The 57531-nt window shown below is 44.9% G+C and carries 56 protein-coding genes and 1 tRNA gene (2 of these 57 running past the window's edge); 17 read left to right on the top strand and 40 right to left on the bottom strand.

Annotation, left to right across the window (positions count from 1 at the left end):
* On the bottom strand, window positions 1–190 hold the 5' portion of the coding sequence (locus DL796_RS04455; protein WP_110200384.1) for a CDP-glycerol glycerophosphotransferase family protein. Its footprint begins 881 nt before the window's first position; 190 of the gene's 1071 nt are visible here — the first part of the coding sequence; it begins with the start codon at window positions 188–190; its stop codon lies beyond the left edge, outside the window.
* Between the two features lie 95 nt (window positions 191–285).
* Between DL796_RS04455 and gorA the strand changes: the two genes are divergently transcribed.
* Window positions 286–1665, top strand: a complete 1380-nt coding sequence (gorA, locus tag DL796_RS04460; protein ID WP_110200386.1) for a glutathione-disulfide reductase — start codon at window positions 286–288, stop codon at window positions 1663–1665.
* A 68-nt stretch (window positions 1666–1733) separates the two neighbouring features.
* Here the strand turns inward: gorA and DL796_RS04465 are convergent, their stop codons facing one another.
* From DL796_RS04465 to DL796_RS04475, 3 genes are all read right to left on the bottom strand, one after another.
* A complete protein-coding gene (locus DL796_RS04465; RefSeq protein ID WP_110200388.1) occupies window positions 1734–2723 on the bottom strand; it encodes a TraB/GumN family protein in 990 nt (329 codons plus the stop codon).
* Window positions 2724–2775: 52 nt separating this feature from the next.
* Window positions 2776–3666, bottom strand: coding sequence for an ATP-grasp domain-containing protein (locus tag DL796_RS04470; protein WP_110200390.1), 891 nt, complete (start codon window positions 3664–3666; stop codon window positions 2776–2778).
* 117 nt (window positions 3667–3783) lie between these two features.
* Window positions 3784–6225: a bifunctional diguanylate cyclase/phosphodiesterase gene (locus tag DL796_RS04475; RefSeq protein ID WP_110200392.1), complete on the bottom strand. Its 2442-nt coding sequence runs from the start codon at window positions 6223–6225 to the stop codon at window positions 3784–3786.
* A 153-nt stretch (window positions 6226–6378) separates the two neighbouring features.
* Here DL796_RS04475 and DL796_RS04480 point away from each other — a divergent pair, with 153 nt between their 5' ends.
* Window positions 6379–6906: a gamma carbonic anhydrase family protein gene (locus DL796_RS04480; protein ID WP_110200394.1), complete on the top strand. Its 528-nt coding sequence runs from the start codon at window positions 6379–6381 to the stop codon at window positions 6904–6906.
* An 82-nt stretch (window positions 6907–6988) separates the two neighbouring features.
* Here DL796_RS04480 and DL796_RS04485 read toward each other — a convergent pair whose 3' ends face one another.
* From DL796_RS04485 to glyQ, 5 genes are all read right to left on the bottom strand, one after another.
* A complete protein-coding gene (locus tag DL796_RS04485; protein ID WP_227592963.1) occupies window positions 6989–7723 on the bottom strand; it encodes a DUF481 domain-containing protein in 735 nt (244 codons plus the stop codon).
* A 98-nt stretch (window positions 7724–7821) separates the two neighbouring features.
* Complete coding sequence (locus DL796_RS04490; protein ID WP_110200396.1) at window positions 7822–8589, bottom strand: sugar nucleotide-binding protein; 768 nt, start codon at window positions 8587–8589, stop codon at window positions 7822–7824.
* A complete protein-coding gene (gene gmhB / locus DL796_RS04495) occupies window positions 8586–9128 on the bottom strand; it encodes a D-glycero-beta-D-manno-heptose 1,7-bisphosphate 7-phosphatase (RefSeq protein ID WP_110200398.1) in 543 nt (180 codons plus the stop codon). The genes DL796_RS04490 and gmhB overlap by 4 nt, the downstream gene beginning before the upstream one ends.
* Before the next feature lie 8 nt (window positions 9129–9136).
* The gene (gene glyS / locus DL796_RS04500) at window positions 9137–11212 is read right to left on the bottom strand and encodes a glycine--tRNA ligase subunit beta (RefSeq protein WP_110200400.1); all 2076 of its coding nucleotides are present in this window, start codon (window positions 11210–11212) and stop codon (window positions 9137–9139) included.
* Window positions 11212–12162, bottom strand: coding sequence for a glycine--tRNA ligase subunit alpha (glyQ, locus tag DL796_RS04505; RefSeq protein ID WP_110200402.1), 951 nt, complete (start codon window positions 12160–12162; stop codon window positions 11212–11214). Before glyQ ends, glyS begins: the two co-directional genes overlap by 1 nt.
* A gap of 110 nt (window positions 12163–12272) precedes the next feature.
* On the opposite strand from glyQ, the gene DL796_RS04510 reads away from it, so the two are divergent.
* The 4 genes from DL796_RS04510 (at window position 12273) to DL796_RS04525 (ending at window position 14768) form a co-directional block, all read left to right on the top strand.
* Window positions 12273–13076, top strand: a complete 804-nt coding sequence (locus tag DL796_RS04510; RefSeq protein ID WP_110200404.1) for a tryptophan-rich sensory protein — start codon at window positions 12273–12275, stop codon at window positions 13074–13076.
* A 36-nt stretch (window positions 13077–13112) separates the two neighbouring features.
* Complete coding sequence (locus tag DL796_RS04515) at window positions 13113–13721, top strand: DNA-3-methyladenine glycosylase I (RefSeq protein ID WP_196597950.1); 609 nt, start codon at window positions 13113–13115, stop codon at window positions 13719–13721.
* 122 nt (window positions 13722–13843) lie between these two features.
* Window positions 13844–14422, top strand: a complete 579-nt coding sequence (locus DL796_RS04520) for a hypothetical protein (protein WP_110200406.1) — start codon at window positions 13844–13846, stop codon at window positions 14420–14422.
* Window position 14423: 1 nt separating this feature from the next.
* Entirely contained in the window at window positions 14424–14768 is a 345-nt protein-coding gene (locus tag DL796_RS04525; protein ID WP_110200408.1) for a hypothetical protein, read from the top strand.
* A gap of 55 nt (window positions 14769–14823) precedes the next feature.
* Here DL796_RS04525 and DL796_RS04530 read toward each other — a convergent pair whose 3' ends face one another.
* The 4 genes from DL796_RS04530 to tusA form a co-directional block, all read right to left on the bottom strand.
* On the bottom strand, window positions 14824–15501 hold the full coding sequence (locus tag DL796_RS04530) for a type 1 glutamine amidotransferase domain-containing protein (RefSeq protein ID WP_110200410.1): 678 nt from the start codon (window positions 15499–15501) through the stop codon (window positions 14824–14826).
* A gap of 103 nt (window positions 15502–15604) precedes the next feature.
* Window positions 15605–15823: a hypothetical protein gene (locus DL796_RS04535; protein WP_110200412.1), complete on the bottom strand. Its 219-nt coding sequence runs from the start codon at window positions 15821–15823 to the stop codon at window positions 15605–15607.
* Between the two features lie 32 nt (window positions 15824–15855).
* A complete protein-coding gene (locus DL796_RS04540; protein ID WP_110200413.1) occupies window positions 15856–16434 on the bottom strand; it encodes a DUF1285 domain-containing protein in 579 nt (192 codons plus the stop codon).
* Between the two features lie 39 nt (window positions 16435–16473).
* Entirely contained in the window at window positions 16474–16725 is a 252-nt protein-coding gene (tusA, locus tag DL796_RS04545) for a sulfurtransferase TusA (RefSeq protein ID WP_110200414.1), read from the bottom strand.
* Window positions 16726–16911: 186 nt separating this feature from the next.
* Between tusA and DL796_RS04550 the strand changes: the two genes are divergently transcribed.
* Complete coding sequence (locus DL796_RS04550) at window positions 16912–17388, top strand: Dps family protein (protein WP_110200415.1); 477 nt, start codon at window positions 16912–16914, stop codon at window positions 17386–17388.
* 4 nt (window positions 17389–17392) lie between these two features.
* On the opposite strand, the gene DL796_RS04555 is transcribed toward DL796_RS04550, so the two are convergent.
* Together DL796_RS04555 and DL796_RS04560 are read right to left on the bottom strand one after the other, a co-directional pair.
* Window positions 17393–19183: a tetratricopeptide repeat-containing diguanylate cyclase gene (locus DL796_RS04555; RefSeq protein ID WP_110200721.1), complete on the bottom strand. Its 1791-nt coding sequence runs from the start codon at window positions 19181–19183 to the stop codon at window positions 17393–17395.
* A gap of 306 nt (window positions 19184–19489) precedes the next feature.
* Window positions 19490–22684 (bottom strand): amidohydrolase family protein, encoded by a 3195-nt coding sequence (locus DL796_RS04560; RefSeq protein ID WP_110200416.1) that lies wholly within the window; start codon window positions 22682–22684, stop codon window positions 19490–19492.
* 264 nt (window positions 22685–22948) lie between these two features.
* Between DL796_RS04560 and DL796_RS04565 the strand changes: the two genes are divergently transcribed.
* Entirely contained in the window at window positions 22949–23587 is a 639-nt protein-coding gene (locus DL796_RS04565) for a DUF4124 domain-containing protein (protein ID WP_110200417.1), read from the top strand.
* 76 nt (window positions 23588–23663) lie between these two features.
* Window positions 23664–25121 (top strand): DEAD/DEAH box helicase, encoded by a 1458-nt coding sequence (locus DL796_RS04570; RefSeq protein WP_110200418.1) that lies wholly within the window; start codon window positions 23664–23666, stop codon window positions 25119–25121.
* A gap of 167 nt (window positions 25122–25288) precedes the next feature.
* On the opposite strand, the gene DL796_RS04575 is transcribed toward DL796_RS04570, so the two are convergent.
* Genes DL796_RS04575 through DL796_RS04585 form a run of 3 tightly spaced genes read right to left on the bottom strand, consistent with a single transcriptional unit; the run spans window position 25289 to window position 26583 of the window.
* Window positions 25289–25609: a c-type cytochrome gene (locus DL796_RS04575; protein WP_110200420.1), complete on the bottom strand. Its 321-nt coding sequence runs from the start codon at window positions 25607–25609 to the stop codon at window positions 25289–25291.
* Complete coding sequence (locus DL796_RS04580; protein ID WP_110200422.1) at window positions 25602–26090, bottom strand: GNAT family N-acetyltransferase; 489 nt, start codon at window positions 26088–26090, stop codon at window positions 25602–25604. Before DL796_RS04580 ends, DL796_RS04575 begins: the two co-directional genes overlap by 8 nt.
* Before the next feature lie 55 nt (window positions 26091–26145).
* Complete coding sequence (locus tag DL796_RS04585) at window positions 26146–26583, bottom strand: c-type cytochrome (protein ID WP_110200424.1); 438 nt, start codon at window positions 26581–26583, stop codon at window positions 26146–26148.
* A gap of 251 nt (window positions 26584–26834) precedes the next feature.
* On the opposite strand from DL796_RS04585, the gene DL796_RS04590 reads away from it, so the two are divergent.
* Both DL796_RS04590 and rarD read left to right on the top strand, forming a co-directional pair.
* Window positions 26835–27296, top strand: a complete 462-nt coding sequence (locus tag DL796_RS04590; protein ID WP_110200426.1) for a thioesterase family protein — start codon at window positions 26835–26837, stop codon at window positions 27294–27296.
* Window positions 27297–27331: 35 nt separating this feature from the next.
* A complete protein-coding gene (gene rarD / locus DL796_RS04595) occupies window positions 27332–28276 on the top strand; it encodes an EamA family transporter RarD (RefSeq protein ID WP_110200428.1) in 945 nt (314 codons plus the stop codon).
* A 57-nt stretch (window positions 28277–28333) separates the two neighbouring features.
* Here the strand turns inward: rarD and DL796_RS04600 are convergent, their stop codons facing one another.
* From DL796_RS04600 to DL796_RS04620, 5 genes are all read right to left on the bottom strand, one after another.
* Complete coding sequence (locus tag DL796_RS04600) at window positions 28334–28822, bottom strand: DUF2165 family protein (RefSeq protein ID WP_110200430.1); 489 nt, start codon at window positions 28820–28822, stop codon at window positions 28334–28336.
* Between the two features lie 174 nt (window positions 28823–28996).
* On the bottom strand, window positions 28997–30793 hold the full coding sequence (locus DL796_RS04605; RefSeq protein WP_146205068.1) for an NUDIX hydrolase: 1797 nt from the start codon (window positions 30791–30793) through the stop codon (window positions 28997–28999).
* Between the two features lie 189 nt (window positions 30794–30982).
* Window positions 30983–33007, bottom strand: a complete 2025-nt coding sequence (locus DL796_RS04610; protein ID WP_110200434.1) for a monovalent cation:proton antiporter family protein — start codon at window positions 33005–33007, stop codon at window positions 30983–30985.
* A 434-nt stretch (window positions 33008–33441) separates the two neighbouring features.
* On the bottom strand, window positions 33442–35799 hold the full coding sequence (locus tag DL796_RS04615) for a TonB-dependent receptor (protein WP_110200436.1): 2358 nt from the start codon (window positions 35797–35799) through the stop codon (window positions 33442–33444).
* Between the two features lie 155 nt (window positions 35800–35954).
* Window positions 35955–36239, bottom strand: coding sequence for a hypothetical protein (locus tag DL796_RS04620; RefSeq protein ID WP_110200438.1), 285 nt, complete (start codon window positions 36237–36239; stop codon window positions 35955–35957).
* A gap of 216 nt (window positions 36240–36455) precedes the next feature.
* Between DL796_RS04620 and DL796_RS04625 the strand changes: the two genes are divergently transcribed.
* Genes DL796_RS04625 through DL796_RS04635 form a run of 3 tightly spaced genes read left to right on the top strand, consistent with a single transcriptional unit; the run spans window position 36456 to window position 39161 of the window.
* Window positions 36456–37772, top strand: coding sequence for a threonine/serine exporter family protein (locus DL796_RS04625; protein ID WP_110200440.1), 1317 nt, complete (start codon window positions 36456–36458; stop codon window positions 37770–37772).
* A 4-nt stretch (window positions 37773–37776) separates the two neighbouring features.
* On the top strand, window positions 37777–38259 hold the full coding sequence (locus tag DL796_RS04630; RefSeq protein ID WP_227592965.1) for a thermonuclease family protein: 483 nt from the start codon (window positions 37777–37779) through the stop codon (window positions 38257–38259).
* Between the two features lie 20 nt (window positions 38260–38279).
* Complete coding sequence (locus DL796_RS04635) at window positions 38280–39161, top strand: aspartoacylase (RefSeq protein WP_227592966.1); 882 nt, start codon at window positions 38280–38282, stop codon at window positions 39159–39161.
* A gap of 307 nt (window positions 39162–39468) precedes the next feature.
* Here DL796_RS04635 and DL796_RS04640 read toward each other — a convergent pair whose 3' ends face one another.
* The 6 genes from DL796_RS04640 to DL796_RS04665 form a co-directional block, all read right to left on the bottom strand.
* Window positions 39469–40206 carry a slipin family protein gene (locus tag DL796_RS04640; protein ID WP_110200442.1) on the bottom strand — a complete coding sequence of 246 codons (738 nt, stop codon included), beginning with the start codon at window positions 40204–40206 and terminating at the stop codon, window positions 39469–39471.
* 26 nt (window positions 40207–40232) lie between these two features.
* Window positions 40233–41681 (bottom strand): NfeD family protein, encoded by a 1449-nt coding sequence (locus tag DL796_RS04645; protein ID WP_110200444.1) that lies wholly within the window; start codon window positions 41679–41681, stop codon window positions 40233–40235.
* 365 nt (window positions 41682–42046) lie between these two features.
* Window positions 42047–42122: transfer RNA gene (locus DL796_RS04650), tRNA-Phe, on the bottom strand.
* Window positions 42123–42177: 55 nt separating this feature from the next.
* Entirely contained in the window at window positions 42178–42453 is a 276-nt protein-coding gene (locus tag DL796_RS04655; protein WP_110200446.1) for an oxidative damage protection protein, read from the bottom strand.
* Window positions 42454–42495: 42 nt separating this feature from the next.
* Window positions 42496–43530 carry an A/G-specific adenine glycosylase gene (gene mutY, locus DL796_RS04660; protein ID WP_110200448.1) on the bottom strand — a complete coding sequence of 345 codons (1035 nt, stop codon included), beginning with the start codon at window positions 43528–43530 and terminating at the stop codon, window positions 42496–42498.
* A 12-nt stretch (window positions 43531–43542) separates the two neighbouring features.
* Window positions 43543–45372, bottom strand: coding sequence for an SLC13 family permease (locus DL796_RS04665; protein ID WP_110200450.1), 1830 nt, complete (start codon window positions 45370–45372; stop codon window positions 43543–43545).
* Window positions 45373–45524: 152 nt separating this feature from the next.
* Here DL796_RS04665 and trmB point away from each other — a divergent pair, with 152 nt between their 5' ends.
* Entirely contained in the window at window positions 45525–46274 is a 750-nt protein-coding gene (trmB, locus tag DL796_RS04670) for a tRNA (guanosine(46)-N7)-methyltransferase TrmB (protein WP_170114212.1), read from the top strand.
* A 121-nt stretch (window positions 46275–46395) separates the two neighbouring features.
* On the opposite strand, the gene DL796_RS04675 is transcribed toward trmB, so the two are convergent.
* The 7 genes from DL796_RS04675 to DL796_RS04705 form a co-directional block, all read right to left on the bottom strand.
* Window positions 46396–47499 carry an META domain-containing protein gene (locus DL796_RS04675; protein ID WP_110200454.1) on the bottom strand — a complete coding sequence of 368 codons (1104 nt, stop codon included), beginning with the start codon at window positions 47497–47499 and terminating at the stop codon, window positions 46396–46398.
* Window positions 47500–47599: 100 nt separating this feature from the next.
* Window positions 47600–48829 carry a radical SAM family heme chaperone HemW gene (gene hemW, locus DL796_RS04680; RefSeq protein ID WP_110200456.1) on the bottom strand — a complete coding sequence of 410 codons (1230 nt, stop codon included), beginning with the start codon at window positions 48827–48829 and terminating at the stop codon, window positions 47600–47602.
* Window positions 48829–49440 carry an RdgB/HAM1 family non-canonical purine NTP pyrophosphatase gene (rdgB, locus tag DL796_RS04685; RefSeq protein WP_110200458.1) on the bottom strand — a complete coding sequence of 204 codons (612 nt, stop codon included), beginning with the start codon at window positions 49438–49440 and terminating at the stop codon, window positions 48829–48831. The genes hemW and rdgB overlap by 1 nt, the downstream gene beginning before the upstream one ends.
* Window positions 49441–49524: 84 nt before the next feature.
* Complete coding sequence (locus DL796_RS04690; protein ID WP_110200460.1) at window positions 49525–49983, bottom strand: DUF4426 domain-containing protein; 459 nt, start codon at window positions 49981–49983, stop codon at window positions 49525–49527.
* Window positions 49984–50082: 99 nt separating this feature from the next.
* Window positions 50083–50667: a YggT family protein gene (locus tag DL796_RS04695; RefSeq protein ID WP_110200462.1), complete on the bottom strand. Its 585-nt coding sequence runs from the start codon at window positions 50665–50667 to the stop codon at window positions 50083–50085.
* A 90-nt stretch (window positions 50668–50757) separates the two neighbouring features.
* The gene (gene proC / locus DL796_RS04700) at window positions 50758–51606 is read right to left on the bottom strand and encodes a pyrroline-5-carboxylate reductase (RefSeq protein WP_110200464.1); all 849 of its coding nucleotides are present in this window, start codon (window positions 51604–51606) and stop codon (window positions 50758–50760) included.
* Between the two features lie 125 nt (window positions 51607–51731).
* Window positions 51732–52415 (bottom strand): YggS family pyridoxal phosphate-dependent enzyme, encoded by a 684-nt coding sequence (locus DL796_RS04705; protein ID WP_110200466.1) that lies wholly within the window; start codon window positions 52413–52415, stop codon window positions 51732–51734.
* 35 nt (window positions 52416–52450) lie between these two features.
* Between DL796_RS04705 and DL796_RS04710 the strand changes: the two genes are divergently transcribed.
* Window positions 52451–53485: a type IV pilus twitching motility protein PilT gene (locus tag DL796_RS04710; protein ID WP_110200468.1), complete on the top strand. Its 1035-nt coding sequence runs from the start codon at window positions 52451–52453 to the stop codon at window positions 53483–53485.
* Window positions 53486–53504: 19 nt separating this feature from the next.
* A complete protein-coding gene (locus DL796_RS04715) occupies window positions 53505–54650 on the top strand; it encodes a PilT/PilU family type 4a pilus ATPase (RefSeq protein ID WP_455196249.1) in 1146 nt (381 codons plus the stop codon).
* Between the two features lie 75 nt (window positions 54651–54725).
* Here DL796_RS04715 and ruvX read toward each other — a convergent pair whose 3' ends face one another.
* The 4 genes in view from ruvX to gshB are tightly spaced (at most 49 nt apart) and all read right to left on the bottom strand, a layout consistent with a single transcriptional unit that may run on beyond the window.
* On the bottom strand, window positions 54726–55166 hold the full coding sequence (gene ruvX, locus DL796_RS04720) for a Holliday junction resolvase RuvX (protein ID WP_110200470.1): 441 nt from the start codon (window positions 55164–55166) through the stop codon (window positions 54726–54728).
* Window positions 55159–55722 carry a YqgE/AlgH family protein gene (locus DL796_RS04725; protein WP_110200472.1) on the bottom strand — a complete coding sequence of 188 codons (564 nt, stop codon included), beginning with the start codon at window positions 55720–55722 and terminating at the stop codon, window positions 55159–55161. Before DL796_RS04725 ends, ruvX begins: the two co-directional genes overlap by 8 nt.
* A 40-nt stretch (window positions 55723–55762) precedes the next feature.
* Window positions 55763–56677: an energy transducer TonB gene (locus tag DL796_RS04730; protein WP_110200473.1), complete on the bottom strand. Its 915-nt coding sequence runs from the start codon at window positions 56675–56677 to the stop codon at window positions 55763–55765.
* A gap of 49 nt (window positions 56678–56726) precedes the next feature.
* Window positions 56727–57531: the 3' portion of a glutathione synthase gene (gene gshB, locus DL796_RS04735; protein WP_110200475.1), read on the bottom strand. Its footprint extends 152 nt past the window's final position; the window shows 805 of its 957 coding nt (coding positions 153–957); its start codon lies beyond the right edge, outside the window; its stop codon occupies window positions 56727–56729.

The raw sequence follows: 57531 nt of genomic DNA on the forward strand, positions 1-57531 counted from the left end.
GCTCTGCATCTATGATTTCAGTTGTAACATTGATACGGTGCAGAGACTCTAAAGTAGCTTGTGGTGGTGTTATCGTGAAAATAACTTTTAATTCAATTTTCTCCTCTCCAGCGTTATCTAACAACGCTTTAATGACAGGCTCGAAATGGGGGAGATAATACAGGTATGCGACGTCGAAAAATATTTTCACAAGTAATACTTCAAATTCTCGATGAGTGGATTATAAATAAGTGATCGATATGTTTATAATCGAATCATTATAACCAGAAATTAGATGAAAAGACTATGACTGATAGACAGACAGATAAGCGCGCAGACAATCACTACAACTTTCTTGCGATTGGCGGCGGAAGTGGCGGAATTGCCTCAGCTAACCGCGCTTCGATGCATGGCGCAAAAAGTGGCATTATTGAAAGTAAAGCCTTAGGCGGTACCTGCGTGAATGTCGGTTGTGTGCCAAAGAAGGCCATGTGGTATGGCGCACAAATTGCTGAAGCATTCAAATATGCGCCCGATTATGGCTTTAACGCGCCTGAAGTTGACTTTAATTGGAGCAAGTTAGTCGAAAGCCGCGAGGCTTATATTTCTCGAATCCACCAAAGTTATGAGCGAAATTTGGGTAATAATAAGGTGGATGTCATCGAGGGTTACGCAAAATTTGTTGATAAGAATACGGTTGAAGTCGATGGTGAGCGCTATACCGCCGATCATATTGTTATCGCTACCGGCGGTTATCCAGTGATCCCAGAGATTCCAGGTGCTGAGTATGGCATAGATTCTGACGGCTTTTTTGAACTGCAGGAGCAGCCGAAAAGAGCTGCTGTGGTTGGTGCAGGCTATATTTCGGTGGAAATTGCAGGTGTGTTCCATGCACTTGGCACCGAAACGCATTTAGTGGTCCGAAAGCATAAACCTCTGCGGGACTTTGAGGATATGTTAAGTGATACCTTGGTTGATATTATGCGTGATTCAGGACCGAAGCTACATACTCATAGCGTTCCTAAGTCTGTGGAAAAGTTAGACTCGGGAGAATTATTGCTGCACTTAGAAAATGGTGAAACGATAGGTCCTGTTGATACCATTGTGTGGGCCATCGGTCGTGCACCAGCTACGGAAGGGCTTGGGCTAGAGCATACCAATGTAGCTACTAACGAGGATGGTTTTATCAAAACCGATAAGTACCAAAACACGACTGCGAAAGGGATTTATGCGATTGGTGATAATACTGGGCGCTTAGCCTTAACACCCGTTGCGATTCAGGCGGGGCGCCGTCTTGCAGAGCGCTTATTCAACAATAAAGAGAATGAGTTCTTGGATTATACCAATGTTCCTACGGTGGTCTTTAGTCATCCGCCCATAGGTACTGTCGGAATGACGGAGTTGGAAGCAATAGAAACCTATGGACAAGAAAACATTAAGGTTTATAACTCGACATTTACCGCTATGTATTCGGCTTTAACACAGCATCGCGAACCGACTAAGATGAAGCTGATTTGCGCCGGCCCAGAAGAGAGAGTCGTGGGTATTCATGGCATTGGGTTTGGTGTCGATGAAATCTTACAGGGGTTTGCAGTTGCTCTAAAGATGGGCGCGACTAAAGCAGACTTGGATGATACGGTCGCTATCCACCCAACTTCGGCGGAAGAATTTGTGACGATGCGATAAAGCTAATGTCAGTAACAAAAAGCCCAACACTTAAGGTTGGGCTTTTTTGATTGAAGAACTCAAAGGGATTAGTAGTTGATACGCTCAACCTTGTAACCCATCTCTTCTAAATAGTGATTAACGCTTTTGTTACCACCATAGTGAGCCGCGCCTACAACCGCAAAGATGGCTTTACCCTGCTCGAAATGTTCGGCTAAGCCTTCCGCCATTTTTTTATTTCTTTTATATAGTAAAGAGTCCAAAAACTGCTCGTACTCTTCATCGCTAAGCCCTATTTTCTCGGCATCGTTAAAGCTATTTTCGATATACTCTTCAACATTGCCGGTCTTCCAAGCCTGTACTAGTTCCTCGATTCCATCATCCTCACGAGTTACGATTGACAATAAAAAAGCGTCCTGCACTTTCATCGATAAACCATCGAGCATAATGAGTTGCGAGTTAGCAGATTCGAGCTCTACAATCTCTTTCTTGTCACGTGCCTGACCGAGAAAATACATATCAATACCATACTTTTCCGTATAGCCAGATTTTTGCATATTAAAAGATTCAAGCGAAACCGCTGTTAGCCAAGGCTCAAAAGTATTAAACATGGCGCAAGGTGTCTGCGTCACTTCGCAATACTGGTTGTACTTTTCCCAAGTTTCTTCTGACAACATACTCTCAAGAGTAGTATTTGGGTCGATGGCGAGTTCTTGTAGCGTCTGCGCCATTGCAAGCTGATCAATATTGCCCATATCAATTTCTACAGCAAGCGCATCGGTCGCTTCATAGGCTTCGCTGACAGCGTCCGGCAAAGGGAACATGCTAGCGTCGCCCATGTGAATTGAGCCAAATAAATAAGAGACTTTGTCCCCATGCTCAACTTTCCACAGTGCTGGCGTATAGTCAGTTTTAGATGCTTCTTGAGGTTCTTCAGGCTGAGCGTCAACTGTTGTTTTAGTTTGGACTTGCTCGCTGGTCTGTTTGTTTTGATCCTGTGCTTTCGGCTTTGCTGACTCTTCGCCACAGCCGTATAGCCCCACTAAGGTAGCAAACAAGATCCCTAAATATTTTTTCATTATTCTCTCCGTAGTTTTAATGTCAGTTAATTATTGGTTGTAACTCCCACTTTTATACATGGGTATTAGTATTAATATGGTTCACAAGAGCTTGTGCAAAAAGTTGGCAGCTTTCTTGGCCACCATGTCTAAAAAACAAAGATGGCTCAATCAACTCAACCTCGTTAACAAAAACATCACCGTTTTTGTGGTGCAAAAAGTCTACTCTTGCGTATAACGGCATCTCGAATTTATCAGCAACGTAAGTGATCGCTTCTTTAGCCAGTCTTAGCTCATCTGCTGATAGCTGGTAGACGTAATCGCTAGCGCCATAGTCGTCTTGCACCCTAAAGTCGCCTTCTACCGGGACTTTGCGCGTGCCGTGACTGTATTGCCCTGCGAAAAATATACCAGAGGTTTCACCAAAAGATTCTACATTGGCAAGATAAGGCTGTAAGACTAAATCTTCGTTGGGGGTTAAACGATCGATATGTTGTTGCGCTTTGTGTAAACCTTCTTCATCATTATCAAAAGGTAGGCATTCGCGGGCGTTAGCGCCGATTAACGGTTTGATAAAACCCTGGTTCCAGCCATGCAGCTCCATGAGATGTTTTACATCATAGCTACCGCCTTGCAGTAACCATTCGGAGGGAGCTATGGTGATACCGGCTTCTTGTAGTTCTTTTAGGTATTTTTTATGGCTGTTCCAAACGATAATCGACTCAGTATTTAAAAGCATGGTTTGAGTGCTGACTTGTTTGATCCAAGCCATGAATTCTTCAATACGTTCTTGATAATCCCAAGTGGTTCTTAATAAGCACGCATCAAAACGACTCCAATCAGTATCGCTGTCCCAAGGAAGGATTTCGTAATTAACATCTAGTGACGCAAGCTCTTGGAAAAAAGGAGTGTCGTCTTTTTCCCAGTCAGGTAGATCTTTACAACTCGCAATAGCAATATTCATCCAAAATTCTCAGTAATTATCTTTGTTTTAGTGGTTTAATGAAAATTATCGGATAAGCTTACTATAGGTTAAAGCGGTTGTCTTTAACCTATTTCGGGTTGTGTGAATCATCATGCGTTACTGATTAACAGTGCTTTTAGCAAGCCGAGCTTCGCGCTTCAAAAGGTTGGCTAACTGATCGGCGGGCATCGGGTGATAGAAAAACATTCCCTGCCCCATCTGGCAGCCTAAGGCCTTTAAAATATTGTATTGATTTGGGGTTTCAATACCTTCTGCAACCGTTTTCAAATCCAAACTTTTAGCTAAAGACACTATAGTTTTGATGATGTTGTGGTTGATCATGTGATCTTTAAAGTTAGGGCTTAAGCGCGACACAAAATACTTATCAATCTTAAGGCTATCCACTGGTAACTGGCTAAGATAAGCTAGCGACGAGTAGCCTTTGCCAAAGTCGTCGATGGAAACTTTAATGCCAAACTCTTGCAGTTGGTTAAGAACTTTCACGGAATTAACAACATCGGTCATGGCGGCGCTTTCGGTGACTTCAATTTCAAGCATTTTCCCAGAAACACCATATTGATTGATGATTGCCCCAAGGTTTTGCACCAAATCAAAGTATTTAAGGTCTTTTACTGACAAGTTCAATGCAATTGGGACATCAATGCCTATGTTGTGCCAATCGACCAGTTGCTGGCACACCATCTGCATAACCAGCTGGCTGAGTTCGTGTATGAGGCCGGTTTCTTCAGCGATAGGAATAAAGATGTTTGGAGGAATGCTACCTGTTTCAGGATCATCCCAGCGGCAAAGAGCTTCGACACTATGGATTTTTCCGCTAACCATATCAACACGCGGCTGAAAAAAGAGGTGCAGGTGGCGTTCGGAAATAGCAACTTTGAGTTTCTTTTCGACAAGGCGTCGCTTGGTTTCTTGTTGAGAGAACTTGCGCCTAAAGAATTGGAAACGATTGCGATCGGATTTTGCAGAATACATGGCCATATCGGCAAAGCGGAACAGATCTTCAGCATCTTCGCTGTGATCAGGATACATGCTAATACCGATACTAGCGCCAGTTTGTACGCGGTGTGGACCTGCTTTTATGGGGCTTTTCAGGTACCGTAATAAGCGCTCAGCTATAGCTTGGGCTTGTGGTGCGTCGATATTTGGTAGAACAATGGCAAACTCATCGCCACCGACGCGGGCTAAAGTGTCTCCCGTACGAATACACTTACGCATAAAGTCAGAAACGGACTTCAGAAGGTGATCGCCAGTCGTATGACCTAGGGTGTCATTAATTTGCTTGAACCGATCGAGGTCCACATACATTAGTGCCAACTTGGAATTCTTTGTGGCACAGCTTTCGATGTCTCTAAACAAGCAGGTTTGCAGCAAATGACGATTGGCAAGGCCTGTTAAAGTATCGTAATTGGCGAGTCGGTGAATCTCTTCTTCTGCTTCTTTACGTCCAGTAATAACGTGGAAATTAATGGTAACGCCCTGAATATCTGGGTCATCTAAATGGTTGGCGAGCCTGCTTTCAATCCATAAAATCTCACCATTCTTATGGCGAATGCGACGCTCTACCACAGAAGAAGCCCCTGGGTTTTCAGAAACATAGCGCAAGTTATGGCTGGCATCTTCGCGATCGTCTTCGTAGATGAAGCCCTCAAGGGTTTTGCCGAGTAAATCTTCTTCAGTATAGCCAGTAACACGGGTGACAGAAGGCGAGATATAGGTAACTAAACCATTTTTATCATGCATTAAAATGCAGTCATAACTGTTTTCGACCAGGGTGCGGTAATATTTATCTTTTTGTTGTAAGGCTCTTTCCGCCTCACGATCCTTGTCCATCTTATGAATTGAACCAATTTCTATTAATGGCTCACCATCATCGTCCCGTGCATAAATAGTGCTATGAACCTGGATCCAAAACCAGTCACCACTTTTATGTTGTAGTCGGAACTCGACGGGCACTACAGTTCTATCATCGCTTTGTTGTAATAAGCGCTCTTGCTCTTCCACCATCGGGATATCTTCTGGGTGGATAAAGCTATAAACGCCATCCGGCATGGTTTTAATTTCTTGCTCTGTATAGCCCAGTAACTGAGCGTAATTACCAAGCCCTTCGGAGAATATTTTTGTTTTTAAATCAAGAACATAAAGGAATATGGGGGAGTTCTTAATGATAGTGTCTTTATAGTCTTCTACGATATTGTGGGCTTGCGTAGAGCTGAGGTTAAATTCGGGAAGCAATTGCAAGGTTATGATGCGATCAATAAAGGACTTTCCCTGTTCCATTGGATGCGACGAAATTAAGAAATGGTGGCTTGCCCCTAATTTATCGAGCTTAGCAATGGCACGACTTTCTTTGCCCTGCAAAATGTCTGCAGGGAGGAAATCTTCCAATGGCTCACCTAGTAGTGAGTCAGGAGAGATGACTGAATCGACGGATATTGTTTTGATCACAAAACGTTTATTGCAAATCAATAATGCTGCATAGTCATTTGAGAATAAACGGTCGAGTAGCTGCTTATCTAGTAGCTTAGTCCTTTGCTCCAATGTTCCAACCCCGGTAAGTTATTTTAAAATTAGGCATGCCATATCATAGAATAGCTAGTGGTGAGGGTTTGTCAAATAATATAGAAGGACATTTATTTTGCGATCCCGTACTTTCCCGCTAAAATAGCGACAAGCTTAAAGATAATGTGATTTATGACAATAAGAACTTTTCAGAAAAAAACACCGAAAGTAGCGGATAATGCTTTTATTGATGAAACCGCTTTAGTCCTCGGTGACGTGGAGATTGGCGAAGACAGCTCAATCTGGCCAATGGCCGTGTTGCGTGGCGATGTCCATTCGATTCGTGTGGGTAACCGCACTAGCATCCAAGACGGTACCGTTTGTCATGTCACCCATGCTGGGCCTTATGATCCCGAGGGCCACGACCTTATCATTGGTGATAACGTCACTGTTGGGCATAAAGCAATTTTGCACGGCTGTACCATTGAAAGTAACTGCCTTATAGGTATGGGCGCGGTGGTGATGGATGGCGCGACTGTTTGCGAAAATGCAATTATTGGCGCCAATAGTGTGGTGCCGCCGGGCAGAGTACTGACAGGTGGTTTTTTATGGGTTGGCTCGCCAGCGCGTAAGATTCGAAAGCTTACCGACGAAGAGATTAAGTTCTTTAAGTATTCAGCAGATAACTATGTGCGCTTAAAGAATGAGCATATGGAATAAGAAAGATTGCTTCAATATTAAAAAGCCGGCGAGTGCCGGCTTTTTTGTAGCTGTGCTTAGTCTAATGACTAGAAGCTAATGACTAGAAGCTATAGCTAATACCTACAGTTGTTGTACGGTCTGTTTTTACTGCTCCCGCCGGAACCACCGAGTTATAGTTGACGACGTATGAAAGCTTCATCGCTAAGTTCTCAGAGATTTTAGTAGAAATAGCAGACTTTGACACATAAGTATCTACTTCTTCACCCCAAACGGCACTGATTACTTGAGTAAAGCGAGCTGTATCGGTTAGCTGGTGTGCAAAGTCTAAGTCACCACGTAAGACGTTTTCTTTCTCGTCACGTCCGATAAATACCGCATTAATACGATAACCTAAACCGAAACCTAGTGATAAATGACCGTCGTCACTTTTAAAGACTTGGTGACCGTAACCAAGGTAAGCACCCGCTTGGTAGTCATAAGCACCGAAATAGTCGTTTTTGTAGTCTAAAATACCGTAAAAGAAGCTATTGTCGCTAATATCGTAACGATTGTTCCAGGCAAAAGTGTATTGCTCAGCATCGCGCTGGTCACGGCTTGAATTGGTTACACCAGTAATTTGAATACCTGTTGCCCAGTTTTCTGAGGCGCGTGCAACCCAGTCAAACTGGCCGTTAAGGCTTTCAGTTTCGGTGTTGCCGGAGGTGCTGATGTAGCCTAAGTCGATGTTGCCTTCGTAACCTTCTTCTGGTGCGCCTGAAAGTAGGCCGCTTGAGAAGGCTGCTGGAGAAAGCGCAACAAGCCCTAAAGCGAATAAATTTCTTTTTAATGTCATCATCAATGTCTCGCAAATCGTTATTTTGTGGGGGTTAGCGAGATAAATTGTACCAGAAGATATTTTCGGATCACCCCCAAAGGGCAGAAAATTAAAAATTTTTATTGAGATTGGTCAAACCAAGAAAAAATGCTTGGGTACTGTAGATTTAATCGCTTTAAAAGCACCGAATGATACTGCTTCGTAGGCTCTTGTGGTGATAGTTCTCTACCGGCCACATGATCTTGCAGTTGTTGGCGAGTAAAAGCTGTGCCATCCGAAGCAATCGACAAGCTGACTTCGCGTTGGTTGGCGAGGTGGAGCCAATAGCACAAGTCATCCTCATGGATTAAGTTTAGCCACTTAGGGTCATGGTATTTATCTTTATCAAGCAAACTTTCTAGTAGCTTTGTGCGCTCTTTGGAGTAAAGGCCAGAAGCTCTAACAATAGAAGTATTCTCATGAAGGCTCTTCACGTTTTTTTCGGCATCAAGCATGGTTTTACCACTAAAATTAAGTGGTTTGGCTTTAACTGACTCATCGATGACAGCTTCTAAATTGCCGTCATAAACCGAAGTAGAGGATAAAAAGGTGCAATGAAACTCAGTATGCTGTTTGTGCAGTTCTTGAAGCAAACGCGACACAGCGTGCATATAGGTTTGGCGATAGGCCTGCTCAGTTCTTTCGTCTGGCGCTAGCATGATGTAAACGTTATCCAGCTGTGGAAGCTCTGGAAGCGAATCGCTGACTTTTAAGAGGTCACAGACGATATGATTATCAGCCCAAGATTTTTCTGAGCGAGAAAGCGTATAAGGTTTTTCGCCTTTGCTTACTAGATATTCGTAAAAACGACGGCCCAGTTTGCCACTACCTACTATTAAAGTGTTCACGCGATTTCCTCAACAATTTTTGCCAGACTTTTTTCAACGAGAAGATCTTTGCCAGCTAATTTGTCCAGAGTTTTCAGGCCCTTGCCCGTTAATACTAAAATAAAGTCACAGCCAAAGTTCTCTGCACACTCATAATCAGACTTAGAATCACCAACAAATATGACTTCATCTGGAGTCGCACTAAATATTTCTGCAATGCGCTTAAGCATGGTTGGCTTAGGTTTGCGACAGTCGCAACCGTCGTCAGGGTGGTGCGGGCAAAACTCGATATGATCGATATGACCACCTTTCTCGGAAAGCAACGTCGCCATCTTTTGGTGCATATCATCGAGCACGCTTTCATCGTAAAAGCCACGCCCAATCCCCGATTGATTAGTAGAAACAGCGACTTTAAATCGAGAGTTTAGTTTGGCAATGGCCGCTAGACTACCGGCGATAGGTTTCCACTCATCGGCAGACTTAACATAAGCGTCTGAATCGTGATTAATGACGCCATCACGATCCAGAATAATGACTTTTTTATTAGCCCAATCAATCATCGCTACAACTAGTTTTGCAGTAATGAAATATCGGCAACAGAACCGAACATTGTTTCGAGCTTTTTCAATAATGCTAAACGGTTGGCTTTAACCGCCGCATCATCAGCATTAACCATCACTTTATCGAAAAATGCATCCACATCATCACGTAGCGCAGCTAGGCGAGTTAAGCGCTCTTGATAGTTTTCAATGGTTGCTAGCTCTGCCTCTACTGTGGCAATAGTTGCCGCCAATGCTTTTTCGGCATCTTCTTGCAACAAGCTTTTGTTAACTTGAATTGGTACTTCGACATCAGCCTTAGCTAGAATGTTTTTCACACGCTTATTAGCGGCAGACAAGCTCTCAGACTCTGGCAAGGTTTGGAAATGCTGAACCGCTTTAATGCGCTGCTCAAAATCAAGTGGCTTGGTTGGGCGAACCGCCATCACAGCATTCACGGTATTAGCGCTTACATTCTGGTCGAGGTACCAGGCGCGGAAACGGTCAAAGATAAAGTTCAGCAATTCTTCCGCCGCCAAATCGTTGGTCAGCTTGCCATCGAACTGCTTTAAAGACTGCTCGATCAACAGCTCTAAATCTAAGTTGAGTTGGTTTTCAACGATGGTTCGAATGAGGCCAATCGATGCACGGCGTAATGCAAACGGATCTTTAGCACCCTTCGGTGCTTGACCAATACCGAAAATACCAACAAGCGTGTCGACGCGATCAGCGATAGCGAGCGCTTGTCCTACTGGGTTTTGCGCCAAGCTGTCGCCTGAATATTTCGGCAAATACTGCTCAGTCATGGCGATAGCAACGCTTTCATCTTCGCCATCGTGGCGGGCGTAATAAGTGCCCATGATGCCTTGTAGCTTATCGAACTCACCAACCATCTGCGTGGTCAGATCACATTTCGACAATAAGCCAGCGCGATGCGCTAATTCAGGATCGGCGCCAATCGTCGGCGCGATACTTTTAGCAAGCTCAGCCACTCGTTCGGCTTTCTCTTGGACTGAACCTAATTGGTTTTGGAATACAACTTTCTTCAGTCGCTCTTGATGGCTCGCTAGCGTGGTCTGCTGATCTTTGTCATAAAAGAACATCGCATCGGCGAGACGAGGGCGAATCACTTTTTCGTTACCCTCAATCACCACTCGAGGATTTGAGCTCTCGATATTACTAATAGTGATAAAGTTTGGCATCAAGTTGCCGTCTTTATCGAGCACGTGGAAATATTTTTGGTGCTCAGCCATCGAAGATACTAAGCACTCCGCTGGCACCTTTAGGAATTCAGTATCAAACTCACCGGTTAATGCCACTGGCCATTCTACTAAGCCCGTTACTTCGTCAAGAAGGTCCTGATCGATCTGTGCTACGCCACCAATTTTGTCGGCAGCTTCTTTAGCCTGTTGCTCGATCATAGCTTGGCGCTCTTCGAAGCTCACAATCACATGCTCAGCTTTGAGCTTATTAACGTAGTCGTCAGCATCATGCAACGAGACTTCGCCTTCGGCCATAAAACGGTGGCCACGACTGATGTTGCCAGTTTTAGTGTCGAGGATAGTCGCATCGAGCACAGACGAGCCATGCAATAATACGGCCCAGTGAACCGGACGAATAAATTGTGCCGAGCTATCGCCCCAGCGCATTGACTTTGGGATTGGCAACTTTTTCAATGAGCTATTTAAAATTTGCTCGATAAGCTCGCTCAGAGGTTGCCCTTTTTGTGACACGGTAAACCCTAAGCGCTCACCTTTGTCAGTTTGGATTCTTTCCAACTGATCAACCTCGGTTCCGCAGGATTTAGCAAATCCCACAGCTGCCGGCTTAGCATTACCATCCGCATCAAAAGCAGCGGCAACTGCTGGTCCTAAACGCTCCACGTTTTTGTCCGGCTGCGCATCGCTTAAGTGGCGAACGATTAATGCTAAACGGCGAGGTGTAGCGAATGCTTCAACCGTCTCGAAGCTAAAGTCTTGTGCTTTAAGGGCTTCGGAAAAGTTATTTTTAAGCGCATCACGTAATGTTTTTAAGCTGACAGGAGGAAGCTCTTCGGTACCAAGCTCGAATAATAAATCAGCAAAGTGTAAATTAGAGGATGACATTACTTTTCCTCCTGTGACGCGTTGTGCGTTGAATCATTTTTTAGATTATTGTTTAGCATCGGAAAGCCCAACTCTTCTCGCGCCGCATAATAAGTTTCTGCGACAGCTCGGGCGATGGTACGTACGCGCAGGATAAAGCGCTGGCGTTCAGTAACGGAAATAGCACCACGCGCATCAAGCAAGTTAAACGTATGTGACGCTTTTAAAACCATCTCATAGGCTGGCAGCGGTAAGTTGTTTTTAATCAGATTATTGGATTCCGACTCGCAGTAATCAAACAACTCGAATAATTTATCGACGTTGGCATGCTCAAAGTTGTATTTCGACTGCTCAACTTCGTTTTGATGGAACACGTCGCGATAATAAACTTTACCTAATGGCCCATCAGTCCAAACTAAATCGTAAATGCTATCGACTTCTTGTAGGTACATGGCGATACGCTCAAGACCATAGGTAATTTCGCCCATAACAGGCTTACACTCGATACCACCAGCTTGTTGGAAGTAAGTAAACTGCGTCACTTCCATGCCGTTTAGCCAAACTTCCCAACCAAGACCCCATGCGCCAAGCGTTGGTGATTCCCAGTTATCTTCGACGAAGCGAATATCATGCTCTAGCGGATCGATACCAATTTTCTTTAATGAACCAAGGTACATTTCTTGAATATCAAGCGGTGATGGTTTGATCACAACTTGGTATTGGTAGTAGTGCTGTAGACGGTTTGGGTTTTCACCATAGCGACCATCCGTCGGGCGGCGACAAGGTTGCACATACGCCGCGCTCCAAGGCTCAGGGCCAATGGCGCGGAGGAATGTTGCAGGGTGGAATGTACCAGCGCCAACTTCGAGATCGAGCGGTTGCTGGATGACACAGCCTTGTTCGGCCCAATAATTTTGCAGGGTTAAAATCAGTCCCTGAAATGTTTTTGTACTTTCGTTAGCTTGAGTCACAGGTATGCCTTCGCTAAAGTGAATGGAGAAAATCAATTAATGGTCGGATTATACGGCAATTTGGGTTATTTTCTAACCTAGAAAGCCAACAAATTCAGGAGAATGCATAAATGTTGAAGATTCGCGCAATAACTAACCTGATATTAGTCGCAGCAATGATTTTTATCAGTTATTACAGCAGTATCGTCGGAATTAACGGCGAGACTCAAGCTACCGTCAGCAAAGGCTTATCGACAGATTTCACCCCAGCACCCTACGCATTCTCAATTTGGGGCATTATTTTTGTCATGCTGGTGGTGGTAGCGATAAAAGACATTCGTTTAGCCTTCTCAGAAAATGCCGAGCAAAAAGCGCAAAGTGGCTGGTCGATGAATTGCTGGTTGACCGTTGCTATTGCGCTAACCATTGCTTGGGTCATCGTTTGGTCATACCTGCAAATTGGTTGGTCGTTAGTGATCATGGCGGGCATATTTATCAGTCTATTACTGTCAGTTATAAGGCAGAGCCCAAGACCGGTCAGTGCCAATATAACCCTAGCTTTGTATTTCGGTTGGATCAGTGTCGCCTTAGTCGCCAATGAATCCGCTTGGTTAGTGCATCTTGGCTGGCTCTCTGAAGCGGGCGAGGGCTGGCTGAGCGATCCAAACTTCAGCGTCATGCAGTCTGCTTTGAGTTTGGTCTTGTTTGCGTTAGTGCTGAGCTTTAAGTCAGTTAAAAAAGGTTTAGAGCCCGCTATTTTTGTTTATCCCATGGTCGGCGTCTGGGCTTATATCGCCATTATGGTCAAAAACGCCGCAGGGAACCCTAATCTATTGGTGTATGTTTCGGCCTTCTTTGCGTTAATATTACTAGTAGTTACTGGCTATTTCGGCACTAAGTGGAACAGTAGCTATTCGGCCAAAGCTAAAGATTGAATTGATAAACCATAATAACAATCAGTTGGAACAGTAATGTCTAAACAAAGCTTGCCTAAACATAACTTGGCGAAAAACAGCTTGCCAAAAAAAAGATGTGGCTGGGTCAGCGATGACCCACTATACATCGAATATCACGATACCGAATGGGGACGTCCCGAGTATGATGATCAAAAGCTGTTTGAAATGTTGTGCCTCGAAGGAGCGCAGGCGGGATTGAGTTGGATTACCGTACTGAAAAAGCGTGAACATTACCGCGAAGTATTCGATAACTTCGACCCGCATAAGATCGCACAATATGAAGATAAAAAACGCGAACAGCTGTTAAACGACGCTGGAATTATCCGAAACAAGCTGAAAGTGAATGCTTTTATCGTCAACGCCCAGCGGTACTTAGAAATTACACAAACCCAAAGATTTAAAGATTATGTGTGGCAATTTGTCGGCGGTAAACCGATTAAGAATCATTGGAAAAGCCTAAAAGAAGTACCCGTAACCACGCCAGAGTCCGACGCTATGGCAAAACGACTGAAAAAAGACGGCTTCAAGTTTGTCGGCAGCACCATCTGTTACGCCTATATGCAGGCCACCGGGATGGTGAATGATCATGTGCAAGGGTGTTTTCTAAGACAGGATGGTTTGTAGGAAGCTTATGGATGAGACTTACTTCCCCCCCCCCCCCCCCCCCATGTATCTTAAATATATTTGACAGATAAGTAGGGCGAGACTACAGTCGCTCAAATTAACCAAAAATTTAAGGAAGAATTATGAAGAAAATAATCCTTTTAATCATATCAGTAACGCTAATTTCTTGTACTCATGCACAAAAAAAGTACAGTAATATTGATACGACTAAGATTGCATATGGGAATTTTCTGTTAAAAATCCCAACAAATTTATTGCCGAATGCTGTTCTTATTGCTGGAAGTAGTGGTGAAGATAATTACCTTGAAGGAGTGGGTATTAAGTTTAGTGACAGACAAGCTTTATGGGGTGGAGTTTTCATTCAAGAACCTACAGTGGCACAAGTTGGAGAGTGTACTAATACTGAGTCAGATGTTGATTTAAAGTTAGCTCTTGAGAAGATAAATCAGGAGTTAAATGGTCATAGACTCCAGAAGCAGTACATGGATCTTATTAAAAGTTCGAGTTGCCAGATTCCTCAGGGTACATCCAGCGTCAGCACAGACATAACTCCTCAGTTTATAATTGCTTCACGATGTGAAAATTTAGAGTGTAGCACTTATGTTGTCGAAAAAAACAATGCAAATAACTCCCAGATCCTTATGTTATTTACTAAAGGCCTTACATGGAGTTGGATAAAGAAAGTCATAAAAGGAGCTTAAAATGTTGGAGAAGTTAACAATAAATGAAAAAAATGATTTATACACAATAATAGTTAGTGTTATTGGAGAGGGTGTTTCTATTGCCCAGAGGAAGCCTTACTTTAATGAGCAGACAATCAAAATAGTAAGAGAGATGGTCGAAGCAAACAGGGATTGTAATGAAGCGATGAAAGAGCTTGTTACTAATTTAATAACGGCGGGCAGGCTACCAGCTAGGAAGTGGCTTAGAAAAGCTTTAGGACGAGTAAATGGTTTAATCAAAGCTTCTGATGATTTTAACGGATTTGGTTGTAAGGCCTCTGTAAAAATAAAGTGGAAGAGCCCAATCATTATGACTACTTACTAATAATAAAAAGCCACTGAGAAATTCAGCGGCTTTTATCGTTAATAAGAATCGAAAATTATTTTAACTGCGCTAATATCGCTTTGGCGGTATCAGCAGAAGAGGCTGGGTTTTGACCGGTGATTAAGTTTCCATCGATCTGGATAAACGACTCCCAGTCGTTACCTTTGCTGTAGTGACCGCCGTTTTGTTGTAGCATGTCTTCAACCAAGAAAGGGACTATCTCGGTGAGCTCTACAGCAGCTTCTTCGGAGTTACTAAAGCCTGTGACTTTCTTGCCCGAAACTAACGAATATCCATCCTCTGCTTTCGTGTTTTTAAATACTGCTGGGGCGTGACAAACCGCACCGACAGGTTTGTTCTTATGGTAAAGGTGCTCAATGATCGCCTTTGAGTCGCTATCTTCGGCTAAATCCCAAAGTGGACCATGCCCACCTGGGTAGAACACTGCATCGAATTCGGCGGGATTTACTTTCGATAAGACTTCGGTATTGGCTAGGTGCTCTTGGGCTTCCTTATCGTTCTTAAAACGATCGGTGGATTCGGTTTGCGCGTCTTCTGCGTCGCTCGAAGGATCGAGTGGTGGTTGTCCGCCTTTAGGAGAAGCTAACGTAATCTCTGCGCCAGCATCCTTGAACACATAGTAGGGTGAACTGAATTCTTCTAACCAAAAGCCTGTTTTATTGCCAGTGTCGCCGAGTTGGTCGTGCGACGTAAGTACCATTAATATTTTCATGAAATATCCAGTAATGGGTGCATGATACTAATAGAAATGGCGGTTAAGTGCCGTATTTCAACCGTTAGCGCTTAAACTAACGGCATTAATGCGATTTGCGGGCTTAAGACTTTTTACTGAGCATGCCTTTAAGTTGTTTGAGAATGCTGTATAAAGAGCCGGAGACACCAATGATAACGGCCACAACCAATACGCCAACACGAACTTTTGCGGGTAGTTCAAGCCAGCTCCAGTAATCATTAGCTAAAATTAGGCCGATTAAAGCGATGGCTATTAGGTAACAGCTGATAGTGAACTTAGAGAGTGTCTGGAACTTTGGCATGATGGTAACTTCTGTGTAATTTGGGTTTAGGGTTAAATGGCGCCTAAGCTGTAAAATTCGCCAGCGGAAACGACACCAAGGTGTTTTTGCCCATCGAGAACCCGCTCTTCGGCTAACTCTACCAGCTCATAAAACACATTGCGATGAATCAGGGCGTGAAGGTTTTTGCGCACCATGACATAAGGCGACGGCTCACCAGTCTTTTCATCCTGTTCAACCCACAATGGGTTGTCTTGAGTCAAAAGAATGGTGTTGTCGCAGTTGTCGGTAAAGATGATAACTTGGCCTTCGTCGGTTTGCTTTAAGGTCATCTGAGTGACCAAAAAAGGTGCATCCTCGACCGTGATACCGAGTTTTTCTACCGGTGTGACGAGGAAATAATCATCGCCTTCCTTCTTTAACACAGTGGAAAACATCTTAACCAGTCTTTGCCGACCTATGGGCGAGTTCTGATAGTGCCAACTGCCGTCACGCTTAATGACCATGTCCATGTCACCACAAAAGTCAGGGTTCCACTGATCGACAGGCGGTAGTTTATTAGCCCCTTGAGATTTACTGATCTCACTCAAGATGCTCGAAAAGTCAGAATTTTGCGATGTGTCTTTACTCAAGCTGATTAACCCGTTTGATTAATGGCTTAAGTAAGAGGCTTAAGCCAGACCTTTGCGAATCAGGTATTTATACGGCATTTCGTCAGTGCTACTGGCGAGCAGTTGATGATCCATAAAGGTACAAAATTTAGGAATATCACGCGTTGTTGAAGGATCGTCAGCGATCACTAATAAAGTCTCGCCGTCCTCCATTTTGCGTACATTTAACCGTACCATCATCACGGGCTCGGGACAACGTAGGCCAAGGGCGTCGAGTTTACGATCAAAGTTATCGAAGTTGAAATCTGTCATGATGGCTCAATGTAGTATGGTATATGATTGAAAATCTGTGCGAATTTTAGTCTTTTTAGCAGTATTTCTAAAGCAAATTGACTAGGTATAGCAATAATATATTACATTGTTTTAAAAGATTAATTTTATGTATGGAATCAGATTCGTTAGTATAGATGCATAAGTTAACCAAAGGAGATTGATTAGATGAGTCATAAGATAAACATTGGAATCGACGAAAAGTCACGCGAAGAAATTGGTGAGGGTCTGTCGCGCCTATTAGCGGACACCTACACCTTGTACCTGCAAACTCACAATTTCCACTGGAACGTTACTGGCCCGTTTTTCCAGCAATTACATGTTCTTTTCGAAGAACACTATACGGAGTTAGCGGTTGCCGTTGATGATATCGCTGAGCGTATTCGTGCGCTAGGTATTTTAGCCCCAGGCACTTACAAAGAGCTTGCAGAGCTTACCAGTATTGAAGAAGTCGAAGGCAACATTAGTGCTGAGGAAATGATTGGCCGCTTAGTGGATAGCCATGAAACAGTGGTAAGAACAGCGAGAAAAGTGTTGCAAACGGCGCAAGAAGCAGAAGATGAATCATCAGCTAGCTTGGTTGGCGACCGTTTAGTAGTTCATGAGAAAACTGCTTGGATGTTACGTTCGCACTTACAAAACTAAAGCATTAGTTTAAATCAGTATCATCGTTATTGAAGGTCGAAACCACACGGTTTCGGCCTTCTTTTTTGGCCTTATACAATAATCTGTCGGCGCGATTAATGACCATATCTAAGCGCTCGTCCTCTTGGCTGTATTCCGTCACACCAAAGCTTGCTGTGAGGTGGATCCCTTCTGCTAAATCATTAAATTCAGCGTTTGCGAATTGTTCATTCAAGCGATGAGCAATCAGCTCGGCATCCTTTAAGGTAGTTTCTGGCAAAATAATCAAGAACTCTTCGCCGCTGATACGACCGATGGTATCTTCTTCGCGTAGCGTATGCTGAGTGATTGAGGCGATGCGTTTAATAACCTTGTCGCCAATATGATGCCCAAAGCGGTCATTAATCGTTTTAAAATGGTCAATATCAAAAATGATAAGGCTATAAATAGAGTTCCCGGGTACGCTTTTCACGTGCTCATTATCAAGTTTTCTGAACATTTGGCGGCGATTCGGTAGTTTGGTCAGTGTGTCGGTCAGCGCTAGCTGTTCATTTGTCTTAGCCACGCGACGGTATTTGAACAGTAACCAGAAACCGAGAACTACTAGCAGTAGCAGAAGAATGACTAGAGCGATTAGAATATGGCTATAGCTTTTATACTTATCGACATATTTGGCGTTTAGGGCAACTTCATTCTCAAGAAGCTTATTTTCAAAAGACAAACGCTCTTGGTCGAGCTGCTCACGAGCCAAATTAGACACATAAGTAAGATTGTCGTTATAAGATTGGCGATAAGCGCGAGATGATCTACTGAGAAGATTGTAAGCTTGCTCGTAATTTCCACGTTTAGCTTCTATGTCAGAGCGAAGCTTGTTGAGGTAAAAGTCATCCAGCTTAGCGGCCTCTTGAGCACTATCGATGGCCATCTCAATATGCTCTCCCGCGGCGTCGATCTGTCCTAGCTTGATATAAGCTGAGGCGAAGTCGAGATGTAGCTCATAGCCGAACATTTGCTCGCCGACTTGCTCTTGTAGGGTTTTTGCGGATTTGAGCTGTTGCAGCGCCTCTTCATACTTTTCCTGATTAGTAAAAACACGAGCCCTGACTTGATGGGCGAAAGCCTGAAGAGGAATATCGCCTTCGCGGATTGCCAGTTGCATGGTTTTATCGGTCAACTCTAAGGCTTTTTCATACTGATCGTCTTGTCGATAGGAGTCGGCAAGATTGGCGTAAAAGTAGATATTTCGAACAAGATTCGGATGTTGTTTCATAACATCGATTGCTTTCTCGAAATACATAATCGCCGACTTGTGATCATTTAAAAAGCTATAAAGAATGCCGAAAACATTGTAAGTCTCGGAGATTAGGTAGGGATCGTTGGAGTCTAGAGAATAATCTAGAGCAATGTCTAAAGACTGGATAGATTCTCGGTAGCGGGCAAAAAGTGCATTGATATAAGCATTCTCTAAGACCAAGTCGCCAAGCTTATTCAGTACCCACTTATCTTTAACCTTCTCGTACAATTCTTCTGAAACGTTGAGTGCTTCTTCTAAATCACCCTCGCTACGCAATACGAATACATTGACGTAATCATATTGATTATTGAGCGATTCTTGATTAACGCTTTGCACTAATGGCTGTGCGATCGACATAAACTCGCGTGCTCGTAAGGTATCGCTGTTTAAAACATGGTAATTGGCCATCAGAATATTGGCCAAAGCTTGAGAATGATTGTCGAGATCTTTGTTGTTTAGAAGGTTATTAATTTTGATGAAAAATGCTTCTTGCTTGCGCTCTGGTACGGAAAGATTAGACATACCATAAAGCTGGCTTTGTAGAGCTGTATTATTACTAGGGTTGGAGGCGTTTTTAGAAACTCCAGGCGAGAGCGTATCTGGAGTAATTAAGGCGAATACATTACAACTAAAGCAAATTAAGAATAAGAATGTGAATTTCCTAAGCTTTCGCACGTATTCCCTTTATAAAATTATTAGTTATGAAATCACTGTACACCAATAGAAAGTATAATTGAACAATCAGGCAATGCAATAATGCATCGACTGATTGAAATTTGAACAAGCTCAGGTTTGTACTTACTGATACAAACCTGAGCGGCGGGTATTTTACTCGAAAAAGAAGGGTTTGCGAGCTTTTTCTGTAGGTGCAATTTGGTTCATCGTAGCGGCATCATAGAGCTTGCCGTTTAGCATGACCATGTTGACCTTGTCAGAATTGCGCAGGTTTTCCATTGGATCTGCGTCTAGTACGACTAAATCAGCCAGCTTGCCTGCTTTAATCGAACCGATTTCGCTATCCATACCCAGCATTTTCGCACCATCGATAGTACCGGCTTGTAAGGCTTCGAGCGGTGTCATGCCGCCTTGACCGAACATCCAAAGCTCCCAGTGCGCGGCTAAACCTTCGCGCTGACCGTGTGCGCCGAGTAGGACGTTAACGCCTAGATCGCGTAGTTGCTTAGCAACGTGAGCATTATTGACGTGGTTATAGTCCTCGTCTGGTGCTTTAAAGCGACGGCGTGAGGCTGGCTCTAATACTTCGCGCGGCACAAACTTGCTCAGTAGTGGGTGCTTCCAAACGTCGGTTTTGTCGTACCAGTAACGCTCACCCCAGATACCGCCATAGGCTACGCCAAGAGTTGGCACATAGTCGGTGTCGGCTTGACTCCACAGTTGCTTAACGTCGTCATAAACGTTAGCTACAGGAATCGAGTGCTCGATGGTGGTGTGGCCGTCGATAATCATGCTCATATTGTGCATGAATAAAGAACCGCCCTCTGGCACAACCAATAAACCGGTTTTGCGCGCAGCTTCTAAAACCTGCTGACGCTGTTCGCGGCGTGGTTGGTTGTAGCTCTTGACCGAGAATGCACCAGCAGCTTTCATGCGCTCTAAGTGGCCAGTGGCATCATCAATACCATCAACCTCAGCGGTGATGTAATGATTCGCACCATACAAAATGGTACCCGTCGAGAAGATGCGTGGTGCAGTAATTAAGCCTGCTTTTTGCATCTCGCTAGCTGAGAATACCGCTTCAGTGTCGGCCGACGGGTTATGCGTGGTGGTGACACCAAAGGCTAAGGAAGCTAAGGCGCTCCAGTTGGTTTCTGGTTGGATTTGGCCATTTGCGTAAGCACCATGCCAGTGAACATCGACTAGACCAGGGATAATGGTTTTACCGCTTACATCAATCGACTTTGCGCCCGATGGAATCGATACATCACCACGCTTGCCAACGGCTTTAATGCGATTGTTTTCAACCACCACAACGCCGTCTTCAATAACTTGAGTGCCTTCCATCGTCAGAATCTTAGCGCCGACCAGTGCAGTAACGCCTTTTGGCACCTCGGCTTTTACCGGCATTTCGATAACGGTTTCTCTAGCAGCTTCTGCGCTAGCTTTGCCGTCTTCTGCTAAAAAGTCGAACTTCTCAGCGAGTTTTTGCTGATATAGCGTTGGGCCTAATGACCAAGACAATTCAGTGCTATCCTCTGACCAAGCTAGGTTTGAGCCAGCGAACGTTGAGAACTTCTGAACCGGCAAGTTACGTGCCGCTGGTCCAGTAGTAATCGCTTTGCCGCTTTTCACAAAAGGCGTGACGTAGACTTGATAACGCTGTGTGAAAGCTAGCCACTTCTGATCAGGCGATACCGCAAAATCAGAAATCCAGTTGCCTGAATAGTGTTCTTGCTGGTTGTTACCATCTAAGTCAGTGCTTACTAGCTTACTTGAGTAAGTTTCACCATTTCTTTTAGAGGTCGAGAAGAATACACGATTAGAGTCACCAGCGAAGAATGGGCTTGAACCAGAGTCGCTAACTTTAGTCACTGTTTCGTCATCTAGATTAACGCTGAAAATACCCGTGTCGTTTGAGTAAAGTGGGCTCGTAATATAGCCGCCACCAACTGCTTTATAAACTGCAAATTCACCGTCAGGGCTGAGGCTCGGGTTGGTGTAGTGCCCAGGCTGTTGTGAAATCACTTTGCCTTTACCGCCGCGCGAAGAAACAACACGAACAGTACCGAGTTTTTCATCGTCCCAAGTGGTGTAGATAATGCGCTTGCCGTCGGCAGAATAGCGAGGATAAAGCTCGAAGTGGTCGTTTTGGCGCGTTAAACGCTTAGGTTTACCATTCGGTAGCGATACTTTGTAGATTTTACCAAGGCTTTGGAAAATCGCTTGATCGCCATCTGGTGAAACCTGTAACCAACGCAACATCTTGGCATTAAAGTTTTCCTCGAATGCTGGATTGGTTTGTTTAACCGCAGCGCGCATTTCACGTCGATCGTTAATTTCGAAAGGAATTTCTGCCACTTCTTTCGACTCGACGTCGATTTTGTGTAGCTTACCTTTCGCCCAGAAAACGATTTGCTCGCTATCTGGTGTCCATGAGAAGTTCGGATAAACGCCGTGAATAGCCCATGTTTCTTGCATATCGCGCTCTAGATCTTTATAGATCGGGAATTCGGCGCCAGTTTTACGATCTTGTAAGAATAACGCTGACTTGCCGCTAATACGACGCACGAAAGCGATGTATTTACCGTTTGGTGAAGGCTCTGGACGTACTGCGCCACCTGGGCCGTCGATCCAAGTTTCGGTTTTACCGGTGTCACGATCGATGGCGTAAACTTTGTAAATCTGCTTAGTCGAGTCTTTGCTGTACTCGAAATAACCGCCTGGCGTCGAATCGCGCGAATAAAGCACGTATTGACCGTCTGGCGTAAAGGCTGGTTCGCCTAAGTCTTTTTGCTCGTTCGGGCGTTTGTTTAGCTGAACGCCGCTACCGCCAGACTTGTGATACAACCAAATCTCACCAGCACCTAAAGAGCGTGTGCCCGTAAAGTGCTTACGCGCCACAATATAGTCGCCATCAGGGCTCCATTTTGGATTGTTCAATAAACGGAAGCTTTCCTTGGTGACTTGATATTGGTCGCTACCGTCCGTATCCATAACCCAGATATTATCGCCACCGCCTTGATCGGAAGTGAAGGCTATTTGGCTGCCATCGGGTGAAAAGTCCGGCTGCATATCCCATGCCATACTGTTAGTAATGTTGGTCGCCTTACCGCCAGACATTGGCATAGTATAGATATCGCCCAACAAATCGAAGGCAATGGTTTTGCCGTCCGGGCTGACATCAAGGTTCATCCAAGTACCTTCAGTAACGTTCAAATCGGCGTAAATCGCTTCGCCGGGAGGATTGTTAACGTCCCATTTAACTGCTTCCTTTTTCTCGTCAGCCTGCGCCGCGAAGCCCAAAGAAACCGCCAATAGACCGCTAATCATGGAATATTTATACATGGTTACATTTTTATAAGATGGTCCGAACCTAGCAATATAAAGACTTAGCATAGAAAGGGCAAAGGGTTGCCCAAGGAAGTGATGTGTAAATTGTAAGAAAGTTTGAATGGCGTGATAATGTATTATCAAAAGAGCGACAAAACGAAGTCTTTCAATAAATTATAGGGCTTATTGTTTGTTAGGTAGTCAGTATTGTTGGATATTCCAAAAGATGAACCAATTGGGTAGACTTGCGGTATTAAAATAAAGAAATAAGGATGTTATATGCGTTATTTAATAGGTGCGCTTTTTGGTGTGTGTCTAGTGCTATTAGTTTTTGGTGGAATGATTTATTACGACTATTATGAAAAAAATCATAATCTTAAGGTTGAGCTAAAGCAGCCTCAGCTGACCGAAAAAACCAAGACAAATTATAGAAATAATCATCGCTCTCCTTTGACGAATTCAAAGGTTAGAACTCAAACAAGACGCGCACCTGTAAAACAGAAGCCAGTACTTTATACGTGGAAAGATAAAAATGGTAACAAAGTGATATCAGAGCATCCGCCAGCTTCAGGAAGCTATAAAAGATTGGTTTTACCAAAGAACGGCTTGAGCGTCGTCGAGATGGACAAAGCAAAATCAATCAAACGAAAAAAAAGGCCAAGGTCGCAAAATATCTCTGAATCATCGCCTGCAAATATAAAACAGCGACTTATTGCTAAAAATACTAACTCTAACTGTCGGTGGCTTGTAGGTCGTACATACGATTTATATACAAATATTCAAAGACATAAAGGTGGCAATAGGAGTATTTATTGTGACGAGTACTACAAAAGGCGAAAAGAAATGCATAAGTTAGCGCGAGAGGGAGATGCTTGTTATTACCCGCATCAAAGCGTATCTAAATGCACGAAAAGGTAAGGTCGGTAGTCTTTTAACAGGACTTGACGCGTCGAAAACGTTAAACTGTGGGCTTACTGCACTTATAAAGCTTTAGATGACCTTTACCGATCTTAATTTAATACAACCTCTTCTCGATTCGCTTCACAAAAGCGGTTACACAACGCCTTCCCCTATCCAGCAAAAAGCAATTCCTTTGATTCTGAGTGGCTCCGACGTGATGGCGGCTGCGCAGACTGGCACGGGGAAAACCGCGGGTTTTTCGCTGCCAATTTTGCAGAAATTGTCCGAGGGCAAAAAGGCTGGGGCCAATTCGGCGCGTTGTTTGATTTTGACGCCGACACGAGAACTAGCAGAGCAGGTTCATCAAAGCGTGCAGAAATACGCGGCTAATTTATCGCTGAAATCGGTGGTGGTTTATGGTGGCGTAAAGATTAATCCACAAATGCTTAAGCTAAGTCGTGGCACCGATGTGTTGGTGGCGACGCCGGGGCGTTTGTTGGACTTGATGGAAAAGAACGCGGTTGGTTTTAAAGATCTAGAGTTTTTGGTGTTGGATGAAGCAGATCGAATGCTGGATATGGGCTTTTTACCGAGCATTAAGCGTATTTTGGCGAAGCTGCCGAAAAAGCGTCAGACGCTACTCTTTTCGGCAACCTTCTCTGAGTCTATTAAAGCGTTAAGTCAGCAGTTCATGCATAATCCTAAGCTGATTGAAACGGAAACGACCAATGCCACGGCGACAACCGTGAAACAGTGGATTCATCCGGTGGATAAAAAAGAGAAGCCGGCATTGCTGAGTTTCCTTATTGGCGATCATCGTTGGCATCAGTTATTAGTTTTTGTGCGAACGCGCCGTGGCGCCAATCGATTAAGTCTAGCGCTGGAAAAACGTGGTATTAAAGCAACCGCGATTCATGGCGGTAAAAGCCAAGGGGCGCGTAATCGTGCTTTGTCTGAATTTAAATCTTGTCAGGTTACCGCTTTAGTGGCGACCGATGTGGCGGCTCGAGGCATTGATATTGATCAGATGCCGGTGGTGGTCAATTATGATTTACCCAATGTGGCGGAAGACTATGTGCATCGTATTGGCCGTACTGGGCGTGCGGGCGAGAAGGGCACAGCGATTTCCTTGGTCAGTGCTGACGAAGTTGAGGAATTGCGAGCGATACAGAACCTAATTCGAAAGCAATTAGAACGCAGAATAGTCGATGACTTCGAGCCTCATCATGTTGTACCAGAAACGCCTCTAAAAGCTGTTGCTAAGAAAAAACCTCATAAGAAAAAGTTAGCCAAAGCAAAGGCCAAAGGAGGCGCTAATAAGTCTAGCAGCGCAGAAGGTACAGCAAAGCCACCGAAGCGCGGCAAGAATGGTTACAACGGCAAAGCTGCCAATAAGAAAAAGGCATCAGGGAATAAAAAGCCATCGGGCAAAGCGAAGCCTAAGGACAGTTCAAGCAAGAATGATCCTTATAAAAAAAGTAAGGCAAAAGCGCAAAGTAAAAATAAAGGCAGTAATCGGAACACCACTAAGAGATCTCCTAAAAACAATTAGGGCTGTTCTTAGTTAATGTAGCCTCGAACAGCGTTAGCGTGCTCGAGGGAATAAAACCTCGAAGTCACTCCATTCCTTCGAGGCTACGCTTGCTGAGTGATAGTTTTGCACTAATATTGCTGGCTGAGGCTTAAGGAATTTTCAAGCAGGAGGAAAGCTTAACTGGTTTAAGGCTTTCGAGGCTGAAGCATATATTCAAGTGCCATCTGAAGCTCTTTCTCAGTACAGTCGAAACAGGCGCCTTTAGGTGGCATGCCTTTATAACCATTCACCATGCTATTTAATAAGGTATCTTGACCCTTATCGATTCGTGACTGCCATTGCTCCATATTTCCTCGCAACGGTGCACCGCCGTGACCACGTTCGTGACAGCTAAAGCAGGAGCGATTATAGATGCTTTCGCCATCGCGCTTTGGTGGCTCCGGGGTGCAGGCTGCGAGCAGCAACATAATAGAGCAGAAAAGAAAGCCTAATAATCGTTTATTCATTGCTTATTCCTTTGCGTTTAACCATGTAGTGGCAGTCGGCAAGTGGCATAATTTCTGGATATTCAGCTACTTCGAAGCCCAGTCTTTGGTACAACTCTTTTGCGCGGGTGTTGCTGTGTAGGACAAATAAAGAATAGCTATCACAAGCAAAGAGGGAATCGCCAAGCGCCATTAGGCTCTTTACCAGCTGGGTGCCGATGCCTTTGCCGTGGCTTTGAGGATTAACCACTAGACGGCCGAGATGTGTGCGGTTTAGGCGCTGATATATTTGTCCGAAGGCTTGGACTTGGTTATTTAGGTCTAACTGGGGATCTATGAGAACGCGAGTTTCTAGTTCGTCGAGGTTAAGATCTTCGATAAAACTCTCTGCAGTGAACGGAAAGCGAAAGCCTGGCCCTGCCCAGATATTGAAGACTTTTGGGCTTCTGACCCACTCCATGACTTGAAGCAGGTGTTGTTTGTTTGGTTGTTGCAGCTGCATCGACAAATCTCAGGCACAAAAAAGCCGATCATGTGATCGGCCTTTTGAAAATTGCTTACTGACTTTGTTCGATCATGTAATCAACAACAGCTTTGATTTCATCGTCAGAACAGTCGGCACAAGTACCTTTCGGTGGCATCGCGTTGAAACCATTGATTGCGTGGTCATAAACCGTATCAATGCCTTGAGCGATACGTGGTTCCCAAGCTGCGGCATCGCCAACAACCGGAGCACCAGCTACGCCAGAAGCGTGACATGCTGTACAGCTAACATTGTAGATGTCAGCTGGCTCACGAGGACCTGAAGGTGTTGCTGAGACAGGCGCTGTATTTGATACCTGAGGTACATCATCACCTTCAACATAAACTTTATGAACCGGTTTTAAACGATCTTCAACGTTTGATTCGCTTAAGTGAGTCGCTACCGCTGCGCCGGCGAATAATGCTGCTGTGAGGCTCACAGCTAATACGAACAATGATTTTACTTTAGTCATGGTCTCTCTCTATCAATAGTGCTCATCGGCAAAACGCTTACTCAAGAGGTCTCAAATAGCGGTAAGCTGGCCAAAACGCTCAAAAGGCGTAAATTCAGTGCGCAAATTATAACCGTAATCAGGTCTCGATCAAATAGGCATGCTGAAATAACTCGTAGTTATTCCTCTTATTCATAATAAAGCATACATTTTCAGAGGCAAATCAGGCACAATGGCCAAATTCTGGATCATGATTAAGTTTGGAGTTACGCATGGGATCTCTTCCGCAGGAAGCATTGCATATGCTTGGTGAAGCGTTGGTTAACAGCATTCCTTTTAATCGTCATATTGGCCTTAAATATCAAAAGGTTAGTGAAGAAGAGTGTGTCATCACCTTTGACATGAAACCTGAGCTTGTGGGTAATTATATTCAAGGTATCCTTCATGGCGGAGTGATTTCTTCAGCAATGGATATGGTCGGTGGCACTATGGCTGCGGTCGGTATTTTACATGCTAATCCCGCTACCCAAGTCGATGAGTTAAAGAAGAAAATCGCCAAGTTAAGCACAATCGATCTTAGAGTCGACTATTTACGCCCTGGGCGTGGCGAAACGTTTTATGCAAAAGCCGAGTTGTTGCGTGCTGGAAATCGTGTAGCAGTAACTCGAGCCGAACTGGTTAACGGGCGAGACACCTTGATTGCTGTTGCTACTGGCACTTATATGGTTGGCTAACCAAGATAGACTTTTAAATTTAATAGGCTCTTCTAATGACTTCTGCAAAAACTCATCCCCAACAACAAGCTTCTGAGCCCCAAGAGCAAGAGCCGAGCAATAAAGTCGGTTATATTTATGCCTTGGGTGCTTTTGTGATTTGGGGGCTGGCACCCATATATTTCAAATCGGTACAAGAAGTCTCGGCCTTAGAAATCCTAGCGCATCGCGTGGCTTGGTCGGTGCCGGTGGTGTTGATTATTATGTGGGTGCTAAAGCGTCCTTTCCCAAAGGGTATTTTTAAAGATAAGAAAACCTTAGGCTTGCTGGTGGTGACCTCGCTGTTAATTTCCGGCAACTGGTTGGTATTTACTTGGGCGGTGACTCATGATCGAGTGCTTGAAACCAGTTTAGGCTATTTTATTAACCCGCTGATTAGCGTTGCGCTTGGAATTATATTTTTAAAAGAAAAGCTCTCCTTGTGGAGTAAATGGGCACTAGGCTTAGCAATTGCAGGTGTGACGTATCGAGTTGTTGTGCTTGGTGGATTGCCGTGGGTCTCACTGTTTCTAGCTTTCTCATTCGGGTTTTATGGACTATTAAGAAAACAGTTAAGCATCGGGCCATTGCAAGGGTTATTAGTTGAAACCCTGATGGTGTTGCCGCTAACCTTAGGCTATATCTATTACCTTTGGCACAGCGGTACAGGAAGCTTTCTTTATCTATCACCGACCATCGATTGGTTACTGGTGGCCGGCGGAATTATTACCACTGTGCCGTTGGCGTTATTCTCTGCTGGCGCACGAGTTTTGCCACTAAACACCATCGGCTTTATTCAGTATTTGGCACCGAGTCTTACCTTTATGCTGGCGGTGTTTGTCTATAAAGAGCCGTTTAACTTAGATTTACTGATGACGTTCGCGCTTATTTGGGCAGGACTGGTGGTTTATACCATTGGCGTGATTAAAAATAACCGTCGTAAAAAGGTCGTGGTTGGATAGTAACTCAAGCTAATGAGTTACTATCTATTACACAGCTGGTTTAATTCCAGCATACTACTAGCGGTCTTTAGCGCGGACGATGAGCCAAATAAAAGCACAGCTGACAAAATACTGAAAGGCTCCATTAAGCGACTGTCCGCCTGTTGGCGTTTGCCACATTTGAAACCAAGCGCCCCCAAATACACCAAAAATTCCAAACCAAACGATAATGCCAATGCCGGCACCAAATAGTGCTAAAGATTTAGCCTGATTAAAGCTTGATGAATCGCTTTGCCTCGCACTAAATAACTTTCCGCATCCGATTAGTAACAAAATTCCTGCCGTAAGCTCTGCTCCAATAATAGTACCGACCGCTACCCAAACTAAGAAACTATTTGTAACCGCTGGGAAAAAGGAATTGGCGTAATAATTATGCTCAGTCATCCCCAAGATATAAGCCACAGATGAAAAGCAGGCATCTAAGTTAGCCAGATTTTGTATGGCGTACATTAGACATAATAGGGATAGAAGAAGCACAAGAACGATCTTTAGATAACGGTTTAGCATGTTCCCTCCGCATAAAAGTATAAAAAACAACCAGTTCAATATAGCAGAATTTGCGCAAAAGGGAGTCTTTTTAGAGCTCAGGATGTAGCAAAGCTCAGGAAAGTAATAATGTGTCCGCACCGTATGACACTTTCGGACACTTATATTTTACAAGGAATGTTGAAGGGGTATTTATTATTCTCCTAGCGCCTCATAACTTACGATACGATAGCGAGGTTGCTTGGTATCGCTGATGCGCTTGGCGATAGCGCCATGAACAGACTCGTCCCACTGGCTGTATTGTTCGATAAAGTCATCGGCCGCCTGCTTGTCGCCTTGATATTGAATATCGAGTAGTTTAGCGAGCAATTTAGTAACCGCTTGTGGATACTTCTCATAATCGATCGATAAACCGCTATCAGCAACGAAAGAAATTACACCCTGCTCACGGAAAAAGTTAAAGGTCATCAGCTGCATCGTCTGGTAAGGCTGACTACGTCGTGGCTTTACTCGTTGGAGTGTGCGCATGATGCCGCCCGCATAAACCGAGCGCAAAGTCGCGTCGTCATGAACCCCTTTGTCATGCAAGAATGCTGCTGAGTGGAGCGAAACTAAGTCTGACTTCATTTCTTCCAAAAGATTAGCGTTATCCTGCATCGCGACATCAAGCGTGCGTCCTTGTTTATCCAGCGATGGCCCCATGTAATGGCCAATTTCGTGCCACATGGTGCGGATGTAGTTACTTTGTCCGGTAAGGTCATTGGCGAACGGCTCGGCGACCACCGTTTTCCAAATGGTTTTAGCGCTAGTCACAATAGTTGGATTGGTAAGCACGTTATAGCGCATCAAAATGATGCGGCCGTACTTACGAGCAAAACGACTCTCATTAGGTAAAATTGATGCGGTGTTAGTACCGCGAGCTTGGCCAAAGTCAGCATAAACGTGATAAACGCCGATAGGAATATCGCTTCGAACATTTTTGTGATGCTCGTAAGGCAGGCTGTTCTCTATTTCTTGTAAATCTGAAATGCTGTTCGCTAGTTTGGCGCTACGCTCACGATCTTTAATTAAGATGCTCATGGAGAAAGCTGACTTTACGCCAAGCAGTGCATCGTCGTAAGTTTCGTAAGAGCCGATTTGTGCATTCAGATTACCAAAACTCCCTGTGACCCAAGAAGCATCGCCACTTTCGTAATCATCCGATAACAAATCTCGAGAGCGGTTGGCCAGATAGTCGGCAAAGTCTTTGTCGGTAGGGGCAATTGTGCGGCTGGCTTTTTGTAATAGCTCGTAGGCCTGCATAATATCGTCAGCATAAGCGACGGAATAGGGAACTGCATATAATCGTTGTTGCGGATTATTTTTTGCCTGTTCGAGCTTCTCTTTTAGCAAAGGGTGTAAGGTATCGAGAACAGGGTACTTAGTTAAAGCAGCGAGATCTTTTTTGATGTTATCGGGGGTATTTGCACGAACTAAACTGCGTAAGTCGAAAATATCCGCTTCTAATTGTGGGTACTCTTTTAAAAAAGCATCAAGCTTTTCTTTAGTTAAGCCCCAAGCGTAACGATTCTTACCCGGCCCTGGCTTATCCGCGGCAACAAAAGGCACGCGCTTGTTATCTGGCGTGGTCGCGATAGGACCTTTAAAAATACGGTAAAGCGTTAAACGCTTTTCTGCGTCTTTATTGCCTTTGGCCGCAAGCTCTTGAAGCGCTGCTTTTTGTTGTAGGGCATCTTTGTGCTGCGCATTAAGATAAAGGTCATGCAGTATATGCCCCGTTTGCACTAAGTAATCGAGGGTTTTTCGCTCGGTTTGTGATAAGTGACTAATATCCGGCGCGAAGTGAATCTTCATACTATCTTCTAATATCGAGTCGACTTGTGCTTCCGACAGTATACTTGTTTCCTTGGTGGGCGTGGTTTTTGTCGCGTATGTTAGGCTTGGCGAGAGAGCCACCGTAAGCAATGCGACGATAGCTATTTTAGAATTCATTTTCATAAACAGTTTGGTTAGTGGTTTTGTAGTCGCTCAGTATAGGGTGAACAACTGAAAAAAGCACATCAGTCCAGTTTATGGAATTGCCCGCTTTGTGAAGGTGTGCACGAAGAGCTGCGCGAATAGGTGCACGGTTATAAGAGCGCAGCTATAGCAACAGAAATAATTAGCTATCAAAGCCGATTGTTATAACCCAGTAGAGTCAGATAAATCATCGTCGCTCGGTTCAGCACCAATGAGCTGACGCTCAGCGGATTTTAGCTGCTCAGGGCGCCCGAAAAGCACCAGAACATCGCCTGCTTCTAAAACGGTTTCTTTATCTGGATAGACGTGACGCTTATCGTCTCTAACCAGAACAGAAATATAGACCGAGTACTTTTGTTCTAGCGTTAACTGATTAATCTTTTTACCTAAGCAAGGCGAGTCTTCATCAAGCAATACTGAGTGTAATTTCTCAGTATCAGGATCTTCATATTTACCCAGTACAATATCGGACTTGCCTTTAAATAGCTCACGAATTAAGGGGTAGCGGCTGGTCCTTTGTTGCGTAATATAATCATTGATACGCTGGTGCGGGACGCGAAGTGCAAGCAGTGAGTGTGAGACCAACATTAAGCCTGTTTCTAAGGTTTCAGGGATCACTTCTGAAGCGCCTGCTTTACGCAAAGGCTCTGCCGACGTTTCATCTTTAGCGCGAACGATAGTTTCGATATTCGGATTCATTTCCTTGGCGCGGATCAAAGTTTTTAAGCTTGTCGCATGATCATTGTGGCTTATAAGAAGCAAAGACGCAGTTTCGATATTGGCCGCTGATAAAATATCTGCATCCGAAGTATCGCCATAAACCACTGGCTGCTTGGCAAGCTGTGCTTCTTTAACAATCGTCGGATCGATCTCAATCGACTTATAAGGAATATTTTCAGATTCCAAGAAGCGCGCTACTACCTGACCGGTACGACCGAAGCCACAGATAATAACGTGATCTTTTAAAGGCTTCTCATCCACAGCATCATCTGGCTTGGCTAAAGCCGCTAATTTCTTCTTGCCCGTTTGGAACAGTAGCGATGTTATTGAGTGATTGTAGCGGATTAAAAATGGCCCAATAATCATCGAAAAAAGTACCGCGGTTAGAACGATTTGTGAGGTGAATGTGTCGATCACGCTACCTTCTAAACCGACTGCTAGCAGGGCAAAACCGAACTCGCCACCAACCGCGACTAATATGCCGGTACGAAAAGCGGTCTGAATATCGACCCCTGATATTTTGACAATAGCCATGACGATAAGCAGCTTTAAAATTAAAATGGCGACAGAACTAGCCAGCGCCAAGTGCCAAATATCGGGCAGGTAAGCCGGATCAAACAGCATGCCGACGCTAACAAAGAAGAGCCCTAATAAAACGTCTCTGAATGGTCGAATGGTCGACTCAACTTGGTGTCTAAACTGGGTTTCGCCGAGCACCATGCCGGCTAAGAAAGCACCAAAGGCCATCGATAAGCCTAGGGTTTTGGTGGTCCACGCTGCGATTAACGACACGAACAATACGGTTAACGTAAAAAGCTCCGCAGAGCGGCGTTTAGCCACCACATGAAACAGCGGTTGCAGTAAAAAGTGACCGGCAAATAACACAATTCCGAAAGCCATGGCGGCGTTGAATAAGGCAATACCTAACTCACCAGCGACCTCTTGTGCGGCGGCAACGCCTAACACTGGAATGACTACAATAAAAGGCACGGCGGTGATGTCTTGAAATACAGACAAAGTGGTTCCTAAACGACCATGACGTGTCTCGGATTCATTTTGCTCGAGTAATTGCTTGGAAATAATAGTGGTCGAGGATTGAGCAAAGACTGCACCTATAACGAAGGACGTTGCTGGCGAAAAGCCGAGCAACCAAGCGATTAAACTGACAAACAAGGTGGTTAATGCAACTTGTGCGGTACCGAGGCCTAAAATGGTATGCCTTAGGGCATAAATTTGCGGCAAGGAAAAACTAAGTCCAATAGTAAATAACAGGAAAACGATACCGTATTCAGCAATCACCGAAACGATTTCCTCTGAAACCACTGGGCCTGCAGTGTTAGAACTAAGTAATACTCCTACAGATAAATAAGCCAAACTTGGTGGAATGTGCAATTTCTGGAAAACTAGAACCACACCAACAGTAGCACCAAGTAATAGTAATACCTGTACAAGCATTTGTTCTAACACATATTCCCCCTTGTTATTGCAGAGTAAGTAGTCGTAGCTTTAGGCTACTGGCGCATGGTTTATAAATGTTAACGGACTAAATAACACTAAGGGATTTTCTATGGAGTTCCCTCTAAGAAAGAAGGTTGGTTGGTGTACCAACGATCTGCCCGCAAGTATTTATAAATAGATTTGGTCGTGAACTAAGGCCGAGGCTTTGCAGTGAGAAAAGTCTCTAACCCTGTTTAACTAGTATGTTCAGTACTATTGTCTTATGCAAGAAGTACAAGCAAAAGATTGGCAATTACGAACAGGGTTTAGATGGGGGTAAAAACGGAGTTTTCAAGCAGGTAAGTGCCTGAGAATTAATGTAAAAAGGTTAGCTGAGCGGAATACTCAGCTAACCTTTGGGAGTTACAATTAAATTAATGCGCTTTAAGCCAAAACATAAAGGATTAGAAGGTTAAGCGGAAGCCTGCCGACAATGTTCTTCCTGCGCGAGTCGTTCGATCTTTAAGGAATGAGGCATGGTCACGGATCTCTTCGTTCGTCATGTTCTCGCCTTTTACAAACAATAGTAGGTCTGAGTTATCGAAGTACAAGTTATAACCAAGGCTCATGTTGATTAAAGTGTAACCTTCAGTCGGTAACTCTTCATCTGCAACCTGATTCTGACCATCTACTTTAATAGCACTTAAATCAGCGCTAAAGTCACCTTGCACATAACCGAGCTTACTGCCAAGACGCATTGCAGGTGTGCGTGGCAAGTAACCACCCTTATCAAGCGTTGCGCGAGTGTAGTCACCGAACAATCCTGCTTTCCAGTAAGTATCGCCCTGATAGCCAAAAGTCCAATCGATTTCAGCTTCCAAACCACTAAAAGTCGCGTCGCCTTGAGTGAATTCAAAAATTGGGAACTCACTGTGCTCCTCGTGCCCCGCGTGATCTTCTTCATGGTGAGCCAGATAGATATAATCGCCTACTTTATTGTGGAACAGTGATATTGATGCGTGTACTTCATCAGTGTGGTAACGCAGACCAATATCAAGGTTCTTGGCAGTTTCTTTATCCAAATTCGGGTTTCCCACTTCGATGCTTAAGGTCGCTAAGTGAGGAACATAATTGTCCTCGGTTCTACCGGCGTTAGAGTAAAGCTCTTCCACTGACGGAAGGCGCTGCGCGTAGGCCAAGTTAACCGGTAATGACCAGTTTTCGTTGAAGTGCCAGACTGAGCCCGCTGCAAAGCTATAGGCGTTGTCGCTGCGCTGAGTACCTGCGAAATTGGCAGTATTAGCAACTTTTATATCTTGCTGATCGATACGTAAACCTAGTTCGGTGTGTAAGTCGCCACGATCAATTTCTTCGAGCCAGAAAACACCGTAGTTTTTTGTGTTTGAGGCTGGGATAAAGGTTTCGCTACCGAGTGCGGCAAAGTCGCTGTCGCTGAGCTGAAGTCCAAATGCACCTTGCCATCCATTCCAAGCTTTATGCACCGCTTCTACACGTAATTCTTGAGCATCGTTGGTGAAATGGGTGCTTATTTCATTACCCTCAATTTCTTGATGTTCATAGTCAGTTTTAGAGTAGTTGAACTTTAGGTTTTGGAACCCAGCAAAAGGATCGCTTAACTGACCTTTAAGGTTGTAACGCTTCTGTTTAAGGTCGAGTAATACCGACTCTTCTGCATGTTCGTCATGTCCATGCTCGTCGTGAGAGTGCTCATCATGCGAATGCCCTTCATGCGAATGGCCCGGCAAGCCATAAGCACGATCAAATTCAGTATAAGAGGCGCCAATAAAACCACGATCAGCAACATACGACAAGCCGAAACTGCCGCCTTTGGTATCGGTGCGAGTGTTCTCCAGTCGACCACCATATTCGCCAGCGTGCTCATCGTGCTCTGAAGCGCTTTCACCCGCATGCTCAGCTTCTTGTGCGCGTAAGAATGATGACTCAGCATAGGCTGGGATTTGGTAGTCATCAGTTTTCGACTTGTAGGCATCAAGGTTAAAAGCAAAGTTGCCTGCCGAGGTAGTGATGGTGCCGACGGTACTACGCTCGCCGGTAGCGGAGTCGGCCGCTCTGGCTTCAAAGCCACCTTCCATGCCATCAGTTAAGCGTGTAGGAATTCGATTATCGACCACGTTGACCGCGCCACCAATAGCGCCACCGCCATAAAGTAGTGTGGCTGGGCCTTTCAAGACTTCAACGCGCTCTGCTAATAAAGGTTCAGCGGCAATCCAGTGGTCAGGACTCGAGTTTGAGGCATCCTGGGTGGAGCTGTTATTACTTAATACCGTAACACGGTTGCCTTGTTGCCCGCGGATCACTGGGCGGCCCGCGCCTGAGCCGAAGCTTGAAAGGTTGATGCCTGGAGTTTGCGCTAGGGTTTCACCAATATTAGCGCCACGGTTTTTAACTAGCTGCTCGCCGCTAATGATCACGGCTGGCGAAGCCATCTCTAGACTAGAGTGCTCCAAGGGGTTACCAGTAATCACTAAAACTTCAGCGTTATCAGGCGTTAATGATATTTGCTGAATGGTGCCATCATGACGAACGGAATGGTTAATATGGCCTAAGCTTCCACCTTTAATATCCAACACATAACGACCTTCCTCGAGATCGTTGAACTCGAACTGACCTTGTTCATTAGTCTTTGTCGAAAGGTTTAATGCGCGAAGGTGTACTTTAACACCGGCTAAAGGCTGGTCATTATTATCGGTGACAACGCCTGATAGATTTTTTTCAGCGGCCAAAAGAGCTGGAGAGGCTAAGATGCCTGCCATTAAAAAGCTTAACGCTTTTACTTTCATGGTAAAAATTCCTCAATTTCACATAAGTTGCCTAAGCTGACGCCATAGAGCCAATCCCTGCAGGAAGCACCGTATAAATGATAGGCGCGCGCATAGGATAGTTTCTCTAGGGCAAAGCTAGGGTTAATAAATAACGGTTTTGGGTTATTAATTAATTATGCGAACTGAGGTGGGCCGCGAACAAAGAAAGGACGGATTGCACGAACAAAGATAGTGCTTTGGTTGTAGACGATGCGCTCGCTACTGCCTTCGAGTGGCTGTGGAACTGTTACTGTATGAGGCGCGGTATGCAGGAATGTTCCGGCATGGTGCAAACAGTAACTACACTCTTGGAGCTCTTTTGCATCTTGATGCATCGGAGAATTGGCGTGGGCTACGCTGAGCAGCGCCATACTTAACAAAGCAGCAATAATAATAGAATGACGTAACAAATTTTTCATAGTGGATTCACGCCGTTTATTGCAAAATACCGTTAATTAAAAAATATTGTGCCAAGTCAAAAGTGCTGACCAATTCGAGTTTGCAATGCTATTCGATTAGAACGTAAGATGCAAACAACACTCTGCTAATATTTGTAACAGGGTGTCTCAGGCGCTACGAAAGACAATGAATATTAATAAGTTACCCAAAAAGAGAAGGTTTAAGGAAATACTGCTATGGCCGATGATTTGCCGATTTCGATAGCTGAGCGTCGATTAGATAATGTTCCAAACTACCCTGACCGCCACGAACCGGTCGGTTTTATGTTGCGCTTGGTCAAAGCATTGCACACCTATGGCGTGCCTAGTTACGAGCTGGAACAATTGATGGCGAACGTAGCAGATCAATTGGAATATGGGTTACAAACTACCGTTGTTCCGACTAGTATCACTATGACCTTTATCCAAGATGAGGATAAGCCAAGAACTTACGTCATCCGCTCTAACGCTGGTGAAGTTAACGTTGATAAGCTGAGCCGCACAATCGATGTCGCCTACGCCGTGATTAACGGTGAAATGACCACTGAGCAGGGCGCACGAGAACTGACCGATATTTCAAATTCGGAGCCATTGCATAATCGTTATTGGATGATCTTCTGTTTTATGTTGGTCTCGGTCGCTATTTCTCGTATTTTCGGGGGTGGTGTTGAAGAAATCATCACAGCATCTGTGACCGGCTTAGTGGTTGGGGTTTTCGTCAATATTGAGGGTTTTAGAACAGAGACCGTGGCTAACCTAATGCCGGCATTGGCAGCTTTCTTAGCAACCATGATTTCATTCGGTTTCAACTATTGGTTCGGCTTAAGTTCGACTTATATACCCGTAGTGTCGGGAATTATCGTGTTGATCCCGGGAATGATGCTGACCATTGCTATGGCCGAGTTAGCGACCCAAAACCTAGTTTCTGGCACAGCACGTTTACTCGGCTCTGGGGTAATCTTTATCCAAATGATATTCGGCGTTTCCATTGGAACCCAGATCGCGGCAGCACTCTTCGGCGATGCCGATATTACTACCAGCATTGACCATCAGTTACCGAGCTGGACAGTCTGGATAGCGATTACCGCCAGTTCATGGGCCTTGATGATGCTGTTTCAAACCCGAAGCAGACACTTCTTATGGATCTTAGCTGGCGCTTGCGCTTCTTTCTTTGTATCGCGTTGGGTTGGTGAACATCTTGGCTTAGCCAGTGGTGCATTCTTTGGCGCTTTAACTATCGGTGTTATTGCCAATATTGCCTATCGCATTAAACAAGTTCCGACAGCTGCAGTGATGATGCCAGGGTTTATTATTTTAGTTCCTGGTAGCGTTGGCTTTAAAAGCCTCACCGAATTATTAGAACACGATATTATTGGCGGATTAGAAACTGCTTTTAATATGAGTATTGTGGGTATTTCTTTGATTACTGGACTCTTGGTGTCGTCGATTGCGACTTTACCAAAACCTAAAATTAAACCGGCACCGATAGAGGTTGATGAGGAGCGTAACGATTAATAGGTTGATACGTTTTTGGCTGTTTTTCGCTTTACTCTGCTTAGCTTTATCTTGCAGTCAGGCAGATCCAGCTGGCACATATAAGCTAGTTTATGTGCAGGATGGCGATAGTGTGGTCTTGTGTTGTGAGCGTGGGAAGAAGTTTACCGTCAGGCTATTGGATATAGATGCCCCTGAACGTTATCAACCCTATGCTGAGAAGTCGAAAGCTCTGCTGAAAAATTTACTTGAAGGTGAAAGGTTAAAACTGCTAGGCGATAAGTCCGATCGTTACGGTCGTCGCTTGGCGATAATCGAAGTCGATGGTGATAACATAAATGAAAAAATGGTGTCCTCTGGCGCTGCTTGGGTATGGAAATACAGCAACAATCGCCACATGAGATCCTTGCAACAAGAAGCAAAAGAGAGGAAGCTTGGTTTATGGGCATTACCCGAGGAGCAGCGACAAGATCCCTCGGATTGGCGAAAAGCACACCCGCGGAAATAGTGCTAAATAGGAGATAGAGCATGTCGAGTGAAATGATTAATCAGGTGGCGCTAGTTGGCGGTACTCATGGTAATGAATTGACCGGAATCTATCTGCTCCACAAGTATCGTCAGTACCCTAAGCTTATAGGCAATAATAACTTTGAGCTTGAATTGTTTCTGGCTAATGAGAAAGCGCTAAAAGCCAACAAACGCTACCTAGATCGCGATCTTAACAGAAGCTTTAAGCTCACTGACTTAAGTGACGATTCATTGTTTGGGCATGAAAACGAGCTAGCTAAAGACATTAACCAAAAGCTTGGCCCGAAAGGTGGTAGTCGAACCGACATGATTATCGACCTGCATACCTCTACAGCCCCGATGGGGATTAATCTTGTCCTAACCAAAACTGATACCTTCCACTTAATGCTAGCGGACTTTGTACAACAGCGCATGGACAATGTATCGATTACGCTTGAGAAAATGCCTGATCACCATTTTTTAATGTCAGTCGCGCCGCAACACGTATTGGTTGAAATTGGAGCGACAGCACAAGGCCAGTTGCGGCAAGATGTTTTTGATAAAACTGAAGAGACAGTGCAACTCATCTTCAAGTTCTTAAACCTCTACAATAATCATCAACTACCTCAACCTTCTGAGTCGATAGATATTTATCAGTATTTTGATGTTATGTTCTTACCGACGGATCTCAACGGAGACATCGCCGGCATGGTGCATCACGGAGTTCAAGATAGAGACTTTTCCTTATTAAAGAATGGAGAACCTATTTTCACCCTATTCAACGGCGACGAGGTCATTTACGACGGTGAGGACTGCTATATCAGTTTTATCAACGAAGCCGCTTATTACGACGACAAAAAAGCCTTCGCTATGTCGAGGAAGAAGACGTTTCATATTGGATAGTGGCGATTTAAACAATCAGCCCGCGATGGGAAATTAAAAAAGCAAAAAAAACCGCCCAAAAGGACGGTATAGCGTGAAGAGACCTATGATAGCAATTGTTGTTATTGGTATAACGTTTGTGTCTTGACCACTTGCTATAGAAACAAGTATCGGTCGAAACACCAGATTCTTCGGCTGAACACTAAATCTTTCGCTTTGCTCAAGCCATGAAAAGAATCATACGGACAAATCACTCTAAATGCAAATGGTTATCATTAACTATTTAGTGATGCCTATCTCATTTGTGACTTTTCCAATAACATATAGCCTACTTAGTGAGGTTTTTAAGAATATCTATTGGCAGCGGGAAGACAATGGTATTACTGTTTTCACCCGCCAATCCCGATAGAGTTTGTAGATATCGCAGTTGAATGGCTTCTTCTTGCTGGGCAAGAACTTTGGCCGCTGCTAATAGCTTTTCTGACGCTTCCATTTCACCTTTAGCATGAATAACCTTTGCCCGTCGAGCTCGCTCGGCTTCTGCCTGCTGTGCGATTGCACGAACCATACTTTCATTGAGATCGACATGCTTAATTTCAACATTTGATACTTTGATACCCCAAGCATCGGTTTGGTTGTCGAGAATGGCCTGGATATCGGTGTTGAGTTGCTCACGCGAAGCTAACATCTCGTCTAATTCATGCTGGCCTAGAACGGAGCGCAGTGTAGTTTGCGCTAATTGACTGGTCGCGTCATAGTAGTGCTCGACGTTAATAATGGCCTTTTGTGGGTCAATAACACGAAAATAGACCACTGCGTTAACTTCAACCGAAACGTTATCCAGTGAAATGACGTCCTGTGTGGGAACATCCATAACAACGGTTCGTAAGTCGACACGAACCATTTGTTGCACAAAAGGGATAAGGATGATGAGGCCAGGACCTTTGACTCGCCAAAAGCGACCTAGCATAAAAATAACGCCGCGTTCATACTCGCGTAAGATTTTAAACATACTCGCGACAAGCAATATCACTATGGCGAGTATAATTGGGTATACAATGTTCATAATATTTCCTGCTTTAACTATAAATACTAAGTTGAGTCCTCTTTGCTTGGTGCAACCGTAAGCTCGAGATCATCTATCGCAACAACTTTTACAGGTTGCCCAGATTTAAGCGGAATATACGAGCGACACTTCCATCTTTCTCCACAAATATGAACCCAACCTTCGTCTACAAAGTCTTGCTCGACGATTCCGACTTCATTAAGCAGCTCTTCACGACCACTGACCACTGGTTGCTGTCGAGCGCGGAGCGCTAAGCTCAAAACAAAACTGAGAAGAATCACACTTATAATGGTCACAGTGAGAAGGATCGGCATAGCGATAGCAATACCGGTTTCCGGTTCGTTGAATAGAAGGAAAGAGCCTATGAAGAAGGCAATAATACCGCCAATGCCAAGTATGCCAAAGCTGGGTGCAAACGCTTCGACTACTAAAAGCGCAATGCCAAGTACCAGTAGGCCAGCTGCTACATAATTAATAGGAAGGATCTGTAAAGCGTAAAAAGCTAATAGCAGGCAGATAGCACCTATAACTCCTGGCACAAAAGTCCCAGGGTTGTAGCCCTCGAAAATAAGCCCGTAAATACCAAATAGTAGAAGAATATAAGCGATGTTTGGATCGCTAATGATACTCAGCAGATCCATTTGCCAGCTGGGCTCCACTCGAACAATGGTCATACCGTTGGTATCTATTGCTTTAGGACCAGTGGGTAAGCGAACTTGGCGTTGATGAATTTTAGACAGCAGTTGCTCGGGGCTTTCAGCAATGAGATCGATAACACCAATATCAAGCGCTTCTTTGGATGTTAAACTTTCACCCTCGCGTACCGCATTTTTTACCCAGTCGATATTGCGACCATGGTAATCCGCTAGGCCACGTAAATAGGCCTCAGCATCATTGATGATCTTTTTATGCATGGCGTTTTGGTTACTGCTTTGAGGCTCTGCCCGGTTAGCTTCTTTGACTTCTTCTTTCTCGTTATCTTTGTCTGTAGAAGAGTCATCAGTTGAAGAGTCTGGAGAAGCAGGTTTTGGGGAAGAAGGCTCTGGTGAAGAAGGATCAGGCATGCTACCTATTGAAACGGGTGTTGCGGCCCCTAAATTAGTCGCTGGAGCCATAGAAGATATATGACTGGCATAAAGAATATAGGTGCCTGCACTGGCAGCACGAGAACCTGGCGGATAAACATAAGTTGCAACTGGAATATTAGAAGATAGTATTTCACGAATGATATCCCGCATGGCTAGGTCTAAGCCGCCGGGAGTATTCATCTGTAGAATAATGAGTTGATAACCTTCCTCTTCAGCAGACTGGATATTGGAAACTAAATAATGCGCGGTACCAGGATTCACAGAACCATCTAAAATCAGTAATTTAGCTTTGGATGAGGGACTTTCGCCACTAAATGAGGTAAAAGCAGTTGGACACGCTAATAACAACAGCGCGTAAGAAAAAAGGAATATTACTAACCGCTTCATAGAAAATCCCTCTATTTCGCTAATCCCAATGGCTTCCGCCAATACCCCAATGTAGCGCGTTAAGAGCTAGATTACAAAGCAGGTCGAGAATGAGATAAGGAGGTGCTCTAGCTTTAGGGATAATTAAGTGGTTAGAATCGGGAAATTACAGACACAAAAAAGCCCAGCTATAGCTAGCTAGGCTTCTTAATATGGTGGCCCGGGGCAGACTAATTTGTCGGGAGCAAATTAGAATGTTGCGCTTGGCGCAATAGCCGTAAGGTAAACTACAAGGAGGTAGTTTGTCATTGAACGTAGTTCAATTCGATCTATGAGTTTATACAGACACAAAAAAGCCCAGCTATTGCTAGCTAGGCTTTCTAATATGGTGGCCCGGGGCAGAATTGAACTGCCGACACAAGGATTTTCAATCCTCCGCTCTACCAACTGAGCTACCAGGCCTGAGGACGCGTATTAAACCGATTCTCGGGATTTAAGTCAAGCCTAAATTTGAATTTTATTCTTTTGTTTGTGGGACATAGCCTTCGGCTTCATCATAGTCGCCACCAAAGAGGAACTTTTCCATTTGGTCGGCAAGATATTTCTGCGTATCTTGGTCAACTAAGCTAAGGCGTTTTTCGTTAATAAGCATGGTTTGGTGGGCGAGCCACATTTGCCAAGCTTCTTGCGAAATATTGTCGTAAATACGATCGCCTAATTCGCCTGGGAAGGGTTTGAAGCCGATCCCTTCTGCATCTTTTTGTAGCTTTTTACAAAATACAGTACGTGACATTGATTTCTCCGCTGTAGGGTTTTGGCTTTGCGTTGCTAGGGCTTACTGGAGCGAAGCCAGCAATTTGCTGACTGGTGTCGGTAAACCAATCTGTGCTGTTTTAGCCTGTGTTTTCTTGTTGAGAAAAGCAAGCGCAAAGCGTTCTGTTTCGTTGGGCTCCATGATACCTGTCTTGCTGAGCTTTTTCACTAGTAACGGCTGGACTTCGAGGTCGTAATGGCTGAATTTATGCACGAAACTGCTCAACTTTTGGGAATGCTCAGGGATTGGCTCTGATTGTTCAATTTCTGGAAAGCACCAAAGTCCACCCCAAATTCCTGAGGGAGGGCGTTTGTGAAGAAGAACTTGATTATCCTCAATACAAACTAGCCAATAAACCGAGCGTTTAGGGCGTGCTTTTTTGGGCTTTTTGCCGGGGAGTTCGCTTATCATACCTTGCTTCAAGGCGAAGCATTCTTTGGCTAATGGGCACTTGTCGCACTTTGGCTTGGTGCGGGTGCAGATAACAGCGCCGAGATCCATCATGGCTTGGTTGTACTGAGCGGTATCTTTAACCGGCGTATTTTCTTCCGCTTTGGCCCAAAGAGCTTTAAGTACCGCTGACTTACCCGCCCAGCCTTCGATGCCGTAGCAACGCGCTAATACTCGTTTAACATTGCCATCTAAAATAGCCGTCGGCTTATCGAAAGCGAATGCAGCGATAGCGCCAGCGGTAGAAAGACCAATCCCCGGCAGGGCTTCGATCTCTTCAGGATCTTGTGGAAATGTTCCTGCATATTCTTCGGCAACGGTTTTGGCCGCTTTGTGTAGGTTTCTGGCGCGACTGTAATAGCCTAAGCCACTCCACAGGTGCATCACCTCATCGCTACTCGCTTCGGCTAAATCCACGATAGTAGGGAAGCGCTCTAGGAAAGCTTCGTAATAAGGGATGACTGTGGCAACTTGGGTTTGTTGCAACATGATTTCGGAGAGCCAAATTCGATAAGGATCTTTGGTGCCCTGCCATGGTAGGTGCTTTCGACCGTGTTGGCGATAATACTCGATGACTTTGCGCTGAAAGCTGTTAGCCGACCACATTGTATTTGTGCTTTAGAAATTATAGAGGATGGGCAGGATAATCGACAATGACACCCACATCAATAGCACCAGCGGCACACCAACTTTGACGAAATCAGAGAATTGGTAACCCCCCGCGTTCATCACCAGCAGATTGGTTTTATAAGCCATTGGCGTTGCGAAACTCATATTAGCGCCAAAAAGAACGGCGATAACAAAGGGCTCGGGCGGCAAGTTAAGCTGTGTTGCTACACTAACCGCAATAGGCGTGCCGATAACCGCGGCAGCGTTATTGGAAACAACGTTGGTCAATATGGCTAACAATAACATTAAGCCACTCAGTAGAACCGTTGGCGGTGCGCCGTGCAGTAGTGAAACGAAAGCTTGTGCCAGGTATTCGGCTGCACCGGTCTCAGTCATACCAATACCAAGCGCTAAACTGGCAGCGACAATCAGTACCACAGGTGCACTCAGCGCATTCATAGCATCACGCCAGGTAATACAGTGGGTCAAAATCATCAATAAGGCACCGCCTAGGGCGCTGATGGCGATAGGCAATAAACCGACAGCCGCCAGCAAAATCACCAAGCCCATGATGATAAGGGCTCTAGGCGCACGATGAGATCGAGGTAAGTCAGTGGTGGCATCAAGCACTAAGATATCGCCGCGCTTTTTAAATTCGGCGATTTCGCTTTGACCACCTTGGATCAGAATCACATCGCCGACATGAAGCGTTACTTTACCTAGCCCCTTGTTGTGCATATCGACCACGCGATCGGCGCGGTGTAAGGCAATTGCCACTAGGCCGTACTGGTTCATAAAGCTAACGTCTTTTAGCGAGCGGCCGGCTAACGGGGAGCCTGGCGTTACGACGATCTCAGACAGTTGCTGGTTTTCAGCTGTCAGCGGGTGATCATCGCTGACTTCTTGCCCAGCCTTATACAGCCGCGCACCAAGCACTTGTTCGTATTCTTTTAAACGATCGGGCGAGTCCGTAACACGCAGTTTATCGCCAGCACGAATAATGGCATCAGGCATTGGCATAATCGTAGCATCGGAGCCACGGTGTATGCGTTTAACCTTCATCATGCCATCAGTTTTACCAATCACTTCCGCCAATGTTTTGCCGTCAGCATAAGAGTCTTCGTTGATATGAAGCTGTGCCGTGAAAACACGAGGCGAAGTATTTTTCATTACCGCCTGACGCTCTGGCGTGATTCTTGGTGCGACCAACCAGAGGTAGACGATGGCGATACCCCCTGCTATAGAAGCGGGTAGTAAGAAATCGAACATACCGAAGCGCTCTAAACCTAAATCTGCCGCCACTGAAACCACTAAAAGGTTGGTTGAAGTACCAATAGTGGTGGCCATGCCGCCAGCGATGGTGGCGAACCCCATTGGCAATAGAAGGCCGGAAGGACTGCGGTTTGAGCGAACCGCAACGCTAATTAAAATTGGTAAAAGTAGGACAACGATCGGCGTATTGTTGACAAAAGCACTTAAAACGCCTGCTATTAGCAGAGTTAGGAGTAGCGAAAATAGCGGCGCGACTTTCCACACCCTTGCCAATAATCGACCAATCGGCTCCAAGGCACCGGTACGAACTAGGCCCTGGCCTGCAACCATTAAGGCGCAGACAGCGACTAAGGCTTCATGACCGAAACCGCTGAAAAACTCCATCGGTTCGAGGTGACCATTGAAGTTATGGAAAGGTGCGAAGGTGAACCCCATGGTTAAAATCAACAATACAACCACGCAGGAAGTTTCCAGCGGGATGTCGTCGCGTCGAAATAAATATAGGGCAAATACCGTCAGCAATAACACAAAAAGTGCATGGCCATTCGGCAAATCCGGAAATGGCATTCCTATCCTAACTCCTAAGCTTTTATCGTTATTTTTGCTGAGTTTGCACTTACACAAACCCTAAAACCGAATGAAACACCTTACTGATTTGGCTCGATTTTGGCAACGTATTTGTCTCACGAAACACATAATTTACATCAAACTTTTACAATATGATAAAATCACACCCAAGTATTATACCGTTAACTAGAAAGAGAGCTATCCCTTTGAATTCTGAAGAAAAAACTCAGCGTAAAATCCGTAGCTTCGTGTTGCGCAAAGGTCGTTTAACAAAGGGGCAGCAACGCGCCATGGATCTCCATTTCCCACGGCTCGGGATCGAGTTCGAGAAAAAGCCGTATAATTTTGAAGAGATATTTGGTCGCAAAGCACCGATAGTGCTAGAGATTGGCTTTGGTATGGGAAAGTCGCTTGCCGAGCAGGCACGAGACCAGCGAGACCATGATTTTCTTGGCATAGAGGTGCATAATCCGGGCGTTGGCGCTTGCTTGGTGTTGGCAGAAGAGTACGAATTAGAGAATCTTCGTGTGGTCAATCACGATGCGGTAGAGGTGATTGAGCACTGCATTCCTGATCATAGCTTAGATCGCATTCAAGTCTTTTTCCCGGATCCTTGGCATAAAAAGCGTCATCATAAACGTCGAATTATTCAAACCGAGTTTTGCCAGAAGCTGCATAAAAAACTCAAGCCTGGCGGCATCCTGCATCTAGCCACCGACTGGGAAAACTATGCAGAACACATGCTAGAAATACTAAACCCAATGTCGGAATATAAAAATCTATCAGAGACTGGGGATTTTGTACCGCGCCCAGAGTCGCGACCACTGACCAAGTTCGAAGTTCGAGGACAGAATTTAGGGCATGGGGTTTGGGATATGATGTTTGAGGCGGTAGATTCTTAGAATTTCTGCGTTATACACGCTTTTGCGTGTGCTCAGGATCTGCCCCACGCGGGGTTTGACTAAAGCTTAAATAAATATAGGTCATTCCGCGGTTAAACCGCGGAATCCAGAGACTTTTCCGTTAATGCCTTGCGGTGATTGTTTTGCCGTCTTCTGTAGTTAGAATGAGCGCGCCTTTGCCACCGATATCATAACGATTCACCTTACTTAATAAATCCAAAAACTTTTGCTCTTGATTCATTAAGGCTTCGGCGCAGGCTTTTAGAGTAGCAAGTGGATTCTGCACAGTTAGCGTTTCGCCAGTTAGTTGGTAACCGGCACTATAGCTGTTACAAGAGGCTAGGCCGTGAACGCGCCCTTCACGATCAAAGTTTAAAGTCATTCTAGAGCTATCAATTATCCCTGTATTAGCCAAATCCTCGACTACCCACTCAATACCGACTAAAAGCTCAAGCGGATCGCCGCCACAACCTTGATGAAGTTTACCGTCTAAAGCAAAGGTTACGCGAGCGGGGTGCGGCCGACCACTCATGTCGTCGTAACAAAGTTTGCGCTGGATATCGAGAATGGCGACTTTACCATCGGCTTCAAAATGATATTTATAACCACCTTTATAAGGCTGAGGCTCTGGACGAGGTGCCGACATAGTGTTTTGACCATAATTGGTCTTTATATCAATGGTGTTCTGCTTAACTTCTACTAACCAGCCAGGCTCGTTGCCGCGAGCGGTAAAAGGGATGGGGTATAAAGAATTAATTTTGTTGCCAACAGTTCCGGACTGGACTCGCTTGAGGATAACCTGGCCGAGCTCATGACTCGATTGAGAAGTATCTACTTTTTGATGTTCGGTGGTTGTCCACATGAGTAAGCCATCGGGATCCTCAAGCTTAGCACGCAGCGCATAGGCGTGATTCTCTACTAATTCTTCTTTAGGGACTTGTAGTGTGATTTTTTGAGGAAGTTGGGCATTTTTATCAATGCCTATGATTTGCTCGGCTAAAACAGTAGAGGCTTTATCGGCAATTGATACATCTTCTAAAGTGACCGTTAAACTACTTCCTGGCGGTGCCAGCATACGTTCACGGTACATGACTTCAGCAGTCACGGTAAAGCTTTGAGCAGCGGCTTCTTCGGAATTTGAAGTGCTTTCGACGGTTTCTTGTTTACAGGCAGCCAAAGTTAACAGTGCTACAGTGGCTAATGTAAATAGTTTTTTCAGTTTCATAGAAGTCCCTACCAATAAATTGATTTAGAAATAGCATAGACCGTTAATATGCTTTTGTCATATTAACGGTTAGCAAAACTAACGTAGTGTTATGGTGAAATTATAGTTGGGTGAACTGTATGCTAGCTGAACTTGGCTCGTTATTTTTTGATTCTGAGTTTGGTATAAAGCGCTCTAACAATTCGTTAAGAAACAATGCGCCTTTTTCGGTAGGTTGGAGTCGAGCAGGATCGTTTTCGAGCAAGCCATCGGCTACGGCTTCCTGCAGTACTTCACGAATGTGGTTAATCGGTAAGCCTGTGTATTGCGAAAATAGAGTGACAGGTACGCCGTCGATAAGGCGTAGAGCATTAAGCATAAACTCAAAAGGGAGTTCGTGCTTGGCAATCGCCGTATCTTGACTAATCTCGCTGAGCGATCCTTGTAAATAATCCTTAGGATGGCGCTTTTTAGTAGTGCGATGAATTTCGCCTAAATCGAGGCGAGTGATTTTGCCGTGGGCGCCAGCACCAATCCCTAAATAATCACCAAATTGCCAATAATTGAGGTTATGCTTGGCTCTAAGTCTTGGCGACTTGCTATAGGCCGAGGTTTCGTACTGATGATAGCCACTGTCGGCAAGAAGCTTTTGGCCAGCTTCTTGAATATCCCACAAGACTTCATCATGGGGCAACTGAGGTGGCTGTTGATGAAATAAAGTGTTCGGTTCAAGCGTGAGTTGATACCAAGAAATATGATGAGGTTTAAGACTTATAGCCGTTTCTAAATCACTCAACGCTTGCTCAAGAGTTTGATTGGGCAAGCCGTGCATCAAGTCTAAATTAAAAGAGTCGTAACCTGCTTTGTGGGCAAACTTTGCTGCATCGATCGCTTGCTGTGGGTTATGGATTCGTCCGAGTTGCTCAAGGTGGTTGGCGTTAAAGCTTTGCACACCAATCGATAGGCGATTAATCCCAGCTTTTCGGAAACCGCGGAATTTTTCCGCTTCGAAAGTCCCAGGATTGGCTTCCATGGTAATTTCAATATCGCTCTCAAAAGGCAGTCGAGCTCTTACAGCGCTCAGCAGTCTATCTAAAGACTCTGGGCTAAACAGACTTGGCGTGCCACCGCCGATAAAGATACTGTGTAAACGTCGGCCCCAAACCTTTGGCAGCTCTTGCTCTAAATCCTCGATCAAGCGATCGATATATTCTTGCTCTGGAAGGTCAAACTCTGTTTGCTTCTCTGACTTCAGGTTTTTTACCGCATGGGAATTAAAGTCACAATAAGGACATTTACGGACACACCATGGGATATGGATATAAAGCGATAAAGGCGGATTGGTCAGCATTAAGCAAGTGACTCTTTCAATTTATGCATCAATTCCATGAGCGCTTTGCCACGGTGACTGATAGCGGTTTTTTGCTCGGGAGTGAGCTGTGCCGCTGAGCAATTATGCTCTTCACACCAGAAAAGAGGATCGTAGCCAAAGCCGCCATCACCAACTTCTTCATTAAGAATTCGGCCTTCCCAGCTACCCTGGCAGATTAAAGGTGTTGGATCTTTGGCATGTTTCATAAAGACTAAAACGCATTGATAGCGTGCTGTGCGATCTGCTTGTGGTACGCCTTGCAGTTTCTCGAGCAGTAAATCGTTGTTAGCTTGGTCGCCGCCCTCGGTAGCGCCTTCGCATAGCGCAAAGCGAGCTGAATAGATCCCCGGTTGACCGTCCAAATAATCAATTTCAATTCCTGAGTCATCAGCAATCGCCGGAAGTCCGGTAACTTCGGCCGCGTGTCTTGCCTTGATAATGGCGTTTTCGACAAAAGTAGTGCCCGTTTCTGGAACATCTTCTACGTTGAGTTCCGTTTGTGGGATAACTTGTAGTTGGAATTGAGCCAATAACTGGGTTAACTCGGCGACTTTTTTGCGGTTACCGGAAGCTAAAACGATTTTTTGCATGATGGTTTGACTGGATTAGGGTGTTGCTGAGATTATAACCTATAACCACCGCAGAATGTGCCTGCGGTGGCGACAAAACTTTGCTTAGTCAGCATAAAACTTTTGTTCGATGTCTATGCTGACCGGCTTTGAGTAGCCTGGAATATTGATAGTGAACTCAATATCCATGTTTTCTTGGTCACGGAACTGGAAGTCAGCTAAATAATAAACTGCTTCGCCCTCAACAATCTCTTTAAAGGCCAACTCTTGGAACTGGCTCAAGTTGTTGGTGGCTTTACCTCGAAGGGCGACCTTTAAGGGTTTATCTTTGCCATCTTCAACTACCTGATGCACTGAGACATTTATCAATCCTGTGTACTTACTGCGGTCAATTCGGTATTGAACCGCGGTTTCAGGTTGAATGAATGAGCTGTTGAAAGCATTGTAGTGAATAATGTAATCGCCGACACGTTTCTCGTTAGCTTGACTAACACTAATCACGACAAGTCCTGCTGTAATCGCTAGCAGGGTGAATAATTTTTTCACGTTTAATAGGGTGTTCATCGAGGCTCTCCTATTTCCAGCGCCTTAGTAAAGGCCGATACCCTTAAGATAGCAAAATTTGCGCTGTCTTTCAGGAATTCTATTGCACTCTGGGGTTGCTTAAGTGATTAAGCTGACGCCAAGACGGTAAAGGCCATCTTGAAGGAACCATAGTCCAAACAGAATAATCATTGGCGATAAGTCGATCGAGCCGGCAATTGGCGGAATAATTTTTTGTACTGGGCGCAAAATAGGGCGTGTAACTTGATAGAGAAAAGCAACTCCAGGGCTATAACGACCACCACTCATAAAGCTCGCAATCATTAAGCCTAGGAATAAAATCAATAGCATATTGGTCGTAATCATGACCAAACCGCCCATCGCGGGAGCGCCTTGCATTATTAAGCCAACGATGACGCCTAGGGTCATTACTTTTGGTTGGAGTGGACCAAAAACAGTCGAAATGACGAAAAACTTCAGAACGATAATGGCTAGAGCAACGACAAAACTTGCGGTACTGAAACGCCCCAAGTCCGGCACGATTTTTCTTAATGGATTAATCACAGGCGCAGTAAATTTGTGAATAAACTGCGAAATTGGGTTGTGGAAATCCGCTTGTCCGAGTTGTAATAAAATTCGGACCAAAAATATCATCACCAAAATATTGGAAATGTGTTCAAGCAAGGTGAAGCTGATGTTATTCATGGATAAGTATCACTCTAATGTCGTCAAGAACGCTAATTTAGGGGGAAGCTTTAAAGCCAGCTATCATAAACCCATCCGTGGGTTTTATCATTATTGATTTGCAATGTCTGCCAACTCTTTACCACGTTTTACTGAGGCCTCGAGAGCTTTTTTCACGATCTCAGGAAGTTTATGCTCGTTCAGGGTATCGAGTGCCGCCGCCGTGGTGCCACCTGGCGAGGTTACATTGCGACGTAATTGACCAATTTCGGTCTCGCTGTTTTGCTGGACCATTGCCGCCGCGCCTAGGGCCGTTTGCGCCGCCAGTTCACGTGCCGTTTCTTCGGGTAACCCAAGATCAATGCCGCCTTGAACCACCGACTCCATGAATAAGAAGTAGTGCGCTGGACCGCTACCAGAAACCGCTGTGACCACATCCATCAAGTCTTCATTATCAACCCAGATGCTTTTGCCAACTGCATCAAATATAGCACTAGTGGCGTCACGTTGTTGCTCGCTGACTTTGTCGTTGGCATATAAACCAGTAGCACCGTAGCCGATTAAGCTCGGTGTGTTTGGCATACTTCGAACCACAGGCGTATCTGCGCCAAGTAGCTTGTTTAGGGTTTCGCAAGTGACGCCAGCAGCGACTGAAATCGCACACTTATTGCTTAAATCCAAATCCCTGAAGTCAGCACACGCTGTGGACATGATTTGTGGTTTAACCGCTAACAAAACATAATCAACATTGTTAACAACTTCAGCATTATCATGGGTTGTGTTGATGGTTGGGTATTTTTCTTTAAGCGCGTCTAGCTTACCGGCACTGCGGTTGCTGACATAAATCGACTCTGCTGGTAGGCCGGATTGGATAAGACCGCCTAAAATACTTGCCGCCATATTGCCCGCGCCGATAAATCCTACTTTTGCTTTGCTTAATAATTCAATTGATTCAGTCATAAATGCCTGTGTTCGATTGTTTGCACTAGCTTTTAGCTAGTGTCGTGAATGTGTATGCGTATAATCTAATTCTATAGTGATGAGGGTTAAAGCCTCAAATTCAACGCTGAATTAAAAGGAATGCCTTAATCGCGCTGACCAAAGATAGCGGTACCGATACGAATCATGTTGCTTCCGGCCAAAATGGCGGCTTCAAAATCACCAGACATCCCCATGGAAAGCGTATCAATATGTGGGTATTTATCCTTTAACTGTCTGTAAAGTGTGGAGATTTCCTCAAATTGTTGCAGTTGCTTTGGGTAGTCATGTTGTTTCGGTGGAAGCGCCATGATTCCTCTTAAAGCTAAATTTTCAGCTTCATAAATTGCTTGCGCCAGTTCAAAGCACTCAGTTTCATCAACTCCAGCTTTTTGTGCTTCGCCGAATAAATTGACTTGGATACAGACATTGAGAGGTGGCATTCCTTGGCGAGCTTGGTTCAGTTTATTGATGACTTTAGTGCGATCAACGCTTTGCACCCAGTCGAAATGTGTCGCAATATCTTTACACTTTCGGCTTTGGATGGCGCCTAGCATGTGCCATTCGATGTCACTTTTATCTATTTTTTGGATTTTTTCGACGCCTTCTTGAACAAAGTTTTCGCCGAAAATGCGATGGCCTTTTTGATAGGCTTCTTCAATTTTATCAATGGGTTGGCGCTTACTAACAGCGACTAGGCGCACATTATCCTGAAAATTCACGCGTTTCTCGCTGCTTTTTGCGATTTCTTGTTGCAGAAGTTCTAGTTGAGAGGCTATGCTAGTTGTCATTAGTAAGAATAAATATCAAAATTGGGGTCTAACCTATGGATATTACAGAGCTTTTAGCGTTCAGTGTAAAGAATAACGCTTCGGATTTGCACATTTCCGCTGGAATGCCACCGCTGATTCGCGTGGATGGCGATATTCGACGAATTAATGTGCCCCCGCTAGAAGACAAAGAAGTCCATTCGCTGATTTACGACATTATGAACGATAAGCAGCGAAAAGACTATGAAGAGTTTCTAGAAGCGGATTTCTCATTTGAACTTCAAGATTTGGCACGTTTCCGTGTTAACGCCTTTGTACAAAACCGTGGTCGAGCTGCGGTATTTCGTACCATTCCCTCTCGCGTTTTGACCTTAGAAGATCTCAAGGCCCCAAAAATTTTCCAAGATGTATCGATGCAGCCTCGTGGCTTGGTATTGGTGACAGGACCTACGGGTTCGGGTAAATCAACCACGCTGGCGGGCATGATCGATTATGTCAACGATAATAAACACGATCACATTTTGACCATTGAGGATCCGATCGAGTTTGTTCACGAAAGTAAGAAATGTCTCGTCAACCAGCGTGAAGTACACCGCGATACCCATAGCTTCTCCAACGCACTGCGCTCAGCGCTGCGTGAAGACCCCGATATTATTCTGGTTGGTGAGCTACGTGACCTTGAAACCATTCGCTTAGCGTTAACAGCGGCGGAAACGGGTCACTTGGTATTTGGTACCTTACACACCACGTCTGCGGCTAAAACCATTGACCGTGTGATTGACGTATTCCCTGAAGGCGAAAAAGCGATGGTGCGCTCGATGCTTTCAGAGTCACTGCAGGCGGTTATCGCGCAAACCCTATTGAAGCGTAATGGTGGTGGCCGTGTGGCTGCCCATGAAATCTTAATTGGTACGCCAGCGATCCGAAACCTGATTCGTGAAGCGAAAGTGGCACAGATGTACTCGGCGATGCAAACCGGTATGTCGCTAGGCATGCAGACCCTTGACCACAGCTTGAAGCAGTTAGTGAGCAAAGGCATTGTGTCGCGTAACGATGCGCGCATGAAAGCGACTAATAAAGAAGAATTCTAGAGAGGCGGAAGAATCAATTATGGCTATGGATATTACTCCATTACTAAAAGCTTTGGTGGATAATAAAGGCTCAGACCTTTTTGTGACGGTCCATCGACCTCCTTGTATCAAAATTAATGGACAGATTCGTCCTGCAACTAAAAGTATGCTGACGCCGGCTCAAGTAGAGGAGCTGATTCATTCGTCAATGGACGAGCGCCAGAAACAGGAGTTTGCCGAAAAGAAAGAATGTCAGTATGCGATCAGCGTGGAGAATGTTGGTCGTTTCCGTGCCAGTGCCTTTTATCAACGCAATCAGCCAGGTTTAGTCGTTCGTCGAATTGAAACCAAAATTCCAACCACTGAAGAGCTGAAAATCCCAAGCATTTTGAATGACTTGGTAATGAAAAAACGTGGAATTATTATCTTCGTTGGTGCGACCGGTACCGGTAAATCTACTTCGCTAGCAGCGATGATTGGTTATCGAAACCGTAACTCAATGGGCCATATCATTAGTATTGAGGATCCGATTGAGTACGTGCACCGCCATGATAAATGTATTATCACCCAACGTGAGGTTGGCATCGATACTGAGTCCTTTGAAGTAGCCTTGAAAAACACATTGCGTCAGGCTCCAGACGTGATTCTAATTGGTGAGGTTCGATCGCAAGAAACCATGTCGCAAGCGATTACTTTCGCAGAAACGGGTCACTTGTGTTTATGTACCCTGCACGCCAACAACGCCAACCAAGCGATTGACCGTATTTTGCACTTCTTCCCGAAAGATGAGCACTCAAGAGTCTTGATGGATCTGTCGCTTAACTTACGTGCGATTATTGCACAGCAATTAGTGCCGACAGTCGATGGCAAAGGTCGTCGTGCGGCGATTGAGATTATGATTAACTCGCCGTTGATCTCAGATCATATCCGTAAAGGTGAAGTGCACTTGATTAAAGAGTTGATGGCGCGCTCAACAGAGCTCGGTATGCAGACTTTCGACCAAGCACTCTTCGACCTCTACGTTAAAGGCGAGATTTCTTACGATGATGCGCTAGTTCATGCTGATTCTGCAAACGATTTACGTCTGCGTATTAAGTTGCACGAGAAAGATGCGGACTCTTTAACCGATGGCACCGAAGGGTTGCAGGTTGAGATGGACGATGATCATTCGAACAGTATGTTTTAATAGCTAATTGAACTGTCTAATCGACTGCTTTAGAGAGCTGCTCAAAGCCCAGTTTTTTCTGGGCTTTTTTTGTGCTTACTCAGACTCAAAATAGCTTTTTAAAATTAACTCTGCCGCGTAGGCGTCGAAATCTGAGTCTTTAATTTTTTTATAGCCGCCAAGCTCAAATAAGTATTCGCGAACTTCAGCGGTACTTAGACGTTCGTCATGGGTAAAGGTAGGAAGGCCGAAACGACCATGCAGGCGGTTTGCAAACTTTTTTGCCATTAGTGTAACCGGCTGTTCGGTGCCGTCCATGTTGAGCGGTAAACCGACGACAAAAGCATCTACTTGCCATTCTTTAATAAGTGCTTCGACTTGATCCCAGTTGGGCTGGTTGTTCTCAGCTTTAAGCACACAAAGAGCCTGTGTCGTTCCTAAGGATTTTTGCCCAGTAGCGACACCGATTCGTTTTTCACCAAAATCGAAGCCTAGAAATCGGCCTAGTGTTTTGGTTGGCTTGATAGAATCAGGCATGGCCTGAATGCTCGGTCAGTTGAGTCCAGTCGATGCCGAGTAGTTTAGTCGCCTGCTGCCATCGTTGGTTAGGTTCGGTGTGGAATATAATATTTTTGTCTGCAGGCACAATAAGCCATGAATTCTCTTCGATCTCACGCTCCAGCTGTCCTTTATCCCAGCCAGAATAGCCTAGCGCAATGACTGCATCCTCTGGCCCTTCATTATTCGCAATAGCAGTTAGAATGTCTTCCGAGGTCGATAGTCCAATTTCATCACTAATGGATAAGCTGGAATCCCAGTTGCCGAGAGGACTGTGTAAGATAAAACCACGTTCTTTATCCACTGGACCGCCGGCGAGCAAGACATTATCTAATACTGCTTGGTTGGTGCTTGGGATCTTAAGATGATCGAATAGCTGGTGGTAGGTTGTCTCAAGCGGCTGGCTCAACATAATACCAAGCGCACCCTCGTCCGTGTGCTCACAAATGTAGGTCACACTGCGGGAAAAGAAAGTATCTTCGAGCGTTGGCATAGCGATCAACAAGTGATCAGCCAAAGAATTAATTGGTTGCATGCTTAAATTATATCAGTATTTAAATAGCTTGTATTAGGAATTACTTGTGGAAGTCCCATTCTCGAACAATTTCCAGTATGTCCGTGTTCTGGCGGATCGAGTCTGGCAATGGTTCGAATGGTGCCGATAATCTTATAATCTGTAAGGCGGCCTGATCAAGCACCTCTTGGCCCGAGGACTCGATAATTTTTACGCTGACCAGTTGACCGTCCTTATCAATCGCCACTTTTAGTTTTAGATTGCCATAGATACCTTGGCGTTTGGCCTGTTCAGGGTAATGGAGATTACCGATTGCTTCGACTTTCTTGCGCCATGTTTCGAGATAGGCGGCGTCGCTTGGTGACTGTCTAACGGCAGCGGAGATTTGACGTTTACGAAGCCCGCGTGTTTGTAGTTGATCGCTCATATCCTGTTCAAGGTTGCGCTTTTTTAAATCCTCAGGCGGCGGGCTTTCTATAGTGGGAAGCTCAATCTCGGCTTCGGTTTTTTCAGGATCGAGACTGGAAGTGGTCACTCTTTGTGAGTTAATAGTGGCCACAAAGTCGAGCTGTTGCTGCTTCTGCGTGGGTTTTGGTAATAACTCTAAGGATGGCGTATTGGTCGTGCCTTCGGTGTTTTTGAAGTGCTCTAACTGGGTTGTGGGACGTTTTGCTTCAGCCGCGTCGCCAGCGCCTTCTTGGTTTTTCTGCCCGATGAAATCTGCTTTTTCAGGCGCCTCTAAACTTTCTCTTTGAGCCAGCGTAACGTCTAACGAAAGCGGAATCTTAGAAGGATTAATCTCTGGCAAGGTAAAGCGGATCCCTAAAAGAACCAAAAGGTGGAAGCATATCGCCATAAAAATGGTGAATTTTAAACGATCTGAGGCTTTGATCGGCGACACTTTAAGTGTCACCGCATCTTTGCGCGGGTTGATCGAATTTGGGCTCTCAGATTGAGGCGCGGCTTGGCTCGTCATTGATTAATAATTAGTATTAGTTCGTTATCCACATCACCAAGATAGCAGGTTAAGCGGATAATTGCTTCTCTAGCGCTGCAAACAGAATCGCGCCAATATTGATTTTGTATTCGTTTTCCAATTCTCGCATACAGGTTGGACTGGTTACGTTAATTTCTGTCACATATTGGCCAATTACATCTAATCCTACAAACAATAGCCCACGTTTTACCAGATCCGGTGCAATCGCTTCGGCTATAGCTCGCTCATCCGCGGTGATTGGCATAGGGACACCACTACCACCGGCTGCTAAGTTACCACGGGTTTCGCCTTTAGACGGGATTCGCGCCAAGGTATAAGGCACAACTTCGCCGTTAACAATAAGAATACGCTTATCGCCTTCTGTAATTTGTGGGATAAACTGCTGAGCCATGGCTAAATCTTGACCGTGTGCAGTTAAAGTCTCGATGATTACTGAAAGATTCGGATCGCCCGACTTCACTCTGAAAATCGAAGCGCCACCCATACCATCGAGCGGTTTGAAAATAACATCACCGTGTTCATGAGCAAATTGCTTTAACTGCTCTGCGTTAGCGCTGACCAGTGTTTTTGGCGTATGCTCTGGGAACCAAGCGGTATACAGTTTTTCGTTACAATCCCTCAGGCTCGCAGGATCATTGACCACCAAGGCACCTTGCTGCTGAGCCAACTCCAGCAAATAAGTGCTATAGATATAGTTCATATTAAAAGGCGGATCTTTGCGCATTAAAATCGCGGAAAAGTCACCACAGTCAACTATGATTTGTGAGGCGTCCTGGAAGCTGTACCAGTCGTTTGGATTGTCTTGAACCTTGACGCGCTGACATAAAGCTTTG

Source organism: Kangiella spongicola (genome assembly GCF_003194565.2).
In the GTDB taxonomy this organism is placed as follows: Bacteria; Pseudomonadota; Gammaproteobacteria; order Enterobacterales; family Kangiellaceae; genus Kangiella; species Kangiella spongicola.

What these genes read in the sequence shown, in the direction of transcription:
- DL796_RS04695 (WP_110200462.1), bottom strand. Translation starts at nt 50,667, where the DNA reads ATGAATAACATCAGCTTCACCTTGCTTGAACACATTTCCAATATTTTG.
- DL796_RS04645 (WP_110200444.1), bottom strand. Translation starts at nt 41,681, where the DNA reads ATGAAGCGGTTAGTAATATTCCTTTTTTCTTACGCGCTGTTGTTATTA.
- DL796_RS04575 (WP_110200420.1), bottom strand. Translation starts at nt 25,609, where the DNA reads ATGAATAAACGATTATTAGGCTTTCTTTTCTGCTCTATTATGTTGCTG.
- gmhB (WP_110200398.1), bottom strand. Translation starts at nt 9,128, where the DNA reads ATGATTGATTGGGCTAATAAAAAAGTCATTATTCTGGATCGTGATGGC.
- hemW (WP_110200456.1), bottom strand. Translation starts at nt 48,829, where the DNA reads ATGCTGACCAATCCGCCTTTATCGCTTTATATCCATATCCCATGGTGT.
- glyS (WP_110200400.1), bottom strand. Translation starts at nt 11,212, where the DNA reads ATGTCATCCTCTAATTTACACTTTGCTGATTTATTATTCGAGCTTGGT.
- DL796_RS04555 (WP_110200721.1), bottom strand. Translation starts at nt 19,183, where the DNA reads ATGTCTAATCTTTCCGTACCAGAGCGCAAGCAAGAAGCATTTTTCATC.
- trmB (WP_170114212.1), top strand. Translation starts at nt 45,525, where the DNA reads ATGATAAAATCACACCCAAGTATTATACCGTTAACTAGAAAGAGAGCT.
- DL796_RS04590 (WP_110200426.1), top strand. Translation starts at nt 26,835, where the DNA reads ATGGGATCTCTTCCGCAGGAAGCATTGCATATGCTTGGTGAAGCGTTG.
- tusA (WP_110200414.1), bottom strand. Translation starts at nt 16,725, where the DNA reads ATGACAGATTTCAACTTCGATAACTTTGATCGTAAACTCGACGCCCTT.
- gorA (WP_110200386.1), top strand. Translation starts at nt 286, where the DNA reads ATGACTGATAGACAGACAGATAAGCGCGCAGACAATCACTACAACTTT.
- DL796_RS04620 (WP_110200438.1), bottom strand. Translation starts at nt 36,239, where the DNA reads ATGAAAAATTTGTTACGTCATTCTATTATTATTGCTGCTTTGTTAAGT.
- DL796_RS04465 (WP_110200388.1), bottom strand. Translation starts at nt 2,723, where the DNA reads ATGAAAAAATATTTAGGGATCTTGTTTGCTACCTTAGTGGGGCTATAC.
- mutY (WP_110200448.1), bottom strand. Translation starts at nt 43,530, where the DNA reads ATGTGGTCGGCTAACAGCTTTCAGCGCAAAGTCATCGAGTATTATCGC.
- DL796_RS04615 (WP_110200436.1), bottom strand. Translation starts at nt 35,799, where the DNA reads ATGAAAGTAAAAGCGTTAAGCTTTTTAATGGCAGGCATCTTAGCCTCT.
- DL796_RS04515 (WP_196597950.1), top strand. Translation starts at nt 13,113, where the DNA reads ATGTCTAAACAAAGCTTGCCTAAACATAACTTGGCGAAAAACAGCTTG.
- DL796_RS04580 (WP_110200422.1), bottom strand. Translation starts at nt 26,090, where the DNA reads ATGCAGCTGCAACAACCAAACAAACAACACCTGCTTCAAGTCATGGAG.
- DL796_RS04570 (WP_110200418.1), top strand. Translation starts at nt 23,664, where the DNA reads ATGACCTTTACCGATCTTAATTTAATACAACCTCTTCTCGATTCGCTT.
- DL796_RS04690 (WP_110200460.1), bottom strand. Translation starts at nt 49,983, where the DNA reads ATGAACACCCTATTAAACGTGAAAAAATTATTCACCCTGCTAGCGATT.
- DL796_RS04665 (WP_110200450.1), bottom strand. Translation starts at nt 45,372, where the DNA reads ATGCCATTTCCGGATTTGCCGAATGGCCATGCACTTTTTGTGTTATTG.
- DL796_RS04470 (WP_110200390.1), bottom strand. Translation starts at nt 3,666, where the DNA reads ATGAATATTGCTATTGCGAGTTGTAAAGATCTACCTGACTGGGAAAAA.
- DL796_RS04605 (WP_146205068.1), bottom strand. Translation starts at nt 30,793, where the DNA reads ATGAATTCTAAAATAGCTATCGTCGCATTGCTTACGGTGGCTCTCTCG.
- rarD (WP_110200428.1), top strand. Translation starts at nt 27,332, where the DNA reads ATGACTTCTGCAAAAACTCATCCCCAACAACAAGCTTCTGAGCCCCAA.
- DL796_RS04485 (WP_227592963.1), bottom strand. Translation starts at nt 7,723, where the DNA reads ATGATGACATTAAAAAGAAATTTATTCGCTTTAGGGCTTGTTGCGCTT.
- DL796_RS04585 (WP_110200424.1), bottom strand. Translation starts at nt 26,583, where the DNA reads ATGACTAAAGTAAAATCATTGTTCGTATTAGCTGTGAGCCTCACAGCA.
- DL796_RS04525 (WP_110200408.1), top strand. Translation starts at nt 14,424, where the DNA reads ATGTTGGAGAAGTTAACAATAAATGAAAAAAATGATTTATACACAATA.
- DL796_RS04625 (WP_110200440.1), top strand. Translation starts at nt 36,456, where the DNA reads ATGGCCGATGATTTGCCGATTTCGATAGCTGAGCGTCGATTAGATAAT.
- DL796_RS04565 (WP_110200417.1), top strand. Translation starts at nt 22,949, where the DNA reads ATGCGTTATTTAATAGGTGCGCTTTTTGGTGTGTGTCTAGTGCTATTA.
- ruvX (WP_110200470.1), bottom strand. Translation starts at nt 55,166, where the DNA reads ATGCCTGATTCTATCAAGCCAACCAAAACACTAGGCCGATTTCTAGGC.
- DL796_RS04510 (WP_110200404.1), top strand. Translation starts at nt 12,273, where the DNA reads ATGTTGAAGATTCGCGCAATAACTAACCTGATATTAGTCGCAGCAATG.
- DL796_RS04550 (WP_110200415.1), top strand. Translation starts at nt 16,912, where the DNA reads ATGAGTCATAAGATAAACATTGGAATCGACGAAAAGTCACGCGAAGAA.
- DL796_RS04635 (WP_227592966.1), top strand. Translation starts at nt 38,280, where the DNA reads ATGTCGAGTGAAATGATTAATCAGGTGGCGCTAGTTGGCGGTACTCAT.
- DL796_RS04705 (WP_110200466.1), bottom strand. Translation starts at nt 52,415, where the DNA reads ATGACAACTAGCATAGCCTCTCAACTAGAACTTCTGCAACAAGAAATC.
- DL796_RS04535 (WP_110200412.1), bottom strand. Translation starts at nt 15,823, where the DNA reads ATGCCAAAGTTCCAGACACTCTCTAAGTTCACTATCAGCTGTTACCTA.
- DL796_RS04560 (WP_110200416.1), bottom strand. Translation starts at nt 22,684, where the DNA reads ATGTATAAATATTCCATGATTAGCGGTCTATTGGCGGTTTCTTTGGGC.
- rdgB (WP_110200458.1), bottom strand. Translation starts at nt 49,440, where the DNA reads ATGCAAAAAATCGTTTTAGCTTCCGGTAACCGCAAAAAAGTCGCCGAG.
- DL796_RS04600 (WP_110200430.1), bottom strand. Translation starts at nt 28,822, where the DNA reads ATGCTAAACCGTTATCTAAAGATCGTTCTTGTGCTTCTTCTATCCCTA.
- proC (WP_110200464.1), bottom strand. Translation starts at nt 51,606, where the DNA reads ATGACTGAATCAATTGAATTATTAAGCAAAGCAAAAGTAGGATTTATC.
- DL796_RS04640 (WP_110200442.1), bottom strand. Translation starts at nt 40,206, where the DNA reads ATGAACATTGTATACCCAATTATACTCGCCATAGTGATATTGCTTGTC.
- DL796_RS04715 (WP_455196249.1), top strand. Translation starts at nt 53,505, where the DNA reads ATGGCTATGGATATTACTCCATTACTAAAAGCTTTGGTGGATAATAAA.
- DL796_RS04730 (WP_110200473.1), bottom strand. Translation starts at nt 56,677, where the DNA reads ATGACGAGCCAAGCCGCGCCTCAATCTGAGAGCCCAAATTCGATCAAC.
- DL796_RS04480 (WP_110200394.1), top strand. Translation starts at nt 6,379, where the DNA reads ATGACAATAAGAACTTTTCAGAAAAAAACACCGAAAGTAGCGGATAAT.
- DL796_RS04725 (WP_110200472.1), bottom strand. Translation starts at nt 55,722, where the DNA reads ATGCAACCAATTAATTCTTTGGCTGATCACTTGTTGATCGCTATGCCA.
- DL796_RS04520 (WP_110200406.1), top strand. Translation starts at nt 13,844, where the DNA reads ATGAAGAAAATAATCCTTTTAATCATATCAGTAACGCTAATTTCTTGT.
- DL796_RS04710 (WP_110200468.1), top strand. Translation starts at nt 52,451, where the DNA reads ATGGATATTACAGAGCTTTTAGCGTTCAGTGTAAAGAATAACGCTTCG.
- DL796_RS04675 (WP_110200454.1), bottom strand. Translation starts at nt 47,499, where the DNA reads ATGAAACTGAAAAAACTATTTACATTAGCCACTGTAGCACTGTTAACT.
- DL796_RS04530 (WP_110200410.1), bottom strand. Translation starts at nt 15,501, where the DNA reads ATGAAAATATTAATGGTACTTACGTCGCACGACCAACTCGGCGACACT.
- DL796_RS04655 (WP_110200446.1), bottom strand. Translation starts at nt 42,453, where the DNA reads ATGTCACGTACTGTATTTTGTAAAAAGCTACAAAAAGATGCAGAAGGG.